At 67.1% G+C, this 56,071-nt stretch carries 58 protein-coding genes and 1 pseudogene (1 of these 59 cut by a window edge); 33 read left to right on the top strand and 26 right to left on the bottom strand.

The genetic code is table 11. The annotated features are described in order from the left end of the window. Window positions 1-3, bottom strand: partial view of a CoA transferase gene (locus N415_RS05105; RefSeq protein WP_068178130.1) — the start only. The gene continues 1,209 nt to the left of window position 1, outside the view; 3 of the gene's 1,212 nt are visible here — the first part of the coding sequence; the start codon lies at window positions 1-3; its stop codon lies beyond the left edge, outside the window. Window positions 4-24: 21 nt separating this feature from the next. Then, the gene (locus tag N415_RS05100; RefSeq protein ID WP_068177848.1) at window positions 25-1,233 is read right to left on the bottom strand and encodes a cytochrome P450; all 1,209 of its coding nucleotides are present in this window, start codon (window positions 1,231-1,233) and stop codon (window positions 25-27) included. Window positions 1,234-1,493: 260 nt separating this feature from the next. Here N415_RS05100 and N415_RS05095 point away from each other — a divergent pair, with 260 nt between their 5' ends. Then, window positions 1,494-2,324 (top strand): SMP-30/gluconolactonase/LRE family protein, encoded by an 831-nt coding sequence (locus N415_RS05095; RefSeq protein ID WP_068177846.1) that lies wholly within the window; start codon window positions 1,494-1,496, stop codon window positions 2,322-2,324. 3 nt (window positions 2,325-2,327) lie between these two features. On the opposite strand, the gene N415_RS05090 is transcribed toward N415_RS05095, so the two are convergent. From N415_RS05090 to N415_RS05075, 5 genes and pseudogenes are all read right to left on the bottom strand, one after another. Then, window positions 2,328-3,980 (bottom strand): acyl-CoA synthetase, encoded by a 1,653-nt coding sequence (locus N415_RS05090; RefSeq protein ID WP_068177844.1) that lies wholly within the window; start codon window positions 3,978-3,980, stop codon window positions 2,328-2,330. A gap of 8 nt (window positions 3,981-3,988) precedes the next feature. Continuing rightward, on the bottom strand, window positions 3,989-4,603 hold the full coding sequence (locus N415_RS05085; RefSeq protein WP_068177842.1) for a PaaI family thioesterase: 615 nt from the start codon (window positions 4,601-4,603) through the stop codon (window positions 3,989-3,991). Next, a complete protein-coding gene (locus tag N415_RS05080; RefSeq protein WP_068177840.1) occupies window positions 4,600-5,217 on the bottom strand; it encodes a cysteine hydrolase in 618 nt (205 codons plus the stop codon). The genes N415_RS05085 and N415_RS05080 overlap by 4 nt, the downstream gene beginning before the upstream one ends. A 2-nt stretch (window positions 5,218-5,219) precedes the next feature. Then, window positions 5,220-5,285 (bottom strand): annotated as a pseudogene (locus N415_RS31300) (16S rRNA (guanine(966)-N(2))-methyltransferase RsmD); the annotation flags it as partial. Window positions 5,286-5,289: 4 nt separating this feature from the next. Beyond that, window positions 5,290-6,282: a Rieske 2Fe-2S domain-containing protein gene (locus N415_RS05075; protein ID WP_068177838.1), complete on the bottom strand. Its 993-nt coding sequence runs from the start codon at window positions 6,280-6,282 to the stop codon at window positions 5,290-5,292. A gap of 83 nt (window positions 6,283-6,365) precedes the next feature. Between N415_RS05075 and N415_RS05070 the strand changes: the two genes are divergently transcribed. From N415_RS05070 to N415_RS05050, 5 genes are read left to right on the top strand one after another with little or no spacing between them, the layout of a single operon-like run. Next, window positions 6,366-6,818: a nuclear transport factor 2 family protein gene (locus tag N415_RS05070; protein ID WP_068177836.1), complete on the top strand. Its 453-nt coding sequence runs from the start codon at window positions 6,366-6,368 to the stop codon at window positions 6,816-6,818. Beyond that, window positions 6,808-8,427, top strand: a complete 1,620-nt coding sequence (locus N415_RS05065) for an NAD(P)/FAD-dependent oxidoreductase (protein ID WP_068178127.1) — start codon at window positions 6,808-6,810, stop codon at window positions 8,425-8,427. The genes N415_RS05070 and N415_RS05065 overlap by 11 nt, the downstream gene beginning before the upstream one ends. A 19-nt stretch (window positions 8,428-8,446) precedes the next feature. Further along, on the top strand, window positions 8,447-9,565 hold the full coding sequence (locus tag N415_RS05060; protein WP_068110053.1) for a PHB depolymerase family esterase: 1,119 nt from the start codon (window positions 8,447-8,449) through the stop codon (window positions 9,563-9,565). Next, window positions 9,565-9,945, top strand: coding sequence for a nuclear transport factor 2 family protein (locus N415_RS05055; RefSeq protein ID WP_068177833.1), 381 nt, complete (start codon window positions 9,565-9,567; stop codon window positions 9,943-9,945). Before N415_RS05060 ends, N415_RS05055 begins: the two co-directional genes overlap by 1 nt. Beyond that, window positions 9,942-10,982 (top strand): TIGR03857 family LLM class F420-dependent oxidoreductase, encoded by a 1,041-nt coding sequence (locus N415_RS05050; RefSeq protein WP_068177831.1) that lies wholly within the window; start codon window positions 9,942-9,944, stop codon window positions 10,980-10,982. Before N415_RS05055 ends, N415_RS05050 begins: the two co-directional genes overlap by 4 nt. Window positions 10,983-11,051: 69 nt before the next feature. Here N415_RS05050 and N415_RS05045 read toward each other — a convergent pair whose 3' ends face one another. Further along, on the bottom strand, window positions 11,052-12,548 hold the full coding sequence (locus N415_RS05045; protein ID WP_068177828.1) for a carboxyl transferase domain-containing protein: 1,497 nt from the start codon (window positions 12,546-12,548) through the stop codon (window positions 11,052-11,054). Window positions 12,549-12,688: 140 nt separating this feature from the next. Here N415_RS05045 and N415_RS05040 point away from each other — a divergent pair, with 140 nt between their 5' ends. From N415_RS05040 to N415_RS05010, 7 genes are all read left to right on the top strand, one after another. After that, window positions 12,689-13,711: an LLM class F420-dependent oxidoreductase gene (locus tag N415_RS05040; protein WP_068177826.1), complete on the top strand. Its 1,023-nt coding sequence runs from the start codon at window positions 12,689-12,691 to the stop codon at window positions 13,709-13,711. 11 nt (window positions 13,712-13,722) lie between these two features. Continuing rightward, on the top strand, window positions 13,723-14,949 hold the full coding sequence (locus tag N415_RS05035; RefSeq protein WP_068178124.1) for a cytochrome P450: 1,227 nt from the start codon (window positions 13,723-13,725) through the stop codon (window positions 14,947-14,949). A 284-nt stretch (window positions 14,950-15,233) separates the two neighbouring features. Further along, window positions 15,234-16,061 (top strand): SDR family NAD(P)-dependent oxidoreductase, encoded by an 828-nt coding sequence (locus N415_RS05030; RefSeq protein ID WP_068177824.1) that lies wholly within the window; start codon window positions 15,234-15,236, stop codon window positions 16,059-16,061. Window positions 16,062-16,283: 222 nt separating this feature from the next. Beyond that, window positions 16,284-16,514 carry a dsRBD fold-containing protein gene (locus N415_RS05025; RefSeq protein WP_068177822.1) on the top strand — a complete coding sequence of 77 codons (231 nt, stop codon included), beginning with the start codon at window positions 16,284-16,286 and terminating at the stop codon, window positions 16,512-16,514. Between the two features lie 98 nt (window positions 16,515-16,612). After that, a complete protein-coding gene (locus N415_RS05020; RefSeq protein WP_068177820.1) occupies window positions 16,613-17,161 on the top strand; it encodes a YceI family protein in 549 nt (182 codons plus the stop codon). 106 nt (window positions 17,162-17,267) lie between these two features. Further along, on the top strand, window positions 17,268-17,708 hold the full coding sequence (locus N415_RS05015; RefSeq protein ID WP_068130008.1) for a VOC family protein: 441 nt from the start codon (window positions 17,268-17,270) through the stop codon (window positions 17,706-17,708). After that, a complete protein-coding gene (locus N415_RS05010) occupies window positions 17,705-18,439 on the top strand; it encodes an SDR family oxidoreductase (protein ID WP_068177818.1) in 735 nt (244 codons plus the stop codon). Before N415_RS05015 ends, N415_RS05010 begins: the two co-directional genes overlap by 4 nt. A gap of 140 nt (window positions 18,440-18,579) precedes the next feature. On the opposite strand, the gene N415_RS05005 is transcribed toward N415_RS05010, so the two are convergent. Next, on the bottom strand, window positions 18,580-19,737 hold the full coding sequence (locus N415_RS05005) for a Zn-dependent alcohol dehydrogenase (protein WP_068177817.1): 1,158 nt from the start codon (window positions 19,735-19,737) through the stop codon (window positions 18,580-18,582). Next, entirely contained in the window at window positions 19,734-20,960 is a 1,227-nt protein-coding gene (locus N415_RS05000; protein ID WP_068177815.1) for a cytochrome P450, read from the bottom strand. The genes N415_RS05005 and N415_RS05000 overlap by 4 nt, the downstream gene beginning before the upstream one ends. Before the next feature lie 107 nt (window positions 20,961-21,067). Between N415_RS05000 and N415_RS04995 the strand changes: the two genes are divergently transcribed. Genes N415_RS04995 through N415_RS04975 form a run of 5 tightly spaced genes read left to right on the top strand, consistent with a single transcriptional unit; the run spans window position 21,068 to window position 25,055 of the window. Then, window positions 21,068-21,466: a Rieske (2Fe-2S) protein gene (locus N415_RS04995; protein WP_068129997.1), complete on the top strand. Its 399-nt coding sequence runs from the start codon at window positions 21,068-21,070 to the stop codon at window positions 21,464-21,466. 5 nt (window positions 21,467-21,471) lie between these two features. Beyond that, complete coding sequence (locus N415_RS04990) at window positions 21,472-22,509, top strand: amidohydrolase family protein (RefSeq protein WP_068178122.1); 1,038 nt, start codon at window positions 21,472-21,474, stop codon at window positions 22,507-22,509. Then, a complete protein-coding gene (locus N415_RS04985) occupies window positions 22,509-23,657 on the top strand; it encodes an amidohydrolase family protein (RefSeq protein ID WP_068177813.1) in 1,149 nt (382 codons plus the stop codon). The genes N415_RS04990 and N415_RS04985 overlap by 1 nt, the downstream gene beginning before the upstream one ends. Before the next feature lie 4 nt (window positions 23,658-23,661). Next, window positions 23,662-24,090, top strand: a complete 429-nt coding sequence (locus N415_RS04980) for a hypothetical protein (RefSeq protein WP_068177812.1) — start codon at window positions 23,662-23,664, stop codon at window positions 24,088-24,090. 5 nt (window positions 24,091-24,095) lie between these two features. Further along, entirely contained in the window at window positions 24,096-25,055 is a 960-nt protein-coding gene (locus tag N415_RS04975; protein WP_068177810.1) for an alpha/beta hydrolase, read from the top strand. Window positions 25,056-25,064: 9 nt separating this feature from the next. On the opposite strand, the gene N415_RS04970 is transcribed toward N415_RS04975, so the two are convergent. Together N415_RS04970 and N415_RS04965 are read right to left on the bottom strand one after the other, a co-directional pair. Continuing rightward, complete coding sequence (locus N415_RS04970) at window positions 25,065-25,580, bottom strand: hypothetical protein (RefSeq protein WP_239645456.1); 516 nt, start codon at window positions 25,578-25,580, stop codon at window positions 25,065-25,067. Window positions 25,581-25,762: 182 nt separating this feature from the next. Then, window positions 25,763-26,551, bottom strand: a complete 789-nt coding sequence (locus N415_RS04965; RefSeq protein WP_068177808.1) for a hypothetical protein — start codon at window positions 26,549-26,551, stop codon at window positions 25,763-25,765. A gap of 154 nt (window positions 26,552-26,705) precedes the next feature. On the opposite strand from N415_RS04965, the gene N415_RS04960 reads away from it, so the two are divergent. Both N415_RS04960 and N415_RS04955 read left to right on the top strand, forming a co-directional pair. Further along, window positions 26,706-27,857: an acyl-CoA dehydrogenase family protein gene (locus tag N415_RS04960; protein ID WP_068177807.1), complete on the top strand. Its 1,152-nt coding sequence runs from the start codon at window positions 26,706-26,708 to the stop codon at window positions 27,855-27,857. Further along, window positions 27,854-29,089: an acyl-CoA dehydrogenase family protein gene (locus N415_RS04955; protein ID WP_068177805.1), complete on the top strand. Its 1,236-nt coding sequence runs from the start codon at window positions 27,854-27,856 to the stop codon at window positions 29,087-29,089. Before N415_RS04960 ends, N415_RS04955 begins: the two co-directional genes overlap by 4 nt. A 30-nt stretch (window positions 29,090-29,119) precedes the next feature. On the opposite strand, the gene N415_RS04950 is transcribed toward N415_RS04955, so the two are convergent. Further along, window positions 29,120-31,075, bottom strand: a complete 1,956-nt coding sequence (locus N415_RS04950; protein WP_068177803.1) for a SpoIIE family protein phosphatase — start codon at window positions 31,073-31,075, stop codon at window positions 29,120-29,122. 217 nt (window positions 31,076-31,292) lie between these two features. Here N415_RS04950 and N415_RS04945 point away from each other — a divergent pair, with 217 nt between their 5' ends. After that, window positions 31,293-31,787: a YetF domain-containing protein gene (locus N415_RS04945; RefSeq protein ID WP_068177800.1), complete on the top strand. Its 495-nt coding sequence runs from the start codon at window positions 31,293-31,295 to the stop codon at window positions 31,785-31,787. Here N415_RS04945 and N415_RS04940 read toward each other — a convergent pair. The 3 genes from N415_RS04940 to N415_RS04930 all read right to left on the bottom strand — a co-directional run bounded on the left by N415_RS04940 (window position 31,779) and on the right by N415_RS04930 (window position 34,531). After that, window positions 31,779-32,984 (bottom strand): amidohydrolase family protein, encoded by a 1,206-nt coding sequence (locus N415_RS04940; protein ID WP_068177798.1) that lies wholly within the window; start codon window positions 32,982-32,984, stop codon window positions 31,779-31,781. The genes N415_RS04945 and N415_RS04940 overlap by 9 nt on opposite strands. Before the next feature lie 81 nt (window positions 32,985-33,065). Further along, window positions 33,066-34,091, bottom strand: a complete 1,026-nt coding sequence (locus N415_RS04935; protein ID WP_068178116.1) for a hotdog fold thioesterase — start codon at window positions 34,089-34,091, stop codon at window positions 33,066-33,068. 41 nt (window positions 34,092-34,132) lie between these two features. Beyond that, window positions 34,133-34,531, bottom strand: coding sequence for a DUF4189 domain-containing protein (locus N415_RS04930; RefSeq protein WP_068177796.1), 399 nt, complete (start codon window positions 34,529-34,531; stop codon window positions 34,133-34,135). Between the two features lie 148 nt (window positions 34,532-34,679). Between N415_RS04930 and N415_RS04925 the strand changes: the two genes are divergently transcribed. Next, the gene (locus N415_RS04925; RefSeq protein ID WP_068177795.1) at window positions 34,680-34,940 is read left to right on the top strand and encodes a hypothetical protein; all 261 of its coding nucleotides are present in this window, start codon (window positions 34,680-34,682) and stop codon (window positions 34,938-34,940) included. A 5-nt stretch (window positions 34,941-34,945) separates the two neighbouring features. On the opposite strand, the gene N415_RS04920 is transcribed toward N415_RS04925, so the two are convergent. From N415_RS04920 to N415_RS04900, 5 genes are read right to left on the bottom strand one after another with little or no spacing between them, the layout of a single operon-like run. Then, a complete protein-coding gene (locus tag N415_RS04920) occupies window positions 34,946-36,445 on the bottom strand; it encodes a class I adenylate-forming enzyme family protein (RefSeq protein ID WP_068177793.1) in 1,500 nt (499 codons plus the stop codon). After that, window positions 36,442-37,377 carry an acyl-CoA dehydrogenase family protein gene (locus N415_RS04915; RefSeq protein WP_068177791.1) on the bottom strand — a complete coding sequence of 312 codons (936 nt, stop codon included), beginning with the start codon at window positions 37,375-37,377 and terminating at the stop codon, window positions 36,442-36,444. Before N415_RS04915 ends, N415_RS04920 begins: the two co-directional genes overlap by 4 nt. Beyond that, window positions 37,374-38,531 carry an acyl-CoA dehydrogenase family protein gene (locus N415_RS04910; protein WP_193376405.1) on the bottom strand — a complete coding sequence of 386 codons (1,158 nt, stop codon included), beginning with the start codon at window positions 38,529-38,531 and terminating at the stop codon, window positions 37,374-37,376. The genes N415_RS04915 and N415_RS04910 overlap by 4 nt, the downstream gene beginning before the upstream one ends. Then, a complete protein-coding gene (locus N415_RS04905; protein ID WP_068177788.1) occupies window positions 38,528-39,634 on the bottom strand; it encodes an acyl-CoA dehydrogenase family protein in 1,107 nt (368 codons plus the stop codon). Before N415_RS04905 ends, N415_RS04910 begins: the two co-directional genes overlap by 4 nt. Continuing rightward, window positions 39,631-40,689 (bottom strand): acyl-CoA dehydrogenase family protein, encoded by a 1,059-nt coding sequence (locus N415_RS04900; protein WP_068177786.1) that lies wholly within the window; start codon window positions 40,687-40,689, stop codon window positions 39,631-39,633. Before N415_RS04900 ends, N415_RS04905 begins: the two co-directional genes overlap by 4 nt. Window positions 40,690-40,759: 70 nt before the next feature. Between N415_RS04900 and N415_RS04895 the strand changes: the two genes are divergently transcribed. Further along, window positions 40,760-41,626 (top strand): LLM class flavin-dependent oxidoreductase, encoded by an 867-nt coding sequence (locus tag N415_RS04895; protein WP_068177784.1) that lies wholly within the window; start codon window positions 40,760-40,762, stop codon window positions 41,624-41,626. On the opposite strand, the gene N415_RS04890 is transcribed toward N415_RS04895, so the two are convergent. Next, window positions 41,589-42,308 (bottom strand): SDR family oxidoreductase, encoded by a 720-nt coding sequence (locus N415_RS04890; protein WP_068177781.1) that lies wholly within the window; start codon window positions 42,306-42,308, stop codon window positions 41,589-41,591. The two genes, N415_RS04895 and N415_RS04890, sit on opposite strands and share 38 nt — an antisense overlap. A 5-nt stretch (window positions 42,309-42,313) precedes the next feature. Further along, entirely contained in the window at window positions 42,314-43,147 is an 834-nt protein-coding gene (locus N415_RS04885) for an FCD domain-containing protein (RefSeq protein WP_068177779.1), read from the bottom strand. Between the two features lie 62 nt (window positions 43,148-43,209). On the opposite strand from N415_RS04885, the gene N415_RS04880 reads away from it, so the two are divergent. Genes N415_RS04880 through N415_RS04870 form a run of 3 tightly spaced genes read left to right on the top strand, consistent with a single transcriptional unit; the run spans window position 43,210 to window position 46,291 of the window. Next, window positions 43,210-45,600, top strand: coding sequence for a CoA transferase (locus N415_RS04880; RefSeq protein WP_152531248.1), 2,391 nt, complete (start codon window positions 43,210-43,212; stop codon window positions 45,598-45,600). A gap of 18 nt (window positions 45,601-45,618) precedes the next feature. After that, entirely contained in the window at window positions 45,619-45,810 is a 192-nt protein-coding gene (locus tag N415_RS04875) for a ferredoxin (RefSeq protein WP_046185638.1), read from the top strand. Window positions 45,811-45,850: 40 nt separating this feature from the next. After that, complete coding sequence (locus tag N415_RS04870; protein ID WP_068177778.1) at window positions 45,851-46,291, top strand: nuclear transport factor 2 family protein; 441 nt, start codon at window positions 45,851-45,853, stop codon at window positions 46,289-46,291. Between the two features lies 1 nt (window position 46,292). Here the strand turns inward: N415_RS04870 and N415_RS04865 are convergent, their stop codons facing one another. Next, a complete protein-coding gene (locus tag N415_RS04865; protein ID WP_068177776.1) occupies window positions 46,293-47,543 on the bottom strand; it encodes a cytochrome P450 in 1,251 nt (416 codons plus the stop codon). A gap of 108 nt (window positions 47,544-47,651) precedes the next feature. Here N415_RS04865 and N415_RS04860 point away from each other — a divergent pair, with 108 nt between their 5' ends. From N415_RS04860 to N415_RS04835, 6 genes are all read left to right on the top strand, one after another. Next, complete coding sequence (locus tag N415_RS04860; RefSeq protein WP_152531247.1) at window positions 47,652-48,779, top strand: aromatic ring-hydroxylating dioxygenase subunit alpha; 1,128 nt, start codon at window positions 47,652-47,654, stop codon at window positions 48,777-48,779. Further along, on the top strand, window positions 48,779-50,344 hold the full coding sequence (locus N415_RS04855) for an AMP-binding protein (protein WP_068177774.1): 1,566 nt from the start codon (window positions 48,779-48,781) through the stop codon (window positions 50,342-50,344). The genes N415_RS04860 and N415_RS04855 overlap by 1 nt, the downstream gene beginning before the upstream one ends. A gap of 91 nt (window positions 50,345-50,435) precedes the next feature. Beyond that, window positions 50,436-50,861 carry a nuclear transport factor 2 family protein gene (locus N415_RS04850; RefSeq protein ID WP_068135445.1) on the top strand — a complete coding sequence of 142 codons (426 nt, stop codon included), beginning with the start codon at window positions 50,436-50,438 and terminating at the stop codon, window positions 50,859-50,861. 59 nt (window positions 50,862-50,920) lie between these two features. Continuing rightward, window positions 50,921-51,394, top strand: a complete 474-nt coding sequence (locus N415_RS04845; protein ID WP_068178111.1) for a MaoC family dehydratase N-terminal domain-containing protein — start codon at window positions 50,921-50,923, stop codon at window positions 51,392-51,394. Next, window positions 51,391-51,828, top strand: coding sequence for a MaoC family dehydratase (locus N415_RS04840; protein ID WP_068177773.1), 438 nt, complete (start codon window positions 51,391-51,393; stop codon window positions 51,826-51,828). Before N415_RS04845 ends, N415_RS04840 begins: the two co-directional genes overlap by 4 nt. Beyond that, window positions 51,821-52,354: a maleylpyruvate isomerase family mycothiol-dependent enzyme gene (locus N415_RS04835; RefSeq protein ID WP_239645450.1), complete on the top strand. Its 534-nt coding sequence runs from the start codon at window positions 51,821-51,823 to the stop codon at window positions 52,352-52,354. Before N415_RS04840 ends, N415_RS04835 begins: the two co-directional genes overlap by 8 nt. On the opposite strand, the gene N415_RS04830 is transcribed toward N415_RS04835, so the two are convergent. Next, window positions 52,349-53,815 carry an aldehyde dehydrogenase gene (locus N415_RS04830; RefSeq protein WP_068177769.1) on the bottom strand — a complete coding sequence of 489 codons (1,467 nt, stop codon included), beginning with the start codon at window positions 53,813-53,815 and terminating at the stop codon, window positions 52,349-52,351. The two genes, N415_RS04835 and N415_RS04830, sit on opposite strands and share 6 nt — an antisense overlap. Before the next feature lie 97 nt (window positions 53,816-53,912). On the opposite strand from N415_RS04830, the gene N415_RS04825 reads away from it, so the two are divergent. Continuing rightward, on the top strand, window positions 53,913-55,259 hold the full coding sequence (locus tag N415_RS04825; RefSeq protein WP_068178107.1) for a secreted hydrolase: 1,347 nt from the start codon (window positions 53,913-53,915) through the stop codon (window positions 55,257-55,259). A gap of 58 nt (window positions 55,260-55,317) precedes the next feature. On the opposite strand, the gene N415_RS04820 is transcribed toward N415_RS04825, so the two are convergent. Beyond that, on the bottom strand, window positions 55,318-56,071 hold a 754-nt coding region (locus tag N415_RS04820), incomplete at its 5' end, for an SRPBCC family protein (protein ID WP_275450749.1).

Genomic DNA, 56,071 nt, shown 5'->3' with positions numbered 1-56,071 from the left:
CATTACCTTGATCATTTTCGGACCCTACTTCGCGTCGAATGTCACCGGAAGGGCGGTCGGGGAACGGAAGGGCTGGCCGTGGATGTGCGGGTCGCCGTCCGTCAGCAGGGTGAAGTTGGTCAACCGATCCAGCAGGCAGCCGACCGCGACCCGGGTTTCCAGCCGCGCCAGGTGCAGACCCAGGCAGGTGTGCTCACCGGCGGCGAAGGAGATGTGCGGCACGTGCTTGCGGAAGATGTCGAATTCCTCCGCACGTTCCCAGCGCCGCTCGTCGCGATTCGCCGAACCCATGCACACGCCGATCACCGCGCGCTCCGGAATCTCGACGCCCTCGAGCACGGTGTCCTCCGTCGCGAACCGCTGCACCGTGGTGAGCGGCGTTTCGTAGCGCAGCCCTTCCTCGATCGCCTGCGGCAGCAGCTCTCGGTCGGCTTGCACCGCCGCGAACTGATCCGGATGAGTGAGCAGCAGATAGAGCAGGTTTCCCGACGACCGGTATGTGGTCTCCAGCCCGGCGGGCAGCAGCAGCCGCAGAAACGAGTAAATCGCCTCGTCACTTAGCTTTTCGCCGTCGATCTCGGCGGTCACCAGGTCGCCGATGATGTCCTCGGTGGGCTTCGACTTGCGCTGCTCGATCTGCTCGACGAAGTAATCCTTCAGCGCCGCCGACGCCTCGAATGCACGCTCATAGTTGACGTGGTAGCTGATCAACGCGACGGCGTGCTTGCGAAACGTCGGCAGGTCCTCGGCGGGCAAGCCCAGCAGTTGGGCGATGACGCGGGTAGGAAATTCGAAGGTGAATTGGCGGACCAGGTCGGCTTCGCCGGTTTCGATGAACTCGTCGATCAACGCGTTGCAGATCGGCCGCACGATGGTCGGCTCCCACCGGGCAAGGGCCTTGGATTTGAACGCCGCGGACACCAGGTTGCGGTGGTCGCGGTGCTTCTTTCCCCCCATCGCCAGGATGGTCGGCCCGATGAAGAGGCCAATCGTCTTGTCGTACGGCGCCGAGCTGAACGCCCGGCCGTCGCGAAACACCGCGTTCACCGCGTCGAACGACACCGCCGAATATTCACGCTTGGGCCGCAGGGGCTCGGGCGTCTTGGAGTAGTCCATGACGGTCCCGCGGAATACGCCGGCCTGCCGTCGTTTATGAGCGAAGAATGGGTAGGGGTCGCGCAGGCTGACGGTCTCCGGGCCGGTTTGGGAACCGGTCGAAACGTTGGTCGCCACCTAGATCTCCAGCATCTTCAGCAGGAACAGGCTGTCCTTTCGTAAGATCGTACTGTAATTATTACAGTAGACAATATGGGCGCGGTTTCTCGTTCCGTGGCAATGCGCGACCATTCCTTGGCGATGATGACGCGGTTGACGACATCGGCGGTCGTCGCCCGTCGGAATCCATGGCCGTACCGTCGACGTCTTCCGTAACATGGGTCCTTAGCAGTTGGCCTGGGCCGCCTAAGCTGTTCGCCGCCGAAGAAGGTGACCTGATGACGATCGAAATGATCGCTGACGGTCTGGGATTCACCGAAGGACCCACGAATCTGCCCGACGGCCGGGTCGCGGTGGCGTCGGTCAGCCACGGCTGCGTGTACATCGTGGATCCGGGCGGGGGCGCACCGGAAAGGATCGATACCGGCGGCGGGCCCAATGGTCTGTGCTGCGGATCCGACGGGTCGATCTATGTCGCCCAGAACGGCGGTAATTTCGGCTCCGATGCGGCGGCCGAGCCGGGGGTGCAGGTCATCCGCGACGGCCGGGTCGAATACCTCGCCGAAGGCATGGACGCGCCGAACGATCTCATGTTCGGTCCCGACGGAAAACTTTGGGTCACCGACACCCGCGCCGAAATGGAACTCTTCAATCCCGACGAGAGCAAGCGCGGGTGGGTGTGGGCCGTCGACCCCGTCACCGGCGAAAAGGACTTGATCCTCGACTCCGGGCCGGTTTGGATCAACGGCCTTGGTTTCAGCCCGGATTCGACGCGGCTGCTGGTAACCGCGACGTCCCCCGCGAAACTCGTGCGTTATCGGATCGGGGCGGCGGGCTCGCTCGATGGTCACGCCGGAGAGGTGGTGTGCACCTTCCGGCGGGCATGGCCGGCGGGCATGGCGGTGCGGGCCGACGGGGCGTCCTGGGTGGCGCTGACCGGCGCGGACCGCCTCGACCTTGTTGCCGAGACGGGCGAAATCCTGGACACGGTGGTGTTGCCCGACGGGACGCTGCCGACGAATGTGTGCCTGGGCTCGGACTCCGCGGACGAACTGCTCGTCACCGCCTCGTATCAACAGGCGCTGTTGAGAATTCGGCTGCCGGCCTAGCCTTCAGCCGTTCTCCGCCTGCTCGCGCGCCCACCGGTAGTCGGCCTTGCCCGACGGGCTGCGCTCGATCACCGGGCGGAACACGATCGCCTTGGGAAGCTTGTAGCGGGCGAGCGACTCGCCGGCGTGCTTGATCAGCTCGTCGGCGTCGGCGCTTACGCCTTCGGCCAAGGCGACGACCGCGACGACCTCCTGTCCCCACCGCCCGCTCGGCCGCCCGGCGACCACCACGTCGGCTACCGCCGGATGCGACGCGAGCGCGGTTTCCACCTCCTCGACGAAGATCTTCTCGCCGCCGGAATTGATGGTCACCGAATCACGGCCGAGCAGTTCGATCGCGCCGTCGGCGCGGTGCCGCGCGCGGTCGCCCGGAACCGCGTAACGCACCCCGCCGATCACCGGAAATGTCTTGGCGGTCTTGGCCGCATCGCCCTTGTAGCCGAGCGGAACGTAGCCGCGTTGCGCGAGCCAGCCGATGCCGTCGTGACCGGGCGGCAGGATCGCGGTGAGGTCTTCGGAGGCGACGAAGGTATCGGGTCCGGCGTTGAAGGTGCCGGTCGACACTGCCCCCGACATCGACATGTGGTGCATCTGCGCGCCGGTCTCCGACGACCCGACGCCGTCGATGACCAGGGCGTTGGGCAGCGCCTCGATCAGGCGTTGCTTCACGTACGGGGTGAGCAGGGCGCCGCCGTTGGCTACCACGGCCAACGACGACACGTCGGCGATCCCCTTCTCGATGGCGGCAACCAGGGGCCGCGCCATCGCGTCGCCGACCACCGTCACCGTCATCACCCGCTCGCGCTCGATGGTGCGGACGACGTCGTCGGCGTCGAAATGGTCTACGACGGAAGGGAAGACGACGGTCTGCCCGGTGGTGATCGCCGTCATCACGCTCCACTGGGCGGCACCGTGGATCAGCGGTGGCAAGATCATCAACTTGGTGCCGGCGCCCGCGGCGGCCGCGGTGACGATCTCGTCGACGGAGCCGAATGGCTCGCCCGTCACCAGGTTTCGTCCGCCGAAGGACGTCATGAAGATGTCGTGCTGGCGCCACAGCACACCCTTCGGCATGCCCGTCGTCCCGCCCGTGTACAGCACGTACAGGTCGTCGGGGGAGTGCTGCAGCGGCGGCGGTTCGGGCGAACTGGACGCGACGATGGTCTCGTAATCGACCGCGCCGTAGATCAACTCGTTGCCCGAGTCGTCGGCGATCTGAATCAGCACCCGCAGCTGCGGCAGGTCGGGCAGGATTTCGGCCACGCGCGGCGCGAACGCGGCATGGTAGATCAGGGCGGTCGCGCCGGCGTCCTTCAGCAGGTACTGCAGCTCGCTCTTGACGTAGCGGTAGTTGACGTTGAAGGGCGCGACCCTGGCCTGAAATGCGCCCAGCAGCGCCTCGACGAATTCGTTGCCGTTGTAGGCGTACAGGCCGAGCAGGTCCTGACCCGCCTCGTGGCCGGCGAGCGCGGAGCGCTCCGTGTGGCACCCCAGGCCCCGCGAGCGCAGGTATGCGGCGAGCCGGTTCGCCCGGTCGAGCAGTTGCGCGTAGCTGAAACGCCGTTCGCCCCGGATCACCAGGTCGCGGTCGGGGATGGCAGCGGCCACGGCCGTCGCGACAGCGGGAACGGTGAATTGTGTTGCGGTGTCTGACATCTTGCCTCTCACGGCTGGTGGGGTAGCAGGCGAACCATCAGGCCGTTGGCTTCGCTGAGCAGTGTGCCGTCGGCAGCCGTCATGCTAGCGGCTACGAAGAATTTCCTGCCGTCGACGTTCGAGATACTGCCGTGGGCGGTCAGCGGCTCGTCGATCGGTGTGATGCTGCGGTAGTCGACGTGCAGGTAGGCCGTTCGGGTAGGGGGGACGCCGGCGGTCGAGACGATCATGCCGAACAGCCAGTCGTAGAGCAGGGGGATCATGCCGCCGTGCACGGCGTTGTTCCCGCCCACGTGGGAGCGGGTGAAGTGTCCTTGCATGATGACGCCGTCCGGCCCGGACTCGGTGACCAGCCACGGCGGCAGCAGCGGATGTCCCAGCCCGGGCAGCTCGATGACCCGCCCGCCCGGCGACACGCCCTCGGGAACCTGGTACCCGTCCAGCAGCGCGCAGGCGCTCTCGACGTGTTCGGCCGCGCTGCTCCACAGCGAACTGTCCGTGGAGACGGTCAGGTCCTGCAGGCGGCGCATCGCCGCGACGAACCGTCCCAGCCCCGGCGGCGCGTGTTCGGCCGGCTCGATCTGGGGGAATCCGCCTCGAACGCCTGGCGCGGTGTCGGTCACGGCTTGTCCCACGCTTGCAGCAGGTCGTCCGTTGTGGTGATGGTCGCGAGCAGCGACAGCGTGTTGGCGATGATGGCCTCACCGTACTCGGTGGGAACGCCGGCCACCGCATCCTTCGGCACGACGACGCGGTAGGCGGCGTTGACCGCGTCCATCACGACGTTGGGGATCGCGATGTTCAACGAGACGCCCACCACGACGATGGTGGACACGCCGAGGTTGCGCAGCACCGCGTCGAGGTCGGTGCCGCCCATCGGCCCGACGCCGTGCCAGCGGCTCAGGACCAAATCCGTTGGCTCGGGCCCCAATTCGGGTAGCAGGGCGGCTCCGGGGGTGCCGGGAGTGATGCCGACGTTCCCACCCGCGATGCCGAAGATCCTGGCGTTGTGGTTGGAGCCGAGCCCATCGGGGCGTCGCTGCACCAGGCAGTGCACCACGTGCACCCCGGTCGCGCGCGCGGCCGGCAGCAGCCGCGCAATGTTCGGCAGCGCGACTCGGCGCGCCTCCTCGGCCAGCACCGCCAGCCCGGCGTTCGGACCGATGACCGCTCCCTGGCACTCCTGCGTGACGATCGCGGTGTGCCCGGGCGCCACGAGGTCGTCGAGCTTAGCCACGCGCGCCGCCCCTCCTCATCGCTTCGTCCCCCGCAAGCGGGCGGTACCCCCTCTGCATCGTCGCTGGCGCAGTCATGCCGGCACTTCATAGAACTGCGTGGCCCACTTGCGCAGCGCCATATAGCCTTTCGCGTCCACCTTGGAAAGCGGCGGGTGCTCCACGTACCTCTGGTAGCGCCAGATTTGCAGGTCGTCGAAGACGGTGGACAGGAATTGCCGTTCGATCACCTTGCGCAGCTTGCCCTCCGGCACGTCGGATTCGTCGCCAGGGATGCGCGGCCACCAGATCGAGTAGAAGAGGTCCGAGCATTCGTCGTCGACAGGCGTGCAGGCGAAGATCAGCCGATGATTCTGCGCGCCCTCGAAGACGCTGATGGCGCCGCCGAGGCCGAACAGGTGGCTGTGGAAACGCAACGCGAGATCGTCGGGGTTGTCGCTGCTGGCGTCCGGCCAACCGGCGACGAATTGCCACTCGTGTTCGACGATCTTCCAGTCCAGCACCCGGGGCGTCACCGTGGCGTGGTGCACGTATTCGAAGTGCGCGCTGTCGGGTGCGTTCTCGGCCACGATCTGCGGGTGCACCGGTTCGCGCTCGGCCCGCCGGGAGAACTCCGGATAGGCGCGGTAATAGGCCGCCGCATCGGTCTCGAACTGGGGGAACTTTTCAAAGATGTCCGGCATCTCCCACTGCGGCTCCTTGCCGTCCGGCTGATGCCAGATGAACACGCAGTCGTATTGCTCGTGGACCGGAAACACCCGCAGGCGTAGCGCGCGGTTGGGCCGGTCGGGCTGATAGGGGATGTAGCGGTTGGTGCCGTCGGGACCCCAGCGCCAACCGTGGAATGGGCACTCGACGCAGTCACCGACCACCTTGCCGCCATGGCCGATGTGGGCGCCGAGGTGTTTGCAGTGGGCTTCCAGCACGTGCAATACGCCCTGCTCGTCGCGATAGGCCACCAGATCCTCGCCGAAGTAGTGCAGCGGACGCACCTCGCCGACCGGGAACTCGGGTGACCACCCGACCATGAACCACCCGGTCACCTTCCAGGTGAACGGCACTTTCACGTCGGCGCCTCCCGCGATCGTTGATACTAAGGTCGTTACAGTATAGATTTCAGCAGTTCGGCCGGTAAGCCACAAGGAGACAGATGACGCAGGCGGCTGACGAGCTGGAGGCGATCCGGCAGCTCAAGGCCCGCTACTGCCGGTTCCTGGACACCAAGGATGTCGAGTCGTGGCGCGCCGTGTTCACCCCCGATCTGGTGGTCACCCTCGATATGGCGGTATCCGCCGGCGGTGCCGATCCCAGGACGGCGCCACCGCTGGAAGGGGTCGACAACTTCGTACCCATGGTGATGGGCGGCCTGGAGAACGTCGCCACTATGCACCACTGCCACACGCCGGAGATCACCCTGACCTCGGCCACCACCGCGACGGGGATCTGGGCGGTGGAGGACCTGCTGGTCTTCGTGGACGGCCGCGAGCTGCACGGCGCCGGTCACTATCACGAGACCTACGAGAAGCGGGAGGGCAGCTGGCGGATCAAGACCCTGCATCTGACGCGGACCATCCTGCGGATGCGGGGTGGCGATGGCGGATAGCGAGTCCTTCGACGCCCTGGTCATCGGTGCCGGATTCTCCGGCCTGTACATGCTGCACCGGCTGCGGCAAATCGGCATCCGGACCCGGGTGCTGGAGAGGGCCGAAAACGTCGGCGGCACCTGGCTGTTCAACCGATACCCGGGCGCGCGATGCGACATTGAAAGCATTGAGTACTCATACAGCTTCTCCGACGAGATTCAGCAGGAATGGGTATGGACGGAGTCGATGCCGGCCCAGCCGGAGATCGAGGCCTACCTGAACTTCGTCGCCGACCGGTTGGACCTTCGGCGCGACATCCGGTTCGGCGCCGACGTCGTCGCGATGACTTTCGACGAGGAAGCGGCCGCATGGGTGGTGCGGACTGCGGTGGGCGAGCGCTTTGTCGCGCCGTTCGTCATCGCCGCCACCGGCATCCTGTCGGCACCGCTCGAGCCCGACATCCCGGGGATGGCCACCTTTGCCGGAACGTCGCTGTTCAGCGGCCGCTGGCCGAAGGAGGGCTTCGACCTCACCGGGAAGCGCGTCGGCGTCATCGGAACCGGTTCGACCGGTGTTCAGCTCATACCCATCGTGGCCGAGGAAGCCTTGCAGCTCTTCGTTTTTCAGCGCTCGCCGGCGTACACCCTGCCGTGGCGGGTGCGGCGATTCGAGCCCGGCGAACTCGACGAGATGAAGGGCCGCTACGACGAGATCCGGGCGGCCCAGCGGGCCCACCCCGTCGGGGCGGCGCGGCTGAGCGCGTTCTCGGTGCTGCTCGGGATGCTGGGCAGGCCGCAACTGAAGTCGGCGACGCGCGAGGAGCAACTGCGCGCCGTCGAGGAGAACGGCATACTGGGCGCGCTGAACTGGGGCGACATCTTCTTCGACATCGAGGCCAACCGGATGGCCGCCAAGCTCTACGGCGAGGCGGTGGCGCGGATCGTCAAGGACCCGAAGACCGCGGCCGCGTTGGTGCCCGAGCATCCCTTCGCCTGCAAGCGACCGATCATCGACCAGGGCTACTACGAGACGTTCAATCGCGACAACGTCACGCTCGTCGACCTCCGCACGGCGCCGATCCGCGAGGTGACACCGGCCGGCATCCGCACCGAACACGATTCGTACGAACTCGACGTGATCGTCTACGCCACCGGGTTCGACGCCATGACCGGCGCGCTGAGCCGCATCGACATCCGCGGCCGGGACGGCATGTCGCTCGCCGAATTCTGGGCCGGCCAGGGGCCGTTGTCCTACCTCGGTTTGGCGGTCGCCGGCTTCCCCAACCTGTTCACGGTCCAGGGGCCCGGGAGCCCCAGCGCCGCAACCAACTTCGTGGCCGCGCTGGAGCAGCACGTGGAATGGATCGGCGACTGCATCGCGCACCTGCGCGCCAGCGGCATCCGCACCATCGAGGCCCTGCCCGTCGCACAACAGGAGTGGATGGACCACACCACCGCGCTGGTGGCTCCGACGGTTTTGGTCCACCCGTCGTGCAATTCCTGGTACAACGGTGGCAACGTGCCCGGCAAGAAACGGATGTACATGGGCTATACCGGCGGAATTCCCGAATACCGGCGCCGCTGCGACGAGATCGCGGCGGGCGGATACATCGGGTTCAAGCTGACCTAGCCGGGACGAGGTGATCGGTATGTCATGGGCGACGCGGGGACTGGGCCTCTCCAAGGAAGTGGCCCGCGAGCTGAGCATGCTGCTGCCCCGCACCGTGACCGGCCTGCACGAATCGACCGGTTGGGTGCCGGCGTCCCCGCGCGGCCTACGCCAGTTCGGCGAGGTGATGCTGGACGAGCTTGTGCTGAGCGGCTTTTCGCTGCTGGGTGGCGACCCGGCGGAGATGCGGCCGGTCGATGCATGCAGCGCGGCGGCCGAGGAGTTGTCGACCCTCGGCATCGACGGCGCGCATGCCGAGCCGAAACCGTTGCGCGCGACGGCGATACGGCGGCGGCGGATCGCCCGACTGGAATACGAGCGGATGACGTTCGAACACGATCCCGCGCTGCCGCCGACACTCGAGGCCGAAGGCTTCGGCGGCCCGGCCCGCGCGGTGGTGCACCTGTGCCGGCATCGCGACGGCCCGAGGCCGTGGCTGGTGTGGGTGCATGGCGCCGGTCAGGGCGGCACGGAAGACTTGCTGCTGTCCCGGATCGGCCGGATACACCACACGCTGGGGTTCAACGTCGCCATGCCGGTGCAGCCCGGCCACGGCAGCCGGCGCCGCGAATGGCCGGCCTATCCGGACGTGGATCCCCTGGGCAACGTCGCGGGCATGATGCGGTCGGTCTCGGAGGTCCGCGCCGTGGTGCGCTGGGTGCAGCCGCAGGCCACCGCCGTTGTGGTGGCGGGGATTTCGATGGGCACCCCGGTGGCCGCGCTGGTCTCCCACCTGGAGCGGCAGATCGACGCGGTGGCGCTGTACACCCCGATCCTCGGGCTCAACGCGATGATCGCGCGGCACCTGGGACGCTGGGGGCAGTCGCGTGCGGGGTTCCGCGAAGTGTTGGGCTCGCCGGAGGTCGCGAAGCTGACCTCGGTGATCGACCCGTTGCGGGCCGACCCGGCGCCACCACCGCACCGTCGGCTGATCGTCGGGGCGTGGCATGACCGGATGGCGATGCGCGAGCCGGCAGTCGCGTTGCAGGAACGCTGGGGCGGCCAGTTGTTCTGGTACGACGGCAGCCACGTCGGTCACATATTTTCCCGGCGCGTGCAGGCGGTCACCGAGCGCTTTCTCAGTGGTGTGGCCGGCTGATGGCGGGGATGCGGACGGCCCGCGAAGTCGTCGAGCTATACAACCTGGTGGTCTGGAACGAACGTGATTACGACCTGGCCGAGGAGTTGTTCGCCGACACCGTCATCCGGCACGAGGTCGGTGAGGCACACACCCTGACCCGCGAGCAGGCGGTCAACCGGATCAAGGATCTCTGGGAGATTTTCGACAAGTTGCGCTTCGAGCTGAACATCGTGGTCGCCGGCGACGACGGCGAGCACGTGGCGCTCGTCTACGACTCGTCGATGACCACCAAGGACGGCACCGAAACCAACGTCGCCAGCATCGAGGTGTTCCGCGTCGTCGCCGGCAGGATCACCGAGGTGTGGAATTGCGGATATAAGCAAGGGGTTTGGAATTGAGCGAGCGCACGCTTGACGAATTGGGCTACTACCTGCTCGCCGGGGCCGGCGGCGAGGGGCCCGCGACGCTCATGGACGAGGCCCGCCGCGGCGAGGAACTGGGCTTCGGCACCGCGTTCATCTCCGAGCGGTGGAACGTCAAGGAGGCCTCGTCGCTCGTCGGTGCGGCGTGCGCGGTGACCAGCCGGATGCAAATCGCCACCGCCGCAACCAATCACAACACCCGCCATCCACTGATCACCGGATCGTGGGCGACCACCATGCATCGGCTCTCCGGCGGCCGATTCACCCTGGGTGTCGGGCGCGGCATCGCCGCGATCTACGGGGCGTTCGGCATCCCGGCCGTGACGACCGCGCAGATGGAGGACTGGGCCCAGGTCATGCGCCGGCTGTGGCACGGGGAGCTGATCTTCAACCACGACGGACCGATGGGGAAATACCCGATCCTGTTCTTAGACCCGGACTTCGACGAGGACATTCGCCTGGCGCTGGTGGCGTTCGGACCGAACACGCTGGCGCTCGGCGGCCGCGTATTCGACGACGTCATCCTGCACACCTACTTCACCCCGGAGACGTTGCAGCGCTGCGTGGCGACCGTCAAGTCCGCCGCGGAAAAGGCCGGCCGCGACCCGGACAGCGTGCGGGTGTGGTCGTGCTTCGCCACGGTCGGCGACCACCTTCCCGAACAGCTGCGGCTGAAGAAGACCGTGGCGCGCCTGGCCACGTATCTGCAGGGGTACGGCGATCTGCTCGTGCAGACCAACCAGTGGGATCCCGCTGTGCTGCAGCGCTTTCGGGAGGACTCGGTGGTGACGTCGATCGCCGGCGGGATCGACCACAAGGCCACGCCCGAGCAGATCGAGCACATCGCGACGCTGATCCCCGACGAGTGGCTGGAACCCTCGGCCACCGGGTCCGCCCAGCAGTGCGTGGAGCGCATCCGCAAGGAATTCGACTATGGGGCCGACGCGGTGATCATGCACGGGGCGACGCCCGACGAGCTCGAACCCGTGGTGGCGGCCTACCGCGCCGGCTGACCGCGAGGGTGCAACTGGCGACGCATTTCCCGAGAGGCGCCGTCGGTAGTTGCACTTTCGCGAACGGTCCTAGGGCAGGATGACGGTCCGGCTGACCGGCTCGGCCACGGCCTGACGACTGGACAGTCCGCGAAGCAGCGAACCCAGTAGGGCGTCACGTGTTTCGCGGGGATCGATGAGCTCGTCGAATCCCAGATGTTCGGCCGACCGATAGGACGCCTGCAACTCGGCGTCCCGCAGCTTAGCGGTGGTGTCCTCACCGGCATGCGTCGCCCGACCCAGCGCCGCCGCGCTCATGGCGCCCATGGTCGCGCCCGGGTAGGCGAAGGTCGCGCTCTGGTGATCGAAACCCAACAGCGACATGACCATTGAGCCGAATCCGTATGCCTTGCGCAGCGTGACGTGCAGCTTGATCGTGGTCGCTGCGGTCTGTGCGGCGAACATCCGCGCACCGGCGCGCAGCACGCCGCTGCGCTCGGATCGGCTGCCGGGCAACATGCCGGGGTTGTCGGCGAGGAACACGATGGGCAGGTGGAACGAGTCGGCCACCAGGATGAAATGCGCCGCCTTATCCGCGGCGGCGGCGTCGATGGAGCCCGCGAGCACGTTGGGCTGATTCGCGACGACCGCAACCGGGTGCCCACCGAGGTGGGCCAACGCGCAGATGATCGCCTTGCCGTACTGCGGCTGGACTTCGAACCAGTCGGGCCGGTCGAAGACCACGTCCAGCACCCCGCGCATGTCGTAGACGCGGCGGTTGTCGCGGGAGACGATGTCCAGCAGTTCGGGTGTCGCACGAGGCTGGCTGGCTTCGTCCGGCGGCAGCGGCGCCGGGTATGACCACGCGCTCGGCGGGAAATACGACAGGTACCGCCGGATGTCCGCGATGACGGCCTCGTCGTCCTCGGCCACGTTGTGGATCACCCCGCTCGGCAAGGCGGTGACGGGCCCGCCGAGGTCCTCCTTCGAAATCTCTTCTCCGGTCGACTCTTTGACGACCGGCGGCCCCGCCGTGAAGATCGCGCCCTGCGTGCTCATGATCCGGAAGTCGCAGACCGGGGCGACCAGAGCGCCATGCCCGGCCGACGGGCCCAGCACGGCGGCGACGGTCGGTACCCGGCCCGAGCACTGCGCCTGGGAGAGCAGATCGGTCGGGGTGCGGCCGTAATGTCCGCCGCCGGGACGAAAGCCCGCGCCTTCGAGCAACATCACCAGGGGAATCTTGTCGCGCAGCGCCAGTTCGGCGATGCGGTAGCGCTTGGCGTTGCCGCCGGGGCCGATGCTGCCGGCCATGGTGGTGAAGTCCTCCGAGCCCAACATCACCGGCGAACCGTTGATCGAGCCGGAGCCGACGACCAGCCCGTCGGCCGCGATCTCGCCACCGACCAGCGTGCCGATCTCGCGGAAGGTCCCCGGGTCCACGAGCCGGTCGATGCGTGCCCGGGCGTCGAGCTTGCCGTTGCCGCGGTGCTTGTCCAGGCGTTCGGGTCCGCCCATGCCCCACGCGCGCCGTCGGCGACGATCGAGGTCCTCGAGCGTCTCCTGCCAATCGGGGGGTTTTGTCATGCCTATGTCCTACCTCACGGGAGATCCGTCACGCGCCTGGTCCGCCGGTGGCGACCCGCTGCGCCCGGCCACGCCGCGCTTGCGATCGCCACAACACCAGCAGGGTCACATACTGGATTGCTTACTGTAAAGTTACCCGCATGTCTGACGGCCCTCGCCTCAAGATCGACGGGGGCATCCCCAATCAGCTGGCGCGGGCCGCCGAGGCCGCCCGAGTCCTGGAAGAGCAGGGGTACGACGGGGGATGGACCCCGGAAACCAGTCACGACCCTTTTCTGCCACTGCTGCTGGCCGCCGAGCACACGTCGCGGCTCGATGTCGGCACCAACATCGCCGTGGCGTTCGCCCGGAATCCGATGATCGTCGCGAACATCGGCTGGGATCTGCAGGCGTACTCGCGGGGCCGGTTCATCCTCGGCCTGGGCACCCAGATCCAGCCCCACATCGAAAAGCGGTTCAGCATGCCGTGGAGCCATCCGGCGCGCCGGATGCGGGAATTTGTCGCCGCGCTGCACGCGATCTGGACGGCGTGGCGCGACGGCACCAAGCTACGTTTCGAGGGCGACTTCTACACGCACAAGATCATGACCCCGATGTTCACACCCGAGCCCCAGCCCTATCCGCCGCCGAAGGTTTTCGTGGCCGCGGTCGGTGAAGCGATGACCGAAATGTGCGGCGAGGTCGCCGACGGCCACCTGGGTCACCCGATGGTGTCGAAGCGGTACATCACCGATGTCACCACCCCGGCGCTGCTGCGCGGGTTGCAGCGAGCTGGCCGCGACCGCAAGGACATCGAGCTGTCGGCCGAAGTGCTGGTGGCCACCGGCGAAAATGACGCCGAGCTGCAGACGGCCACGGCCGCGGTGCGCAAGCAGATCGCCTTCTATGGATCGACTCCCGCCTATCGAAAGGTGCTGGAGCTGCACGGCTGGGGGGACCTGCACGAGGAGCTGAACCGGCTGTCCAAGCAGGGGGAGTGGGACGCCATGGCTTCATTGATCGACGACGAAATGCTGGCGACCTTCGCCGTCGTCGGCCCGGCCGGGGAAGTCGGTACCGCCCTGAAAGACCGCTGTGCGAACGTCGTCGATCGGGTCCTGCCGATCTTTATGACCGCTTCGCAGGCCTGTATCACCGCCGCAATGAAGGAGTTTCGCCAGTGAGCACGCCGACGATGGACGACGCCGGCCGGGTACTGGCCGATCCGCTGGCGTACACCGACGAAACGCGCCTGCATGCGGCGCTGACCCACCTGCGCGCTACCGCGCCGGTGTCGTGGGTCGAGGTGCCGAACTATAAGCCGTTCTGGGCGATCACCAAACACGCCGACATCATGGACATCGAGCGCGAGAACACGTTGTTCACCAACTGGCCGCGCCCGGTCCTGACGACGCGGGAGGGCGACGAGCAGGCGCTCGCCGTGGGCGTGCGAACCCTGATCCACCTCGACGATCCGCAGCACCGGGTGGTGCGCGCGATCGGCTCGGACTGGTTTCGCCCAAAGGCAATGCGGGCGTTGAAGGTCCGGGTCGACGAGTTGGCCAAGATCTATGTCGACAAGATGATGGCGGCAAGCCCCGAGTGCGACTTCGTCCAGCACGTCGCGGTCAACTACCCGCTCTACGTCATCATGTCGCTGCTGGGGCTGCCGGAGGCCGACTTTCCCCGCATGCTCAAACTGACCCAGGAGCTGTTCGGAAGCGAGGACTCCGAATTCAAACGCGGCACCACGAACGAGGATCAGCTGCCGGCGTTGTTCGACATGTTCGAATACTTCAACGGCGTGACGGCGGCCCGGCGCGAGCACCCGACCGAGGACCTGGCGTCGGCGATCGCCAACGCGCGCGTGGACGGCGAACCGCTGTCGGACATCGACACCGTCTCGTACTACCTCATCGTCGCCACTGCGGGACACGACACCACCAGCGCGACCATCTCGGGCGGCATGCAGGCGCTCATCGAGAACCCCGACCAGCGCGAGCGCCTGCGCGGCAACCTCGACTTGATGCCGCTGGCCACCGAGGAGATGATCCGCTGGGTCACCCCGGTCAAGGAGTTCATGCGCACCGCCGCGCGGGACACGACCGTGCGCGGAATCCCCATCACCGCAGGCGATTCCCTGCTGCTGTCCTACGTCTCGGCCAACCGCGACGAGGACGTCTTCGACGACCCGTTTCAGTTCGACGTCGGGCGCGACCCGAACAAACACGTAGCCTTCGGCTACGGCGTGCACTTCTGCATGGGCGCGGCGCTGGCCCGCATGGAGGTCAACAGCTTCTTCTCCGAGCTGCTGCCCCGACTGAAATCCATCGAGCTGACCGGCGATCCGGAACTAATGGCCACCACCTTCGTCGGCGGCCTCAAGCACCTGCCGGTGCGTTACTCGCTGACTCCCGGCTAGATGGCGGCCGCGATCTGCTTGAGCATCGCGGGCCCATGGTTGTCATCACCGGTGGCCCGTCCTTGTCCCAATAGCCGTTGACCAGTATTGCGATGCCCAACGGTTCCTGGTGGGGACCCGGCGGAGTGAAGCCGATCCAGCTCGAGCAGCCGCCCAGAGATGTCAGGCCATCCGGCTGCCTTTCCCCCACCGAAGGCTGAGCGAACCGCTTACTGATCCACAGTGGCCAATCACTCGTCCATGGTCAATGGCGCTCACTACACTCCCCCGGGGAGGACTTGGCAATGACGCGCAGGACGATCGTCATCACCGGCGCCAGTGACGGCGTAGGCGCCGCGGCGGCGCGCCGGTTACATCGCAGCGGCGAGAACGTTGTCGTGGTGGGACGCTCGCCGAGCAAGACCGCCGCGGTGGCGGGGGAGTTGGGCGCGGACCATTTCGTGGCCGATTTCGCCGACCTGTCCCAGGTGCGGGACCTGGCGGACAAAATCCGCTCCACCTACCCGCGTGTCGACGTGCTGGCCAACAATGCCGGCGGCATGTTCACCGAGGTCCATACGACCGGAGACGGTCACGAAATGACCTTTCAGGTCAACTACCTGGCGCCGTTTCTGCTGACCACGCGGTTGATGGACGTGCTCGTCGATTCCCGCGCCACCGTCGTCAACACGACCAGCTCGTCACACAAGTTGCTTCCCAGCGTGCGCGTCACCGATCTGGAGAACACCGCCCGACGCCGGCCTAGCACCGCCTACGCCCTGACCAAGCTGGCAATCGTGTTGTTCACCAAGGAATTACACCGGCGATACCACGCGGCGGGAGTGTCGTCCGCGACGTTTCACCCGGGCTATGTCAACACCAACTTCGGCGACGCATCCGGCTCGCGGCCCATCCTCTTCATGAAGTACCGCGTGCCGATCATCACCCGGTTTATCGCCAGCGCGGACGAGGGGGCCGACCAGTTGGTCTGGCTGGCGTCGAGCACCCCCGGAGTGGATTGGAGGTCCGGCGAGTACTACGCGAAGGGCAAGCTCGCGAAGGCCCACCGCGCGGCCTACGACGCCGACCTCGCGCGCGAGCTGTGGGATCGCACGGCGGCGAAGATCGCCTAGGTGGGGTCGCCGAGCGCCGCGCCAGCGTGACTGTCGCTGTCGAGCGCCACGCTGGCGTGACGCTCGAGCCCGCACGGCACCGTGAAGTGCCATTGGCAGTTGCCGGTGGGACCAAAGTCATCAGTACGCGGCACGCCGCTCGATGAGCGGGAAAGTGACTCTGTCCCGCAGCATGATCGGTGCATGTACCACGCCAGTCGCCCGAATTCTGCTACGCAACCGATGATCACGCTAGCGCTCGACGAGCACCACGGAAGGACATGCGCGAAGGTCGAACTGCGATGGGGTAGCGCGCATCTGGCCGGGGTAGGGGTCGCTTACCGTCACCCCGCCGATCGTCTGGTGCGCGAGGCCCGCGAGGAGCTGGCGACCGCGCGGGCGTTGTCGGACCTGGCGGACCAGGTTGCCGCGCTATCCCCGGCCACTGCGACCGGTGGGCCCGGACCGCGGTAACGCCACCGACCAGCGAGGAATAAAATCGGACTACGGTCCGCTTAGTCCTGCGAAGGCGTCGGGCAGGCCGCCGCCCCGAACAGGAAAGACGGACAAACATGACTGCAACCGCAACGACGCAGGTCACTTCCGGCACGTGGGCGATCGACCCGGTGCACTCCTCGATCAACTTCTGGGTACGCCATTTGATGGTCAGCAAGGTACGAGGCAGCTTTGGCAACTTCAGCGGAGCGATCGCCGTCGCCGAGGACGGCACACCGTCCGTGCACGCGGAGATCGCGGTGGATTCCGTCAACACCGGCAACGCCCAACGCGACGCCCACCTCAAGTCGACCGACTTCTTCGACGTCGAGAAGTACCCGGTCGCGACATTTACGTCCACCTCGGTGGAGGCGAACGGCGATAGCTACGTGCTCCGAGGCGACCTGACCATCAAGGGCATTACCAAGCCGGTCGCCTTGGACCTCGAATTCTTCGGTGTCAATCCGGGCATGGGCCACGGCGAAGTCGCTGGCTTCGAGGCGTCGGTGGTGTTGAACCGCAAGGATTTCGGCATCGACATCGATCTGCCGTTGGAAACCGGGGGCGCCGTTGTCGGTGACAAGGTGACTGTCACTCTCGAGATCGAGGCGATCAGGCAGTCCTGACGCCGCCCTGGTGACGACGCCGGGCCGGAATTCGTGTCGAATGATCGGCCCGGCGTCCAGAAGACGTGTCTCGCATTCGAACTGAGGTGACGCCTAATCTGGGCGTATGCCGGGTATTCACCACGCCGCGATCTGCACCTCCGACGTCGAACGCTCGACGAAATTCTGGCGCGACGGCCTGGGATTCGCCGAACTGTTCGACCACACCTTCACCGGGGACTGGCCAGAACTCTTCGGCGCCAAGACCGATCGGCTGCGCTCGATATTCCTCGGCGACCCGCAGGCCCCCGACACCGGGATCGTCGAATTGGTCGTCTTCGACGGCGCCGACGACGGTTCAGCACCAGCGGGGCGACCGCGGCACGGATTCTTCCTGCTCTCGCTGCAGCGCGAGGTCGACGAGACGCTTACCACGTTGGCGGCATTGGGTTTCGCCGACGGCGTCCGCCGCATCGGCGTGCCGGCCCCGGGCGGCAAGACCGTCCCGATGGCGGTGATCACCGCACCCGACGGGGTCCTGGTCGAGCTGATCGGATCCCCGCAGTGACGGCCCTGGTGACCGGCGGCGCGTCGGGCATCGGGCGTGAGGTCGCCGCACGGCTGCGCGAGGCGGGTCACGGCGTGGTGGTGTGGGACCTGTCCGGCGGCGACATCGCCTGCGACGTCAGCGATCCCGACGCGGTATCGGCGGCGATGGAGCAAACCGTGCGCGACCACGGTGTGCCCACCCGGATGGTGACGTGTGCCGGAATCGGGGCGTCGGGCATGCTGCTCGAACAGTCACTCGCGGAATGGGAACGGGTGTTGGCCGTCAACCTCACCGGAACCTGGCTGACCATCCGCGCCGGGGCGCGGGCGATGATCGACGCCGGCGTGGGCGGCTCCATCGTCGCGGTGTCGAGCATCAGCGGCACGCTCGCCGACCGTGACATGGGCGCCTATTGCGTTTCCAAGGCCGGGGTGAACATGCTGGTGAAGGTCGCCGCCGCGGAATGGGGCGGGCACGGCATCCGGGTGAACGCCGTGGGCCCGGGTGTCACCCGCACACCGATGCTGGCGAAACCGGAGCAACTGCCGGGCTGGGTGGAAGGGCTGTCCGAGCGGACGGCGTTCGGCCGCCTCGGTGAGGCCACCGACGTGGCCGGGGCGATCGTCGGTGTCCTGGAATTGCCTTGGGTGACAGGTCAAGTCGTGCACGCCGACGGCGGCTTGGCACTGCACAGCCCGATCGACGCGTACGGTCAAACGCAGCGGGTGATGGGCGGCAAAGGCAAATAGTTGCGCCGAGGATGTATTCGGGGTTTTGAGTGTGCGGTGGCGGCTTTCAATGTGTGCCCAGGGCGGGGTTTCGGTGATTTGTCCGCCCACAGCTCACACACAACGCCCACGATTCACAATCAATGTGTGGGCGGCACTGCCTAGCTGATCCCGTAATCGATGATGCCCCGGACGATCTTGCCGTTGAGCAGGTCGTCGTAGGCGTCGTTGATGTCGTCGAGCCGGTAGCGCCGGGTGATCATCTCGTCGAGCTGTAGCTGGCCAGTCTCGTAGAGCCTGGCCAGCCTTGCGACGTCCGCCTTGGGGTTGCACGAGCCGAATATGGTGCCCGCCAGCGTCTTGTTCATCAGGATGAAGTCTTGCAGGTCGATCTTGACCGACCGGGTCAACTGCGAGGTCATCCCCGTGAGCACGCAGGTCCCGCCCTTGCGGGTGAGTTGCACCGCGTCGCGCACATCCTCCGGGGTGATCAAGGACGGCGAGACCACCACCGCGTCGGCCATTACCCCGTAGGTCAGGCCGCGCACCAGGTCCAAAGCCTCGGCCACGCTTGCGGCGCTGTGCGTCGCACCGAACTGCAACGCCGACTTCTGTTTGAACTCAACGGGATCCACGGCGACGATCTGCGCGGCACCGTTGATCCGGGCGCCCTGGATCGCTCCGGTGCCGATACCGCCGACGCCGATCACGACGACGGTATCGCCGGCGCGCATGTTGGACCGGTTCGCGACGGAACCGTAGCCGGTCGGGATGGCGCACGACAGCAGGGCGCTCGGCGCCAGCGGCAGGTGCGGCTCGATCTTGACGAGCGAATTCGTTGACACCACAGTGTGTTGCGCGAACGCGCCGACTTTTGCGATGTGGCCGAGGTTTCGGCCATCGGAGGTGTGGTGGCGGAAGGTGCCGTCGGTGGGCATCCCCGGGACCATGGTGCCGATGCCGACGTCGCAGAGGTACTCGACCCCGGTCGCGCACCAGCGACACTGCCCGCACACCGCGACGAACGACATCACCACGTGGTCGCCGGGCTCGAAATCGGTTACGCCCTGGCCGATTTCACGCACGATGCCCGAGCCCTCATGCCCGCCGATCATCGGGAACATCGTCGGCAGGCCCATGGATCGCATCACCTCGTTGGGCGCCGACATGTCGCCCTTGAGTATGTGGTCGTCGGAGTGGCACAACCCGGCGGCGGCCAGCTCAACCAGGACTTCGCCGGCACGCGGCGGGTCCAACTCGAATTCCTCGACAGACCACGGCCCGCCGACGTCGTGCAGGATCGCCGCCCGGCTTTTCATGCGGCCGGGGCGAAGGTGACCGGGAGCTTGTTGGGGGACCGGAAGGTGAGCCCGACGATCTTGGACTCCTGGCCGCTTCCGTCGTCTGGCACCAGCGCCAAATCCTTGACCCGGTCGAACAAGCTGTTCAGCATGACCCGGGTTTCGAGGCGGGCCAGGTGCATGCCGAGGCACATGTGGATGCCGGCGGCGAACGCGATGTGGGCGTGGCGCGGCCGGTGGATGTCGAAGTTGTTCGGGTCGGGCCAACGGGTTTCGTCGCGGTTGGCCGAGCCCATACACATGTCGACCTGCGCGTCGGCCGGGATTGTCTTGCCGCCGATTTCGATTTCCTGGGTGGTGGTCCGCATGACCATCGTCAGCGGTGTCTCCACCCGCAGGCCCTCCTCGATGGCGGCCGGGATCAGCGACCGGTCCTGCTGCACCATCGCCAGCTGCTCGGGGTGCGTCAGCAGTAGGTACAACAAGTTGCCCGAGGAGCGATACGTGGTCTCCAGGCCGGCCGGCAGCAGCAGCCGCAGGAACGCGATGATCGCCTCGTCGGTGAGCTTCTCGCCGTCGATCTCGGCCGCCACCAGGTCGCCGATGATGTCGTCGGTGAGCTTGTGGCGCCGCTGCTCCACCTGCTCGAGGAAGTAGCCCTGCAGCTCGGCCGCCGCGTTCAGCCCGGCCATGATGTCGGTCGGAATCGAGATCAGGTCGAGCGACAGCCGCCGGAACAGGTCGAGATCCTCAGGAGGGAGCCCGAGCAGCACGGAGATGATCCGGGTGGGAAATTCGAACGTCAGCGCCTTGACCAGGTCGGCGTGGCCGTCATTCTTGATTTCGTCGATCAGCCGGTCGCATACCGGCCCGATCACCGACGGCTCCCACCGCTCCAGCGCGGTGGCCCGGAAGGCCTTGGCCACCAGGCTGCGGTGGTCGTGGTGTTCCTTGCCGCCCATCGCGAGGATGGTATGACCCATCACCAGTCCGATGGTCTTGTCGTAGCTCGCCGACGTGAAGACCCGGTCGTCACGAAACGCCTGAAACAGCCCGTCGTAGCCGAACAACACCCATTCGTCGTTCGGCCGCAGTTCCTCGGGCATCTGCGAGTGGTCGGCCAGGGAACCATGCCAGACCGGATCGGTGCGCCTCATGTACTCGAAGAACGGGTAGGGGCTGGTTTCCCCGGTGAGATCGAGGGTGACGGGCTGGCCGTCCGCATCCGTGCCGAGCGTCATTCGCGCTCCTCCTGAGCCACCGATAAGGGCGGATATCTGTGCCGAGGGAATATGGCTATCATAGTATAAATAGCAACGAAGCCCAACGGCTTGTGGTCTTTACCGTAATGCGCACAGTATTGACCCGAGAAGGCGGTGATTCCCAGGTGCCCAACCGGCGATTCGTGTGCTCGCTCGACGAGCTGCCGCCCGGCGGGATGAAACTGGTCGACGTCGGCAAGTTCGGCGTGGGCGTCTACAACGTGCACGGTGAGCTTTACGCGATCGTCAACTACTGCTCACACGAGGGCGCCCCCTTGTGCCTTGGCCTGATCGGCGGCACCAACGAATCGGCTCCCGAATCGCTCGACGGGATGCGCCGCGTTCGTGACGGGCAGATCGTTCGATGCCCTTGGCACAATTGGGAATTCGACGTCACTACCGGTCAAAACCTGGCCGACCCGCGGCGGCGCGTCCGCACCTACCAGGTCGACGTCACCGACGGTGAGGTGTACCTGACGGCATGAACCCCATGATCATCGACACCAACGTGCAGCCGCACTTCCGCTACAACGCCGAGATACGCCGCTATCTCCCGGCCGCGCATCAGCTGCGCTCGATCCCGGATGTCGAGCAGCAGTGGTATCAGGCGCCGGGTGGCGACTACCGGGCGGACCTCTACGGCGAGCACTACCCGGGCTCGGATCCCGAAACGATGGGCCGGCACCTGTTCGACGACATGGGCGTCGATTACGCCATCCTCAACCCGCTGACCCGCGGCAACATCGCCGATTACCTGCTCAACAGTCGCATCTGCGCCGCGGTCAACGACTGGCTGCTGGATCGCTGGCTGGAGCCCGACACCACCGACCGTTTTCGGGGCACCATCCGGGTCAACCCCGAGGACGTCAGGGGCGCGGTGGCCGAGATCGAGCGCCTGGCCGGTCACCCCAAGCTGGTGCAGGTGGGTGTTCCGATGCAGTCGCGCGAGCCGTACGGCAAACCGATGTTCGAGCCGATCTGGGAGGCCGCCGCCGCGCACGGGCTGCCGGTTGCGGTGCACATCAACGGCGGCAACGGCGTCGACCACCCGCCCACCTTCGCCGGGCACGCGCACACCTATCCGGGGTACGCGGCGTTCATGCCGTTGAACTACTTCGTGCACCTGGCCACGCTCATCATCGAGGGCGTGTTCGGCCGGCACCCGGGCCTGAAGTTCGTGTTCGCCGACGGCGGCTACGACATCCTCACCCCGCTGATGTGGCGGCTGGACACGTTCTGGCTGTCGATGCGCGACCAGACACCCTGGGTGGACCGGTATCCCAGCGAATACCTGCCCGGCCACGTCCGGTTCTGCTCGTCGGCGTTCGACGGGCCGACCGAGACCGGCGCGATGGGGCGCTGGATGGACTTCACCGGCAAGTCCGACCTGCTGATGTACGGATCGAGCTACCCGCACTGGTCCACGTCGCCGCCGGAGGCGAGTGCGGCGGGGCTCGACGCCGAGCAACGCGACAAGGTGTTGTGGCGGAATGCCATTGAGCTGTACGGGCTTAAGGAGCGTGTCTGATGACAACGATCGAACGACTCGACTCGCCGACCGGTCAAGAGGACGAAATCGCGGTCACCATCGTCGACACCGACGTGCACCCGCTGCCGGTCTCGGCCGACGTGCTCAAGTCCTACGCGCCCGCCGAATGGGTGGACAAGATCTGGCCGACGGGCAACGCCGTCAGCCCCGTCCCGCATTTCTACGACACACCCGATTCGTACAAGACGATGTCGTTGCGCCTCGACGCCGCCCCGCCCGGCGGCGGAGTCGCCGGCAGCGATCCGGATTTCGCGGCCAAGCAGTTGCTTCTCGACGCCGGTGTCAGCATCGCGACGCTCGAGCCGATGTGCGACGCGCAACTGCCGCAGGCCGAACACGTGCTCAAATCGACCTACAACGACTGGCTCGCCGACGTCTGGCTGGACAAGTACAACTGGCACGGCCGCTGGCGCGGATCGATCAGCGTCAGCGCGCAGACGCCGGAGCAGGCCGGTCGCGAGGTGGAACGGTGGGCGGGACATCCGTACATGGCCCAGGTGCTGATGACACCGCAGACGCGTGGGATCCCTTTCGGCAACCCGCATTTCGACCCGCTGTACGAGGCGGCCGCACGCAACGGCTTCCCGATCGCCACGCATTTGATGGGCCAGACGCCTTTCGAACTGATACCGCTGTACCCGGTCGGCAACCCCGCGCACTGGCACGACTTCTTCGCCTCGTGGCCGTTGCTGTACGTCTCGCACCTGATGAGCCTGGTGTTCGACGGCGCCTTCGATCGTCACCCGGACCTGCGGGTGGTCTTCGTGGAGGGCGGGTTCACCTGGGCGATGCCGGTGATGTCGCGGATGGACCGGATCTGGGAAGCGCGCCGCGGCGACCTGCCCCACGTGCGTCGCCGCCCGTCGGAATATGTGCGCGAACACGTCCGGTTCACCACCCAGCCGCTGGAAGACGTCGACACCGTGCAGTTCCGCGAGTACCTGGAGTTGATGGACCTCGGCGACAACCTGATGTTCTCGACGGACTACCCGCACTGGAGCTACGACTCGCCGACCTACGCGATCAACCGGTTCCCGGCCGCCCAACGGGAGCGGATCATGCGCGGCAACGCGACGGCTCTGTACGGGCTACCGGCGACCGTGAAGGCGCTCCCCGGAGAACGGTGACGAGGTGGCCGATCTGGCCGCCAGGCTGGCCTCTTTGGTCAGCGAATACGACGAGAAGTGGTCGGCGCTGGACTTCGCCGGCGTCGCCAACCTGTGGGAGCGCCGGGACCCGCGGCCGATCTACATCGGTGACGAATACGCGGTGCCGCTGGTCGGCGCCGACGAGCTCGATCGGCACTGGGCCAGGATCGGCAGTCGGCTGAAGCGCGCCTCGGTGTCGTCACGGTTGTGGACCGCCGAGGGGTTGGCCGGGGGAGTGGCGCGTTGCGTTTTGCTGAGCCAATGGAGTTGCACCGGGCAAGAATCCGATGTTGCGCACACCGGTAACAGCTGGATCACGTGGTTGCTGACTTTTCGCGGTGATAGGTACCGCATCTTCCACCACATGGAATCGCAGGTCTACCTTGAAGATGGTTTCCCGGACGGAAGTTGAGGGGTATGACGCAGACCAACCTGACGCGGCCGCAAGGCCTAAGCCGGATCGACCCGGTGCTGCGTGATGCGGCGATCGAGCTGAGTGTCGTCGAGTTCCGCACCGAGACACTGCCCGCGGAGCGCAAAGAGGCCGACGCCCAGGCCGCCGAGCGGGCCGCGGCCGTCGAAACCGAAGGTGTCGCCGTGGAATCGCGATCGATCGCCGGTCCGGACGGCCAATCGCTGGGCATTCGCCTGTATCGCGGCGGCGCGGGAACCCTGGCGCCCCTGGTGATATACGCCCACGGCGGCGGCTTCGTGACGGGAAACCTGGACACCGATCACGCGCATTGCGTGGAGCTGGCCCGTGCCGCCGGCTGCCTTCTGGTCTCGGTCGACTACCGGCTCGCACCCGAAAACCCGTGTCCGGCCGCGTTGGACGACGTGGATACGGCATTGCGCTACGCCGTGGACAACTGCGCCGAGCTGGACGTCGACCCCAGCCGCATCGCGGTGATGGGACGCGACGCCGGTGCGGCGCTGGTCGCGAGCCTGGCCCAGCGCGTGTTCGACGAGGAGGGCCCGCCGGTGCTGGTGCAGATCCTGCACCAGCCGATGCTCGATTCCGATGCCACCCCGTCGCGCCGGGAGTTCCAGCGCACGCCGGGCCTCAACGGTCCTGCCGTGAGCCGGGCCTGGGGCCACTACCTCGGCCACACCACGGCGAGCGGTCAATACGTCCCCGCGCATCGGGCCAACCTCGAGGGGCTGCCACCCACGTTTATCAGTTGCTCCGAGATCGACCCGTGCCGTGACGAAGCCATCGCCTACGCCAACCGGCTACTGCACGCCTACGTCCACACCGAATTGCACGTCATCGCAGCGACATTCAACGGCTTCGATTCTTTGGTTCCCGATTGGGTTGTCGCGCAAGAGAACCGGGCGCTGCACGCCCAGACGCTGCGCCGCGTGTTCGCCATGTAGCGGCTGCGGCTAGACCGGTGTGAACTTGGTGATCAGCCACTTGCCGTTGATCCGGGACATGCGCACCAGGATGCTGCTGACCGCCACCGACGGCTGGGCGCTGTCCTTGGTCGTCGTGACCTGATCGACGAAGACCAGAACCCCCGCCGAATCGGGGCGCAGTTCCGACACGGCGGCGCCGGTCACCTTGGCTTTGGTCTTCATCGACTTCTGCCTGGCCACCGGGGCCACCGTCTGCTGACTGAATTGGTCGAAGTACGACAGGAAATCCCCGGCGAGGTGTGTCCTGGCGGCCGCGAAGTCCTGGTCGAGCGAGTCGGAGGAATACGACAGTACCGCGGTCGTTCCATCGGTCGCGGCGTTGACCACGGTGCGCCTGACGCCGGCGTCGGTCTGTTGGTCCGGCCGGTACTGCTCGAAGTACAGCCACGTCGCCACGCCGCCCGAGATCAGCAGCTGCGCAACCAAAACCGCCGCAATGACCTTGCGGGCCCTGGGCGAGAGGGCGCGGCGGCGGCGCTCGATCGGCGCGGCTTCGTCGGGCTCTTCGTCGTCGGTGGACTCTTCGTCGTCGGCCACGTCGTCGGTGGGCTCGTCGTCGGTGGGCTCCTCGCCGATTGGCTCCTCGGCGACGGAGGTGTCGTCGTCTTCGGCCGGCCCCTCGGTGGGTTCCGGTGCGGCCGAGTCGATGTCGCGCACGTCTTCGGTCACGGCACGTACTCAACTTTCGACATCTTGTATTTCCCGCCGACATCGGCGACCGTCACCCTGAGGCGCCAAATTCGCGGTGGCTCGTCCTTGCCCGGCGGGGAATTGGTGACTTGCGATGTCGCCGACACCAATACCACCGCCGAGTTGTCGTTCATGGACTCGAGGGCGGCGGCGTGCACGGTTCCTTCCGTGACCGCCTTCGACTGGATGACCACCGATATGAAGTCGTTGGCCCGCTGCTGGAAATCGGTTTGGAATTCGCCGGTGGAGCCGTCGATCACGCGCTGGACATCAGCCTTGGCCTTGTTGAAGTCCAACGAAATCATGTTGAGGACACCCTGCTTGGCCCCGGCGACGAACGCGGCTTCGCGCTGTTGGTGCCTGGTGGTGTCGCGATGTTGAAGCACCATGTATGCGCTGGAGCCGACGAAGGCGATGATGCCGATGACGGCCGCAATCGCGGCGAGCAGCGGCATTCGCCGCCGCCATGCAGCTTGCTCGGTTACCGACTCGTCGTAGTCGTCCTCGTCGTATTCTTCGTCGTCCTCGTAGTGGTCCTCGTCCTCGTCCTCGTCCGCGGCGTAATCCTCGTCCGCCTCGTCGTACTCGTCGGGATCCGGCAACCCGAGGGCCTCGCGTCGCAGCCGAGCGGCGCGGGCGCGGGCTAGGGCCGCGGCGGCTCGCGCTTCGGCCGCGGCGGCCTCTGCCTCGGCCTCCTCGAGCAACGCCCTGGCGTCGGCCTCCGATGCGGTCGAATGATCGGGCGTTTCGTTCGCCTCAGCCACCGCGATTACCGCTCGTGATGATCATTATCGATTGGACTCCGGTATCTCTTACCGTACTGCTCATTGCTAACATCAGAATCCACAGCGAACTCCGACGAGAACCGACCAGGCGGATGATCAACCACCCACGTTTCCTCTCGAATCTGCCGGCATCATGACCGCTGTCGACTCTCCCGAAAAGATACTCTTCGCATCCACAACCCAGGCCTTTCTGCAAAAAGAAGCGCCGCTGAGTCGCGTCCGCGAACTGCACGCCGCAGGACTGTCCTTCGACCCGGCGTGGTGGCGGCGCGCCGCCGAACTCGGCTGGACGGCCCTCCTCGTGCCGGAGGAGTTGGGCGGTGGCAGCGTCTCGGACAGCGGCGTCGTGGACCTGGCCATGGTCGCCGAGCAGCTGGGCAAGACGGTGGCGCCCGGGCCGCTGTATCCGGTCAGCGTCGTGCTCGCGGCGCTCGCCGAGTGCCCCGATCCGCAGGCGCGCGCCGAGACCATCGAGTCGCTGATGTCCGGTGAAACCGTGGCGTCGTGGGCGGTTTGCGAGCCGGGCAGGGGCTGGGCTCCCCTGGATCCTTCGGTGGCGGCCACCCGGACGGAATCCGGTTTCCGCATTGACGGTGTGAAGGACCGTGTCGAGGCCGGGGCGCAAAGTGGGGTGCTGTTGGTCGTGGCGCGATGCGATGACGGTGTTCGTCAGTTCCTGGTGCCAGCGGACGCGCCCGGTGTCCGGATCACGCCGCAGCAGTCGGTCGACTTGGTCAAGCAATACGCAAAAGTCGATTTCGACGGCGTGGTCGTAGAACGGTCCGCCGCAGTCGGCGGCCCCGCCGAGGCCGCCGCGCTGATCGGGCGGCAGAGCCAGCTCGCCCAGGTGCTGCAGTGCGCCGAGGTGGTCGGCATTCTGCAAACGGTGTTCGACTTCACCGTCCAATGGGCGCTGGACAGGCATACATTCGGCCGGCCGCTGGCCTCCTACCAGGTCCTCAAGCACGGCTTCGCCGACATGAAGTTGTGGCTGGAAGCGTGTCGTGCCACCACGTCGGCGGCGGTTGCCGACGTCGCCGCGTGTTCGCCCAAGGCGGGCTTGTCGGCGAGTATCGCCAAGTCATACGTCGGCGAGATGGCGGGCCGGATCGTACAGGCCTGCGTTCAGATGCACGGCGGCATCGGCGTCACCTGGGAACACGACCTGCACCTCTACCTGAGGCGGGTCACGTTGTACCGCTCCATGTTCGGCACGCCCGAGGAACATAACCTGAGGGTGTACGACGCGGAGCGGGCGGCCCGATCGGTGACGAACTCCCGATGACCACCACCGAAACCGTCGCCGAATTCGCGGCCCGGGCCCGAGTGTGGTTGGCGGACAACCTGCCCGCCATCGACCCCGAGAACCCGCCGCCCGCACCGCGTGACGACGAGCGATCCTGGAACAGGGCCCGCGAACTGCAAAAGCGGCTCTACGAGGGGGGATTCGCCGGTATCTGCTTTCCGCGCGAGTACGGTGGCCTGGGCCTGGACTACGAGTACCAGAAGGCATTCGACGCCGAATCACTCGGCTACGAGATGCCGCTGATCCTTAACACCCCGACGTTCACCATCTGCTGCGCCACCCTGCTCGACACCGGAACCGAGGACCAGAAGAAGCGGCACATCGCGGCCGCCCTGCGCGGCGACGAAGTCCTGGTGCAACTGCTGTCCGAACCCAGCGGCGGTTCGGACCTGGCCGGTGTCATCACCCGAGCCGAACGCCAAGGCGACCGTTGGATCATTAACGGCGCAAAGACTTGGAGCACAAGCGCTTTCGCCGCCGACTACGGATTGTGTCTGGCGCGCACCGACTGGGACGCGCCCAAGCACGAAGGCCTGACCATGTTTCTGGTGCCCATCGGGCATCCGGGAATCACGTTGCGGCGCATCACCATGCTGAGCGGGTCCACCGAGTTTTGCGAGGAGTTCCTGGACGGTGTGGACGTCGGCGATGACGCCGTCGTCGGCGAGGTCAACGGCGGCTGGGCGGTCGCCTCGCGCCAGCTGTACCACGAACGCCGCGCGGTGGGGCAGGGTTCGGAGTTCGCCAGTGGCGCCGGCCACGAAGGCGGACACACAACGCCGGTCGACTACGTGGCGCTCGCCGAGAAGATGGGCCAGGCCGACAACGAACGCATCCAGGAGATCGCCGGCCGGGTGCTCGTGCAGCGCGCGGTCGGCGAGCAGCTGATCGATCACGTCTACCGCAATGTCCGGGATGGCGTGCTGCCCCCCACCGCGGGCACCCTGATCAGGCTCTTTCACTCCGAGACGGTGACCATGGACTTGGACGCCGCGATGGCGATCACCGGAAGCGCCGGTGTGGTGGGCGAAGTCGGCGAAGGCCTCGAGGCCGGGCTGCGGTACCTGTCCCGGCAGAACGTCGCCATCGGCGGCGGCACCACCGAGATGGCCCGCAACGTGATCGGCGAACGGGTGCTGGGCTTCCCCCGGGAATACGCCGCCGACCGTGGGGTGCCCTTCAATCAGGTTCGGCACGGTCAGGGCCGCTGACCTGCCGGCGCTGTCCGTCGGCGAGAGCGCTTAGCGATCGCTGTTGTCCACGGGCATTTGGACCAGCGACAAGACATGATGTGCCGGGGTCCCGGGGGCCGCGACCAGCGTGAGGGCACCGCCCTGGGTGCGCGCCCGGTCGCGGGCGGCCGCCAGGGCGCTCACGCCCGCGGACCCGAGATGGGTTACCCCGCTGAGGTCGACCGTCAACGACGCTACGCCGGAACGGCTTTCGACCGCGATCTGTCGGTCCAGGGTAGCTGCGGTAGCCGCGTCGACATCCCCGCTGACCACGATGCGGCCGGCCTCGCCGACCAAGGAGACGAATTCGGAGTTGACGGATCGTGGGCGGGTTGAGCGGCTGACGGTCGTATCGGTGATGAAGTTCGCCGGCCGCGACAGGCGGTGCGTCAGGCTGGCCGTCGTCCCGCCGTCATCATGGGTGACCTGAGCCTTGTCCACCAACGCTTCGGCCATGGCCAGTCCGCGCCCGCGGCCTCCCTCGCCCTCGCGGTAGTCCTTCCACCGCCCCTGGTCGACCACCGAGGCGTGCAGGTTGCCATCGCCGGCCAGCGCGGCCTCGACCACGATCCATTTCGAAAGCCGGTCGGAAACCGTTGTCGCGTACCCGTGCTCGATCGCGTTCTCGACAAACTCCGAAACCGCGTGGACGACGTCACAGATGTCGTCGAGGTCGGCGCCGATTTCCGACAGCCACTCACGAAGCTCGGCGCGGACCGCGCGTGCGGCATGAATGGTCGCGTCCAGCGTGATCCGCAGCGGTTCGGGCGGTGTGCGCCGTTGCGCCGCAAGCAATGTGACGTCGTCCTTGTAGCCCGTCGACCGCAGCAGCAATTCCAGTGTCTCCGAACAAATCCGGTCGATTGGCCGGCCCGGTGCACCGATGACGAAGCCGCGGCTGCCGGCGGCGATGTTGGCGGCCAGCTCGGCGAACTCCGCGGTGCTCGCGCCCAGCGGTCGGCCGGGACGTTCGATCAGACCGTCGGAATACAGCAGGACCGAGCCGCCCATCTCGAGCACTTCGGTGCGTACCGGGAATCCGGTGCCGCTGCCTAGGGGACCCGCACCCGTCGGCTCCGCATAGCGCGAGCCCGCGCCGGCGCTGACAAGCAGCGGTGGTGGGTGTCCCGCTGTGCAGTATTGGAATTCGCCCGTCGCCAAGTCCAGCGAACCGACGCACAAGGTCGCCGACTTCGACCCGGGGACCTGTTCATGAAAGCGGTCGACTGCTTCGAGCGCTTCGACGATGTTGTGACCCAAGGCAATCTGCATCCTCAGCGCGGTGCGCAGTTGCGACATCACCGCCGCAGCCTCGACGCCGTGCCCGACGACGTCGCCAACGACCAGCACCAGCCGATCACCCAGGGCCATCGCGTCAAACCAGTCGCCACCGGCCGCGGTGTCCTCCGCGGCGACGAGGTACTCCGCAGCGACATCGGCGCCGGGAACGATAGGCACCGACGGGGCCAGCAACGCCTGCTGCATGATGGTTGCCGAATCGCGGACGTGCCGGTAGCGCTCGGACAGCTCCTCCATCCGCTCCTCGGCGGCCTCCCGCGCCCGCACCCGGACGGTGACATCGTCGAAGATGATTTGCACACCCTCGATCGATCCGTCGTCCCCACGACGAGGCGTGACGATGAAGTCGAAATACCGTTCCTCGATTCCCGAGCCGTCATAGTCGGCCTGCAGCCGCCATTCCGTTCCGGTTTGCGGTTCGCCCGTCGCGTAGACCCGGTCGAACATCTGGTAGATCTGCTGGCTCTCCAGCTCGGGGAAGACCTCGCGCGCAAGCTTTCCCACCGGGTTGCCGGTCGGGTTGAATGCCCGGTAGGCCGAGTTGACCGCGATAAACCGGTGGTCGGGCCCTTTCAGGCCGACCAGCATGGCGGGAACGTTCTCGAAGACACGCCGAACGTCGTCGGGCACACCAACGGTGTTGTCCCAATCCGTTTCGGCGACCATCTGGCCGTCCCTTCCCGCGGAACCTCGCTATGCAGTCACGCAACCGGGTCGAATGCATGGCGTTTGCACACGTAGATATTCAGATTAGCAACGCCTGTTAGGTGCCCATTGCATCAGTTTGCTAACAGCTATCCCGGCACGTCCCGTGGTTACGCCGGATGTCGAGGGGTACCTCAGGTCACATGAGCGGTCCCCGCCTAACCCGAATCGCGTCGACGTGAGGGATCTGCTGCTGCAGTTCGTCGACGGCTGGCGCCCGGCGGCCTTTGCCGCGCTCAAGGCGCTCGCGTTATTCATCACCGCCGCAACGGCTTTCCGGCTCATGTTGCGGCGCACCATCGCCGAGTTCACGCCGTTCGACTGGGTGACCGCCGTCGCGGTGGGCGCCATTGTCGGGCGAACCGCGACGGCCGCCGACACTTCGTGGTTAACCGGGGCGGCCGCCCTCATCGTTTTGATCGCCGCCCACGACCTGGTCGCGCGGCTGCGGTTCGTCCCGTGGGTGCGCCGTCTGGTAGACCCGCCGGTGCGGGTGCTGATCCGCGACGGCGAACTCGATGAGGCGAACCTGAAACGCTGCCGGCTCACGCACTCGGACCTGGACGCGATCCTGCGCCAGCACGGCCACCAAACACCCGCGGGCGTTCGCCTCGCGGTGTTCGAGACCAGGGGCGTCGTCTCCATCATCGACGACGCCGACCGCTCAGGCTGAGACCGGCTTTTTCGCAGGCGAGGAGACCTTCATCAGCTTCATCAGGTTGCCGCCCATGATCTTGGCGACGTCTTCCTGGTCGAAGTCGGTCAGCTCGTCGACGAAGGAGATGGGGTCCTTCAGGCCCTCGGGGTGCGGCCAGTCCGATCCGAACAGCACCCGGTCGGTTCCCACCATCTTGACGATCTCGGTGAAGCGGTCCTCCCAGAACGGGGTGATATACACGCAGCGCTTAAACGCCTCGATCGGGTTCTCGCTGAACGACTGCGGCATCTTCTTGTAGACGCCCTTGAGGCCCTTGAAGAGGTCCGGCACCCAATCCGCGCCGTTTTCGATGGAAAGGATCCGCAACTCGGGGTTGCGCGACAGCGCGCCATGGCACACCAGCGCACCCATCGCGTCGATGATCGGCCGGTGGCCCATCACCAGGCTGCGGAAGGGGGTCGGCTTGAACGGCAGGAATTCGTCGCCCGGCTCCCACACGTTGGCGAACTCGGAGTAACCGCTGTCCGAGGCGTGCATCGACACGGGGATCCCGGCTTTGACGCAGGCCTGCCAGAACGGGTCGAACTCCTCGAGGCCGAACGACCGGCTGCCCTTGTAGCCGGGCACCGGTGCGGGGCGCACCAGCACGGTGCGGGCGCCGCGTTCGAGGACCCACTCGAGTTCTTCTAGCGCGCGCTCGACGATCGGCAGGGTGATCACCGGGGTGGCGAAGATGCGGTCTTCGTAGTTGAAGGACCACTGTTCGTACATCCACTGGTTGAGCGCGTGGATGACGTCGTGGGTCATCTCCGGGTCGTCCTTCATGCGCTCCTCGACCAGGCTGGCCAGGGTCGGGAACATCAGGGCATAGTCGATGCCGAGCTCGTCCATGACCTCCAGCCGCGCGCCCGGCTCCCGGAACGCGGGGATGGCCTTCATCGGCTCGCCGAGAATTTCGCGATAGCTCTTGCCCTGCGCGCCGTTGCGGAAGTAGTCCTCCTGGGCACCGGGCTTGGCGACCTTCTCAAACGTGGGGTTGGGGATGTATTCGCTGATGTGGCCGCGCACCACGATCTTCGTGCGGCCACGCACCTGCACGTAGTCGATGACGTTTTTGCGGTTGTCCGGGAGGAACTTGGTCAGCGCCTCCTGCGGCTCGTACATGTGGTTGTCGGCGTCGAACACGGGGAAGGAAAGTTCGCGAGACGGCATGGCGATCTCCTTGCGGAAGTCTGTGGTTCTCAGTATCTGGTAATGACGTTACCACTTCTGCGCGACAAGGAGTACCGGGAGCTAAATGTCGGCCTGCAGGCCGGTCGGCGTCGCCCCGTTGATGATTGCGAAATTCACGGTCGCGGTCGCGGCGAGCTCGTCGCCGTCGCCGTAGATGTCGACCTGCATGACCATCGCGCGCCGACCGGACCGCAGCATCCTGGGGACCGCGCGCGCGGCGCCCTGCCGAATGGGGCGCAGGTAGCGGATGAAGAGGTCGGCGGTGGTCATGGTGGTGCCCTGCTGCAGATAGTCCAGCCCGAACTGCCCGCCCGCCACGTCCACCAGCGTGGCGATCAAGCCGCCCTGAAGGGCGCCGGACGTGTTGACGACATTGGGGCTGACCGGCATCGTCATCGCGAACTCGCCGTTGTGGATGCCCGGCCGCATTCCGATTTGCGCGAACAGCTCACCCAGGGTGGGCGTGGCCGATTCCTCGTCGGTCTCCCGGATGCCCAGCGCGCGGCTGCAGTAGTCGTAGAGCTGCCCGGCGTCGATCGGTTTGCCGATCAATTCGGTGCCCAGCCAGTGCAACCGTTGGGCGCCCATGATGGTCTGCATGACGATCGCGGCCGCGGCCCCGATATCGAGTCCCGGGTTGAAGACCCCTTCCGTGATTCCCTGCCCGACGATGTCGCGGATCAACTGATGCAACGGGGACAGCACCCGGGTGTACTCGCGGGGGCGGGTTTCGGCCAGATGCTGGTTGTACAGGCTCAACGCCCGGTTGAGGCTGTCCTGGGTGCTCGACTCGGGTTGTTGGCTGACGCGGTCGATCACCAGCTTCAGCGCGGCGGTGCTGTCCAGTCCGTTGGTCTCGGCGCGCCAGGCCTGCACCGATTGCGCGATGGTCCGGTCGAACAGCGCCAGGAGCAGTTCGTCCTTGCTGCTGAAGTGCTGGTAGAAGGCGCGAAGCGAGGTCTTGGAGCGCGCGACGACCTCCTGCACGGTGAAGTCGGTGCGCCCCGTTTCGCCCAGGATCGCGACGGCCGTCTTGATAAAGCGGTCACCGCGCGTCACTTCGGCTTCCTCGGTCGGTTCAGCCATGAGAATGAGGTTACCGCGCATTGCGGGATATGCAGGAAAGGTCAGCCGTTGCAGTCGCGCAGGTCGACCGTCGACCCCGGTCCGGCCCCGTCCAGCGCTGCCGCATCGGCCGCGTCCTGGGTGAGCGCCTCTCGCCCCGCCAACACCTTCCCGTCGCTGCTCTCCGCGATCGAGAAGCAACCCAATCCCGACGCGAGGACCTCGCAGTCGTTCGTCTTTCCCTTGACGTCACACCACAACACGGCGGCGTCCTCCGCCTCATGCCGAGTCCGGTAGTTGAGCCGGATGGATTCCTCTCCGGTCGAGAGCGACCCCGCGGCCGCGCCCCAGCATCCGGGTCGGCAGTAAAAGTCGATGTCGGCTTTGACCGCCGGCGCCGCCGCCAGCGACCCGGCGGCGACCAGTACGGCGATCACCGCGGGCAGGGCACGGTTCCTCATAGCCACGACCCCATCTCGCCCCCGATGAACGACGTTCACAATGTCGCAGGCGCAGCTCTGAGCGGGTTGTGAGCCGGCTCTGAGCCCCGTGAGAGCGGCGGTTGGCTTACTGGGCAGGTCGCGGCGGTGCGACTAGCATCAAACGGTTATGAGGGCGGTCTTCGTCGCGGTGTGCTCCGTGATCGTCTCGGTGTTTGTCAGCGTTCCGGCGGTGGCGCACGCGGACCCGTGCGTCAACGGCACCGTCCGGCCCGGTGGTTGGGGTGGGGACTCGTTCCTGTGTCAGGACCGCGGGTGGTTGCATGTCGTGCCGAACGGTGTCGCCGGTAATCGCCCCGATCAGCCGCCGCCGCCGGGGTGTGCGCGGTTTCCGGACAAGTACATGTGCCCCGTCGACAGCCCCGGTTAGCAGCCCTAGCCGCCGCGGGACTCGATCATCGCCGAGCGATTGACTTTCGTGGCCGCGGTGCGGGGGATCGCATCGACGAACTCGACGGTCTTAGGCGCCTTGTAGTGGGCGAGCCGGTTTTTCGCGTACTCGATCACCTCTTCCTCGGTGAGGCGCACCCCGTCGGCCGGCTGAACCACCGCATGCACGCGGCGCCCCCACTGCGGGTCGGAAAGCCCGATGACGACGACGTCGGCGATGCCCGGGTGGCCCGCGAGGGCCGACTCCACCTCCGCCGGAAAGACATTGGCGCCGCCCGTGATGATCATGTCCACCCGGCGATCGACGATGTAGAGGTAGCCGTCCTCGTCGAGATAGCCGATGTCGCCGGCGGAGCGGAAGCCGTCGTCGGTCGACGGCAGGGGCGCCGCCCCGCCCAGGTATCGCGAGCCCGCGGCCATCGGTGACCGCAGATAGATCTCGCCGTGTTCACCGGGGCCCAGCGGTATCCTTCCGGCGTCGAGTATCCGGATCTCGGTGTCCCGAAAGCCGCGGCCGACACTGCCCGGATGGGCGAGCCACTCGTCGCCACGCAACGCGGTGAGTCCCAGGTTTTCGGTCATGCCGTACGCCGACACGATCTGCTCCGGGCTCAACAGCTCGAACCAGGTGTGCATAAGCGACGGCGGCATCACCGCGGCGCCCTGCAAAACGAAGACGACGCTGGACAGGTCGCGCTGCCGGACGTCCGGCCGCGCCGCGATGCGCGCCAGCATCGTGGGTGTGGCTGTGAAGTTGGTGATCCGGAAGCGTTCGATCACATCCAAAACGAGTGCCGCGTCGAACTTTTCGAGCACCACGAGGTGGTCACCGGCCAACAGGAAAAAGAACGTGGCGAAGCCGTTGGTGTGATACATCGGGGCGGGAACCATGATCGTCTGCGGCTGGGCGACGGGCATCCAGTTGGATAGGAACGGCTCACCGTGCTGCGGCGTCCACAGCGAGGGCGCCAGGCTGAGGATCACCTTCGGCACACCGGTCGAGCCGCTGCTGCAGATGCCGTTGGCGTGAGGGGAAACGACCGAGGGCAGCGGGGTTTCGGACTCGGCGGCCGCCCGGGCGTCCAGCTCCCACCGGGTTTTTTCGTCGACGACCACCGCGGGGTCGATGACCTCGCGCACCCGGTCCCGCTCCCACTCCGGCAGGTCCCAGTGCATGGGCACGGGAACCGCGCCGATCTTCCAGCACCCGAGCGCGGCGAGCATCAGGTGCTGTGAATTCGGGATCGCCAGTGCCACAAGGGACCCGACCCCCGCGCCGTCGGCCGCCAGCGCGCGACCCCACTGGTTGGCGCGGGCGTCGAGTTCACCGAAGGTCAACGTGCTCGCGGTGCCGTCGAGCGCGACGACCGTCACCGCCTTGTCGTCGGGGCTTTCCTCGGCGAGCTGCTGGAGCTTGGCGCCGAACGGGATCCCTTCCTCCAGCGGATTGGGGCCCGCCTCGGACGCGATCCGTTCGGTCGTCACGCCGGTACCCGCCCGCTGAACAGCGTCTCCAGGTGGCCGTCCCGGACGTCGGGTATCAGGCGCAGCGCGAGCGCCTCGGCGCTCAGCGGCAACCGGATCAGCGGTTGGGTGTGCCGGTCGAGCACGCTGACGTCGGACTCGTCGCAGAAGCCCAGGGCGCCGAGCAGTTGGTGCGAGGTCCGCAGCACCTGCCGTGCGGTGTCCGCGGCCTTGTACCGCAGGACCAGCGCGTCGGCCGAATGAACCTGTACCGGAAGGGATTCCGGCCGGCAGATGGTGTACTTCGCGAGTTCGTGCAGGCCGCGCACCCCGACGGCGGCGTCGGCGACCGCGAACCTGACGGCCTGGAAGTCGGCCAGCGGCTGGCCGAACTGGACCCGCGCGCGCACGTGCTCGGTGACGATGTGCAGCGATTGCTGCAGAGCTCCCAGAATCCGCCATGATCCCAGCACGAGATGAAGGTTAACGTCGCCGGCCGGGACGGTTCCGTCGGGTGCGCTTAGCGTGGCGGGCACCAGAAAAGGCCCCAGCTTGGCGTTCGTCCGTAGCCCCGGCTGCGGGTGGTACCGCGCGCCGTCCAGGTCGGCGGCGATCCAGTCGCCGGGCAGGTCGCCGTGGTCGATGCGGGGCGCTTCGGGATTGACCAGGGCCAGTCGGGCGCCGTCGATCGCCAGTAGTTCCTCCACGACGGGGTAGGGCAGCGCGTTCGCGCCGGCGGCCTGGCAGAGCACCGCGGCGGCAAGCAAGTCATCGGCCTCGGACCGCACGTCGAGTTCGAACGCGCCGACGTCGTTCAGGGCGCTGCGTGCCGCGTCGCGCACGCTGTCGTCGGCCTCGGCGCGCAGCGCCGCCGGCGGGCCGCCCAGCCGGGCGAGCCGCTTGGCCGCGACGGCGGCAAAGTCGCTGATATCTTGTGGCAGTTCGGTTTTCACCGATGGCCTCCCAGAACGTCGCGTGCCACCAGCATGCGCTGCACCTCGATCGTGCCCGATGCCACGGTGGCGGCCTGTGCGTAGCGCCAATGGTCTTCGATGGCCCCGTGCAGGGGCGCCGACGAGCCGCTGTCCAGCGCGGACGGGCCCAGCACGTCGAACAGCAGCTCGGCGACCAGCTGATCGCACGTGGTGGTGGCGATGCGGGCGGCGCTGGCCGCCGCACCCGCCGACGGGTCGTCTTGCAGCGAGATGGCCCGATACGCCAGCAGCCTGGCCACCCGCAGGTCGACCAGCGCCCGGGCCCAGCGGGCGCGAATCGATTCGGGCAGCGCGTCCCAGTCGTCGCCGAGTTGCTTTTGCAGGCGGTCGAGCAGGGATTCGCACCGCGCGTAGCGAGCGATGCCGACCCGCTCGAACGCGAGCGCCTCTCGCATCACCCGCCAGCCGTTGCCGACCTCGCCGAGGACGTCACCGGGGAACGCCTGCACGTCGTCGAGGAACATCTCGTTGAGGTGATGCGGTCCCAGCATCGATGGGATCGGCCGGACGGTGAACCCGGGCCGGTCCATGGGTATCAGGAACAGGGTGAGCCGCTTGGCTTTTGGCGCGTCGGGGTCGGTGCAGGCCGCTAGCACGCACCAGGATGCCATCTGGGCGTACGAGGTCCACACCTTCTGGCCGGTGATGCGCCACCCGTCCCCGTCGGGCACCGCGCGGGTGCGCAGCGAGACGAGGTCGGTTCCGGCCTCGGGCTCGGAAAAGCCTTGGCACCAGATCACATCGCCGGACGCGATGGCCGACAGGTGCTTGGCCTTTTGTTCGTCCGTGCCGTAACGCATCAGCGCCGGGCCGACCCAGTTGATGCCCATGTACTGCGGGCCGCGGGGCTCGTGCTGGGCCCACATCTCCTCGCGCAGCACGGTCTGCTGCCAGACCGAACCCCCGCCGCCGCCATGCTCTTTCGGCCACGCCAGCGCCAGCAGCCCCTCGGTTGCCAACAGCTTGCAGAACGTCTCGGTGGTGGCGAGATCTTGCGGGTTTTCGGTGCAGGCGCCGAGGAAGTCGGCGGGGATGTGGTTGGCGATCAACTCCCGCAGATGATTTCGGAGTTGTCCGGCGTCCTCGCCGAGGTCGTAATCCATCCGAGTCATCCCTTCGGCAGTCCGAGCAACCGCTCGGCGATGATGTTGCGCTGCACTTCCGACGTTCCGCCGTAGATGGTGGCGGCCAGCGCGTCCTGGCGTTCGAACAGCAGATCCGGATCGCTGACCCAATCCTGTCCCTTGGCGACGGCGGCCAGTTCCCAAACGCTTTGCAAAGTAACCGATCCGAGCAGCTTCATGATGTCGGCCTCGGGGCTTGGCCGGCCTGCCAGTTCGTTGCCCAGGGCCCGGTATCCGGTGGCGCGCAGCGCCTCGGCATCGGCCAGCAGCGAGCCGAGCTCGGCGCAGATGTCGTCGGTCGGACGCGCCCCGCGCACTGCATCGAGTCCGCGCTTGATCTCGACCCAGTTCATGATCCAGATCATCTGGCGCTCGTGGTGCAGCGACGACAACGCAACATTCCAGCCGCCGTTGAGCGGCCCGAGGAGGTTTTCCGCCGGAACCTCGACGTCGTCGAGGAAGACCTCGCAGAACGTCTCGTCGGAGATCGAGGCCATGCGGATCGGCTCGATCCGCACCCCGGGCGATTGCAGGTCGAGGATCAGACACGAGATGCCGCGATGCTTCGGCGCCTCGGGGTCGGTGCGCACGTACAGGGTGCACCAGCGCGACAGGTGTGCGTGGGTCGTCCAAATCTTGTGACCGTTGACCCGGAAGATGTCCCCGTCACGCTCGGCCCGCGTGCGCAGCCCGGCGAAATCGGACCCCGCTTCCGGCTCGGACATGCCCAGTGCCCACCACTCGTCGCCTCGCAGCAGGGGAACCAGGAGCCGCTCGATCTGGGCGCGCGTGCCGAACTGGCGGATACCTGGCGCGGCGACGCCGGGTCCCTGAACGTTGGGCAGCTTGGGCGCGGACCGCAGCGCGGCCTCGATCCGGACCTCCATCGCGTCGCGCAGGCCCAACGACCGGCCACCGTGCTCGCGAGGCCAGGTCGGTTGTATCCAGCCGGCCTCGAAGGCGGCACGCTGGTAGTCACGCCGCAGCGGCAGGTCCCAGCGGTATTCGCGGTACTTCTCGTAGTAGTCCTTCGGCAGGAATTCCGTGAGCCACGCGCTGAATTCGTCGACTATGGATTCCACGGCGGTCATCCGCTGCCTCCCGCGAACCGGCGGCCCACCTCGTGGTAGAGCGCGCGGCTATCGCCCAGCATCGCCGCGCCCTGCCAGGCGTGCCGGACGTAAAGGTGGATGTCGTGCTCCCAGGTCTGCCCGAGGGCGCCGTGTACCTGCACCGCGGTCCGCGCGCAATTGACCGCCGCTTCGCCGGCTGCCGCCTTGGCCAGCGCGGCGGCGGTCCAGGCGTCACCCGGGTCGGGATCGGCGAGCCGGACCGCGGCGGCGTAGGTCAGGCTGCGCGCCCGCTCCAGGCCGACGTGGTTGTCGGCCAGCGCGTGTTTGATGCCTTGGAACGCACCGATCGGCCTGCCGAACTGCCGCCGCGTCTTCGCGTGCTCGACCGCGCGGTGCAGGGCGGCGCCGGCCACGCCGACCAGATCGGCGGCCGCGGCCACCAGCGGCATGGTCAGCGCGGATTCGAGGTCCACCGGCGCGGCGGCCAACGGCTGGGTGTCGACCTCGACGTCGGCCACCGGTTGCGCGGGGTCGGTCGATTCGCCCGCCAGCACGGTCACCCCGTCACCGCAGCGCGCGACGACCGCCATGACCTCGTTGTCCGCGTGGGCCAGCGTGACGAGCAGCTCGGCGCGTGCCAGGTTGGGGACCGCGACCGCCCGCCCGCGCAGCCGTCCCCCGCGCAACGTCATCGGTGCGCCGGGCAGCCGAGACCCTTTCGAGTGGACCGCCAGGGTCGCGACGGCGCCGCCGGCGATGTCGGCGAGCACCGAGTCGAGGCCGCTGGCCCGCAACGCGCCCGCGGCCAGGCCGACGCTGCTGAGCAACGGGATCGGCGCGATCGCGGCGCCGCATTCCTCGAGGACGACGGCCAGTTCGACGGGCCCGTAGTCGATTGCCTCGGGGGCCGCGAGCTCCGTCCAGCCGAGGTCGACCACCGTCTTCCACGGGGCACGCCAGCGCTCGGGATCTACCATCGCCTGGCGGGCGGCATCCGGCGGACACTCGGTGCGCAGGATGCCGCGCACGGTGTCGCGCAGCGACAGCTGCTCCGAAGTCAGTCCGACATCCATAAGACCCCTAACATAATAAAAATAGTAAACTAGCGCCGCTGTTGCAATCGGCGCGAGCAGAGGTGGGCGCATGGTCGAGTGGTATCTGTTCCTGCCCCAAGTACGGTTGTCGGCCGCCGACATCACGGAGCGGACGCTTCATGCCGAGGCCGGCGGTTTCGACGGGGTGGCGTTCATCGATCACCTCGAGGCGCCCGGGCTGCCCGACGAAACCATTTGGGAGGCAATGGGCATCGCCACCTGGGTGGCCGCCAAGACGGAGCGGCTGCGGATCGGCCACCTGGTGCTCTGCGACGCGTTCCGGCATCCGGCCGTGCTCGCCAAACAAGCCGTCACCCTCTCAGACGCGTCGAACGGCAGATTCGACCTCGGCCTCGGCGCGGGCTCCTGGCCCGCCGAATTCACCAGATTCGATGTGGGTGAGCAGGATCCGAGGGCCAGGGTCGCACAGCTCGGGCGCCACATCGAGCTGATCCGGCAGTACTGGGGCGACGCGCCGGGGGAGGCCGCGCAGGTCCCGCGCAGGTCCCATCCGATACCGCTGCTGCTGGGCGGCACCGGCCCCCGGATGATGGAACTCGTTCGTAAATACGCGGATTGGTGGAATCTGCCGGCCAACCATCTCGACAAATTGCCCGACCTGGCCCCCGCCGCGGGCACGGCGCGCGTGTCGATGCAGCAGATGGTGGGATTTGTCCGGACAGGCAGCGATCCGGACAAGGTGCGCGAGGTGAGCACCCGGCGATTTGGCAATCTGGGCTCGGGACTGGTCTGTGGTGATGCCGACGAGCTGATCGCGCACTTCGGCGGTCTGGCCGCCCGGGGCGTCGAGCGGTTCTACGTGTGGTTCGCCGATTTCGCCGCGCCGGAATCCCTGCGCGAGTTCGGCGAGTCGGTGATCAAGGGGTTCGCTGGCGCCGGCGGCGGGCTTCCGTAGGCACGACCGGCGGCCGCGCGTACGGACCGCGCTGCACGGCCGACAGCCGGATCTCCGGCAGGTCGACCGACGGGTCGACGGTGTCCAGCCAGGCGACCGCCTCGGCGACGTCGGACACCTGGATCGCGTACATCTCGAAGGGAACGTCCTGCAGCATCTCGGTTTCCACCGGGCCGGGCGTCACGATGTGCACGGCGATCCCGTCACGGTCCACCTCGAGCGCCAGGGCGCGGGCGAACGCGTTCATGCCGGCTTTCGACGCGGAGTAGGCGGTGCGGGCCATCATCGGCTCGTGCGCCGCGGAGGACGAGATGAACACGAACCGTGAGCCCGCGCGCATCCGGGGCAGCGCGGCGGCCGTCACCACGAAGCAGGAATCCAAGTTGGCCGAGATGATGGCCCGCCACTGGTCGAATGTCTGCTTGCGCGCGTATGTTCCGCCGAGGGTGCCGGCCGCGTGCACGACGAGGTCGATCCGCTCCAAACTGCTTATGGCAGAGGCGAACCCGTCGGGATCGGACGCGTCGGCGACGATGTGGCGGGCACCGAGTTCCTCGGCGGCCGCGCGGAGCGGGGCCTCACGCCGCGCCGAAAGCACCACGTCGTAACCGAGCTCGCTGAGCTTGCGGGCGCATCCCTTCCCGATCCCGCCGCTGCCACCGGTGACTAGTGCGGTTCGCATCGACGTCAGGGGCGCCGGACGTCCCGCGGGCGCGACCCCGAACGTGAAAGAGCCTGCGGCGACAGCGCATGGATGCGTTGATCGGGCCGACCCGACAGCACGTAGGTCTGCGCGTCGGCGAGATGGCGGCCCGCGATGCGGCGGGCGCGGTCGACGTCGCCCTCCGCGATGGTGTCGGTCAGCTTGATGTGGGTGGCAAGCACGGCGCGGCGCTGCGTCAGCGAGGGGTAGGTGCCGCGCGCCGAGCTTTCGTCGGCCCACTGCTGCTCGTGGCTGGTCCACAGCGTCTCCAGGCTGCCGACCACCGCGATGATGGTGTGATTCCCGCAGCCGCGGACGACGAGATCGTGGAATTCACGGCCGATTTCGGTGAAGAGCCGCCCGTCGTCGAGATTTTCCGCCATCGAGTCGTTGACCCGCTTGAGCTCCGGCACCAGCGTGTCCGCGCGGTCGGGGCGCTGGGCGGCCAGCGCGGCGCAGGCGGGTTCGAGTTCCCGCAGCGCGAAGCCCAGGTCGGCCACCTGCACGGACTCGCTTTGCAGCAACAGGCCGAGCATGTAGGCCGCGCTGGTCTTCGCGGGCGCGTGCACCACGGCGCCGCCGCGGTTGCCCCGCCGGACCGACACCAGGCCCTCGGTCTCCAGGATCCGCAGCGCCTCGCGCAGCGAGACCAGGCTGACGTTGAACTGCTCGACGAGCACCTCCTGGCGCGGCAGCAGATCGCCGTCGGCGAGCTCACCGTCGATGATCTGACGGCGCAACTCGTCGGCTACGATTTCGGCGATCCGCGGCGCCGACAGTCGGCGACGGGCGTCTTGGCCAATTCCCAGGGCGGTCATCCAATCCTCGCGGGGTGCTCGACTGGCTTAGCTATTTTAGCAGTAATGGTATAAATAGCCGCGTGAGGCGCGAGGCCGACAGCCGGCCGACCCCGCTCGACGGATTGCGTGTCGTCGAGATCAGTGACCGGATAGCCGGCGACTACTGCGGCAAGCTGCTCGTCGACGCCGGGGCGCAGGTGCGCAAAATCGAACCGCCGCAAGGGGATTGGCTGCGGCGGTACTCTGCCAGCTGTTCGCCCGTGCCGGGCGGCGAGCCGTCCCCGTTCTTCAGCTACCTCAATGCCGGCAAGCGCAGCCTGACCGTCGCCGCGGACTCCGAACGCTATCGCGCCGAGCTGGCCGGAGCCGACGTCGTGGTGGTCACCGCGGGCCGGTCTCGGGCCGCGGCGCTGGGAGTCGACCCGCAGCGGCTGCTGGCCCATTCGCCGCGGGCGATCGTCGTCACGATCTCCGACTTCGGTTGGACCGGACCCTACGCCGAACGCGCCGCGAGCGAATTCACGTTGCAGGCGTGGGCCGGTTCGCCCGGCTTTCGCGGCGACCCCGACGGGCCTCCGATCGCGATCGGCGGCGACCTGGGGGAGTACATGGGCGGCGTCTACGCCGCGTTCGGTGCGCTGGCCCTGCGTCGCCGAGTCGAGCGTGGCGGCCCCGGCGAGCATCTCGACCTGTCGATGCTCGAGGCAATGACCGCGATGCAGAGCAGCGAATGGTTGCATTCGCAGCTGCTGCGCGTTCCGCCCGTGCGCCGCACGTTGGAGGTGCCCTCGATCGAACCGGCCAAGGACGGCTACGTCGGCATCACCATGGTCACCGGGCAGCAATGGCTGGACTTCTGCGCGATGGTCGAGTGCCCGCAGCTGGAGGAGATCGAACAGCTGCGGTTTCAGATCGGCCGGTGGTCCTACCGCGACCTGATCCGCGAACACATCGGACCGTGGCTGGCCGAACGGACCGTGGCGGAGATCGTCGAATTCGGTCAGCTGTTCCGGTTGCCGATCGCGGCGTTGGGCAACGGCTCCACCATCCGCGACATGGAGTACGTGCGGGAGCGCGGGGTGTTTATGCCCAACCCGGCCGGCTTTCACCAGCCGCGCCCGCCGTGGCTGATGGCGGCGTGCGCGCCCCCGCCGCCGGGCGCCACCCCGTCGCCGGGTGAGGCCAACGACGAACCGGCCTGGGAGAGAAGCGAATCCGATCAGATGCCCACTTCGCCGGGTCTGCCGCTGGAGGGCCTGCGCATCATCGACCTGACGGCGTTCTGGGCTGGGCCGGCCGCGACCCACCTGCTGGCCGCGTTCGGCGCCGACGTCGTCAAGGTGGAGTCCATCCAGCGGCCCGACGGCATTCGCTACTCCGGCGGGATGCGCACCGACGTGGACGACTGGTGGGAGTACGGCTGGGTGTTTCACGCGATGAACACCAACAAACGTTCCGTCACACTGGATTTGGGCTCGGATCGCGGACGCGAGCTGTTTCTGGATTTGCTAACCGGCGCCGACGTGGTGATCGAGAACTTCTCGCCGCGGGTGATGGACCAGTTCGGCCTCACCGCGGAGGTGCTGCTGAAGGTCAACCCGAAACTCGTCGTCGCCCGGATGCCGGCGTTCGGCTTGGACGGTCCGTGGCGTGAACGCGTCGGATTCGCCCCGACCATGGAGCAGATCGCCGGCCTGGCCTGGGTGACCGGGTTGCCGGAGGCCCCGCCGGTGACGCCGCGCGGAGCCTGCGATCCGCTGGCCGGCGTGCACGCCGCGTTCGCCGTGCTGGCCGCGCTGAACTTCGCTGAACGCACCGGCACCGGCCAGCTGCTCGAGCTGCCGATGTTGGAGACGGTGCTCAACGCCACCTCGATACAGGCGATCGAAGCCGAGGTGTTCGGGGTGACGCTGGGTCGGCGCGGCAATCGTGGTCACGGGGAGGCGACCCAAAACATCTACCGGTGCGCCGGTGACGACGACTGGATAGCCGTCACGGTGCGCGACGACCGGCAGTGGCAAGCCCTGGTCGACGTGATGGATCGTCCCGCCTGGTGCGACGAAGGCCTGGCGACGGTGGCGGGGCGGCGGGAGCGGGCCGACGACATCGATCGCCGGCTGCGGGGTTGGTTCGCCGCGCAACCGCTGGAACCGACGGTGGAGCGGTTGGCCGGCGCGGGCGTTCCCGCCGCGCCCGTCGTGTCGCCGTCGTTGGTGACCGAGAACCCCCAACTGCGCGACCGGGGATTCCTGGAGGCTCTGAACCATCCGAGTACCGGGCCGGGCCTGTATCCGTGCCCGCCGTTCGCGAAGCTGGCCGGCCAGGACAAGTGGCTACTACGCCCGCCGCCGCGGCTAGGCGAGCACAATGGGGAGGTACTGCGCGATCTGTGTGGACTGACCGACGACGAGCTGGCAAACCTGGCCAGCGACAAAGTGATCGGGACCCGCCCGGCGGGCCTCAAAAGATAACGGTGAGGAGGTCGCCTGATGCGCGTTACGGTCGACGAGAACCTGTGTGAGGCCAACGGCTTTTGCGAATCGCTCGCCCCGGAGGTGTTCGAGCTGGGCGACGAGGACGTGGTGCAGATCGCGGACGGTCCGGTGCCGCCGCGGCTGGAGATCGATGTGCGCGCCGCGGTGGACCAGTGCCCCAAGGCCGCGCTGCGGCTGATCGACTGACGGGCGCCACCATGTCGGCGGCGCACCGTAGAGTGCGGGCATGCCGCCGAGGGACATGTCCAAGTACGCCGCGATGCGCCCTTATTTCGAGGTCGTCGCCGAGGCACTGAACGGGTTGGTCGACGGGACCGACTTCTTCGACATGCACGCCAAGGATGTGGTGGTCGAGTACGTCATCACCGTCCCGGATCACCCGCGCCGCATCGTCGGCCGCGAGGCGCTGGCCGAGCTGTACGCCGACTACGGGGAGTCGATCGTCCAGAGCGGCAGCAGCGACGTGTACCGCTATTACGACCCGGAGAAGTCGGTGGTGATTCTCGAGTACACGATGCACGGGACAGTGGTGCGCACGGGCGCTCCGTACGTCAACCGATTCATCTCGGTGATCGCGGTCAAGGACCGCAAGATCGTGCACTGGCGCGACTACCTGGACCCGTTGGCGGTGTTCGCCGCGTTCGGGGACGCGCCGGCACCCTATTGAGTCACCGCCGCGCTCCCACCGAGATCGCCATCTCGTCATAGATCGACATGTTGGTGAGCAGATTCGGATGGGCCACCTTGGCCGGACCGAGGGCGACGTCGTCGCAGCGCAGCAGCAGTTCGTCGAAGACCGCGCGGAGTTCCGCGCGCGCCAGCATGGCGCCCAGGCAGTGGTGTGGTCCGCCGCCTCCGAACGCCACGTGCGGGTTGGGCTGACGCCCGATGTCGAAGGTGAAGGGTGAGGGGAACACCTCCTCGTCGCGGTTGGCCGAGCGCAGCATGGACACCACCCGCTCGCCCTTCGCGATGTGCTGGCCATCCATCTCGACGTCGACCTTGGCGGTGCGCGTCCAGTAGGCCACCGGTGACGCCCAACGCAACACCTCCTCGACGGCGCTCGGCCGCAGCTCCCCCCGCGCGCGGTACCGCTCGATCTGCTCGGGGTTCTCGACGAACGCCTGCAACCCGATGGCCAACGCGTTCTTGGTGGTGTCGCTGCCGGCGAATGTCAGCACGAAGAAAAAGAACTCGAGTTCGTTGGCGGGCAAGCTGAATTCCTCGCCATCCTCGCCGGTGATCACCGCGGAGGCCAGTGTGCTCCAGATGTCATCGGTGGGACGGCGCCGCTTTTCCGCGGTGAGCTCCATCGCGTACCCGAAGATGGTGGCGTAGAGATCGGTGTAGTCCTGAAACGTCGGCCGGGCCCCGGGCGCATTGGCTTTCAGGATGCTGTCCAGGCAATCGAAGATTCGCGGCCGGTCTTCTTCCGGTATGCCGATGATGTCGCCGATGACCGTCATCGGCAGCGCGTCGGCGACGTCCTCGATCCAATCGCCGCCGCCCTCGGCGAGTAGGCGGTCGATCATCCGCGCGGCGCGCGCCCGGATGCCGTCCTCGAGTTTGGCGATCGCGCGCGGGTTGAACGCGTTCGAGATCAGCTTGCGGCGCTTGTTCAGATCCGGCGGGTCCATGTTGATGATCGTCGGGTACGACGAGAACATCCCGACCGGCTGGATGAGCGGGCCGTCGACCGCGGTGAAGGAATCGGTATCACGATGCAGGCGCACCGCGTGCCGATGCTTGGTGGCCACCCAGAATTCCCGGTGGACCGTCTTGGAAAAGAGCTGAGTAACGCCCGGGGTCATCTCGTGCCGAAACAGCGGACGGGAGCCTCGCAATTCGGCGAACAGCTCGTCGGGAAAACCATTGCGCCACAAGGCAAGATCGGATAGATCCACCGCCGCAGCCGTCATCTGAACCCCGCTTCTGGCGCCATGCCGGCACCTCACCGGCGCCGCGTTGACGTTCAATGCTTAAGATAGTAAAAATAGAGCCTATCGTCGAACCCGCTGGGAGGGGTCGTGACGGACACAATTTCGGACTCGGCATCAGAGTCGGCCGCAGATCCTTCGGAGCGTGAATTCGGGCAGGCCGGTATCGCGCTGTCTACCTACCGGTTCCCGACGGGCTGGTTCATCGTCGCGTTCGGCTCGGACCTGCCTCCCGGTGAGGTCAAGCGCGCGCACTACTTCGGCGAGGAGTTGGTGCTCTTCCGCACCGAATCCGGCCAGGTGCACGTGATGGACGCGTACTGCCAGCACCTCGGCGCCAACCTCGGCGTAGGCGGCACCGTCGAGGGCGAGAACATCGTCTGTCCCTGGCACGGCTGGCGGTGGCGCGGCGACGGCACCAACGCCCTGATCCCGTACAGCAAGATCGGCTGCAAGAACAACGTCCGCATCCGCACCTACCCGAGCATGGAGTGGTACGGGTTCATCCTCGCGTGGCACGAGCGGCATGGGCGCGCGCCATATTGGCAGCCGCCGGTGCTGCCCGAGCTCGAAACCAATGAGTACTACCCGCTGCACCCGCACACGCAGATGCTCAACCGGGTCAAGGTGCACCCGCAGATGATCATCGAGAACGCCGCCGATCCCTACCACGTGCAGTACGTGCACAAGGCCGCCAATCCCGCCACCACCTCGTCGTTCGAGGTCTCCGGATACCACCTGCACGCCACCGTCAACGCCCATTTCGGCGGCGGCCGCGCCTCGACCTGGCTGACCCCGAACGGGCCGGTCGACGCCAAGATCATTTACGACAACTACTCGTTGGGACTCGGCCTGGTTCGGTTCCCCAGCGAGCTGGTGGCCACCGTGCAGGTGACCGGGCAGACGCCGGTCGACGAGGACTACACCGACTACTTCTACACGCAGGCTTCGATCCGCGAGCCCGGCGACACCGGCGACGCACCCACCGGCCGCGCCGCCAAGTTCCTGGCGCTGCAGCAAGAGGTCATCAAGCAGGACTTCTTCACTTGGGAGAACATGAAATACCTCGAAAAGCCCAACCTGGCACCCGAAGAGGCGCACGACTATGCCGCCCTTCGCCGCTGGGCGCACCGCTTCTACCCGGGCCCGCAGCCCTCGCCGTCCGACTTCGGCTACACGGCCGACGGCGAACCCGACCCGGCGGCCGCGAAAGCCTGATGCCGGGACCGTCGGATTTCGGCGTCGACAGCTTCACCGTGCCGGCCGTCCTGGATCGGCGGGCGGAACAGCACCCCGACCGGGTGATGATGTCGATCGCCGGCGTGGACGTGACGTTCGAGCAGATGCGCCAGCGGTCCCGCGCGGCGGCGCACGTGTTGGCCGGTTTGGGCGTCGGACCCGGCGATTGCGTGGCGCTGTTCACCGCCACCTGCCCGGAATGGGTGTACTTCTGGCTGGGCGCGGCGCGCATCGGCGCGGTCAGTGCCGCGGTGAACGCCGCGAACAAGGGCGATTTCCTGCTGCACACGCTGCGGTTGTCGCGGGCCAGGGTGATTCTCACCGACCCCGAGCGCCGGCCCCGCGTCGACGAGGTCGTCGGGCAGCTGGACACGGTGACCGGCGTTGTGGTGCAGGACGATTCGCTCACCGCCACGTTGCACCTCGACGCGGACGTTCCGGTGACCGAAAGCCCGGTCGGGCCGGCCGAAGTGGGGGTGTTGTTCTTCACCTCTGGCACCACCGGGCCGTCGAAAGCGGTTGCCACGACGTGGCATTACTTGTTCTCGGTCGCCGCTACCGCCGCCGCCGCGTGGGAATTCGGCCCGGGGGAGGTGCTGTGGACGGCGATGCCGCTCTTCCACCTCAGCGCGGCACCCAGCGTGCTGGCACCGATGCTGGTCGGTGGAACGACCGTGTTGGCCAAGGCATTTCATCCCGGCGAGGTCTGGGACGACATCCGCGCCTGCGGGGCCATCGGTTTCGCCGGTGCCGGCGCCATGGTGTCGATGCTGCAGAACCTGCCCCCGGATCCGCGGGACGCGCAGCTCCCGCTCCGGTTCATCTCCGCCGCACCCATCGACGCGGATGCCTACCACGAGATCGAAAAGCGTTATGGCTGCCGCATCGTCACGATGTACGGCATGACCGAGGCCTTTCCGGTCGCCGTCAAGGGCGTGTCCGACGAAGGCGTCCCCGGGACCTCGGGCCGGCCGAATCCGAACTTCGAGGTGCGCGTCGTCGATGAGCGCGGCGACCCGCTACCGCCCGGCGCGGTCGGCGAGATCACCTGCCGTCCCAGGCACCCGCATGTCATGAGCGAGGGCTACGTGAGCGAGGGCTCGCGGGTGGAGCCGCACCCGGAGTGGTTTCGCACCGGTGATTTGGGCCGACTCGACGCCGATCGGAACCTGACATACGTGGACCGCATCAAAGACTCGTTGCGCCGGCGCGGCGAAAACATTTCCTCGGTCGAAGTGGAGGCCGTCGTCATGCGCCACCCCGCGGTGGCCGAAGCCGCGGCGGTCGGGGTGCCCAGCGACTTGGGGGAAGACGACATCCTGTTGATCGTGACGGTGCGCCCCGGGGCGACCCTGGACTACCCGGAGTTGCTCGACTTCTGCACCACCCGGATGCCGTACTTCTGCGTCCCGCGATTCGTCGAGGCGCTGGATGAACTGCCCAAGAACGTCATCGGGCGAGTGCGTAAAGACGTGTTGCGCGCTCGCGGACTGGGTCCGGGCGCCTGGGATCGTGAGAAAGCGGGGTATATCGTTCGCCGGTAAGTTACGTTAATGTTACGTAATCGTCGGTAAGTTAATTTATTGTTACGTAACTACCCCTTGTTGGGCGTCGTCCAGAGAGGCTGCACACCACATGACCATGACCTATCAGGAACAGCAGATGCTCCAGGCCGCCACGGCCCGCGCTGCCATCCTGGATCTGACCGCCCGGCACAACAGGGCCTACTCCGACGGTGACCGCGACCGCTGGATCGCCACGTTCCGCCACGCCGGCGCCAGCTATACCCGCGATGGTGACTTGTTCACCGATCTGCGCGCAGCTTTCGACGGCGGCGACGGGCAGCGCCTGGTCACCCTCGATCACGAGATCCGCATCGACGGCATCAACGCGAGCATGCGTTGCGTCGCGGTGCTGTTCGCCGCGATGTACGGCGACACCACCCTGCGGGCCACCGGAACGTTCCGGGACACGCTGATCTACGAGCGCGGCGCCTGGTACTTCACTTCCCGTGCGCTCGAATGGGATTCGGTGCCCAGCCGGCATCCGCTCGTCATGTGAGTGAGGATCACGACCTCAGCTACCAGCTAGCCTTTGGTAGCTACGAAGACGCGCTGCGCATGGTCGGCGCGAAGAGCGAACCCCGCACCGCGGCGACCCCCGTCAGCGGCGCACGCATCCAGCTTTTTGCCGCGATGGTCCACGACGGGAACCGATCGTATTGGGATGCGGAGTTTGCCCGGGAGACGTGGGGCGGGCTGCTCGCCCCGCCGGCCCTCCTGATGGGTTGGCTGATCCCGCCGCCCTGGCAGCCGACGGGCAGGCCGCCCGCGGCCTCGGTGGTGCTGCGGGTGCCGCTGCCCGGCACCACGTTCATCAACGCGGCCAACGACGTTGAGTTCCTGCGGCCCATCGTCGAGGGAGACGTGCTCACCGCCGTCGAGGAGCTGGTGTCCGTGTCACCGGAGAAGCGGACCCGGCTGGGGGTCGGTCATTTCGTCGAGACGCTGGAGACCTATACCCGTCAGGACGGCGCCGTGGTGGCCACGTGCCGAAACACCCTGTTCCGGTTCACGCCGGACGGCGCCTCGTGACCGACCTGGACTGGAACACGATCGACGTCCCCGTTGACTTGCCGGAGGTGGTCGATCACGTCAGCTACCAGCGAGTGGTCGAGAACGCCGGGGCGACATGGGACTATTTCCCGGGACACTTCGACCCGAGTTACGCCCAAAATCAAGGCAACCCAACGATTTACGTCAACACCATGCACCTCGCGGGGTTCGCCGACCGGGTCGCCACCGACTGGGCGGGCCCGAGCAGCCGTGTGGTGCGCCGCTCGATGCGGCTGGTCGGCTCGGTGTACGCGGGAGACACGATGATCGGGCGCGGGCGGGCTCTGACCAAGCGGCGGGACATCTCGGTGGATCCGCCGCGCTGCCTTGTTGACATCGAGATCCAGGTGACCAATCAGCATGGCGCCCTGTGCTGTCCGGTCGAGCTCACGCTGCAGATGCCTTGTGGTTGACGGTGTAAGCGAACTGCACCTGGCGGTGTGCCGCCGTTTCGGTGAGGCCGTTGCCGCAGCGGAGGGCAAGTGGGACCGTCGCTCACCCTGCGATGCGTGGGACGCCCGAGGAGTGCTCGAGCACGTGATCGGCTTTCACGACGTACTTCTCCTGCGGCCCCTCGGGCTGAAACCCGACCGGCCCCGGGACGAGCCGCAGGCGCGTTGGCAATTGACCTATGACTCGCTGACCGGGGCGCTCGAATCCGGTAGTGCGACGCGGCTGGACACCTACCGGCTGATGCCGAACCTGACCCGCGATGTCGTGGTGCACACCTGGGACCTCGCCCGCGCGGTGGGCGCCGACGATCGGCTGGATCCCGGCTGGTGTGAAAGGTTTTACGCCGCCTTGCCGCCAGACACCCGAGAGCTGACCGCGTCGGGGATGTTCAAGGCGCCGGTTGCGGTGAACGACGAAATGGACGTGCAGGCAAGGCTTCTCGCACGGCTGGGCCGCGACCCCGCGTGGCGACCGCCCGGGCTATAGCGGCGGCAGCTTGCCCTTGCACACCAGCGTCTGAAGCTCGACGTACTCGTGCAGGCCCTCCGGTCCGAACTCGCGTCCGATGCCCGATTGCTTGAAGCCGCCGAACGGGGCGCCGATGTCGAGGGTGTACATGTTGATGCCGTAGGTGCCGGTGCGGACCCCGGCCGCGACCTCCAAGCCGTGGGCGATGTCAGCGGTCCACACCGAACCGGCCAGACCGTAGTCGCTCTCGTTGGCGATCCGGATGGCGTCGTCCTCGTCGCGGTAGCGCAGCACGGTCAACACCGGTCCGAAGATCTCCTCCCGGGCGATGCGCATGTCGTTGGTGGCGTCGGCGAACAGCGTCGGCCGCACGTACCAGCCGCGCCCCGACGGACTGTCTTCGCCGCCGAGCACGACCCGGGCCCCCTCGGTCTTGCCGGAGTGGATGTACTCCTGCACCCGACGTTGTTGCCGTTGCGCGACAAGGGGTCCGATATCGGTGGCCTCATCGGCCGGATCGCCGACGTTGAGCGACGACATCATCTCGGCGAGCGCGTCGACCACCTCGTCGTGACGCCGATCGCTGACCAGGATGCGGGTCTGCGCGACACAGGCCTGGCCGTTGTTCATCAGGCCGGCGGTTTTCAGCCCGGCCACGGTCTTGCCGATGTCGGCGTCGTCGAGAATTATCGCCGCCGACTTGCCGCCCAGCTCGAGGCTGTAGCGCTTCAGCTGCTCGCCGCACAGCGCGGCAATCCGGCGCCCGACGGCGCTGGAACCCGTGAACGCGATCTTGTCCACACCGGGATGGCGGACCAGCGCCTCGCCGACCTCGGGTCCGCCCGGCAGCACCGAGACCACCCCGTCGGGCAGGTCCAGTTGTTCGATCATTTCGGCCAACCACAAAGCGTCCAAGGGCGTTTCGGGCGCGGGCTTGATAATCACGGTGCAACCGGCGATCAGCGCCGGGATCAGCTTGGGCATGATCAGGAACTGCGGCACATTCCACGGCACGATCGCCCCGACCACCCCGACGGGTGCCCTGCGCAGGTGCACTTCCCCGAGCACGCCCTGGCGGCGCTCCGTCCAGGGAAAGTCGCGCGCGGCGGCCAGGGCGAGATGGATCAGCGAGGCAGCGGCGGCGCCTTGACCCAGCCGGCTGAAGCTGCGCGGAGAACCCATCTCGTCGGTGATCAGGTCGGCCATCTCCTCGATGTGGCCGCCGTAGATCCCGGCGAGCTGCTCGACCTTGGCCATCCGATCGGCGTGGGTCATGCGGGGCCAGGGGCCGTGGTCGAAAGCGCTTCGCGCGGCGGTGACGGCGGCGTCGACGTCCTCGGGCCCGGCCGCCTGGACGTGGCCGATCGGCTCTTCGGAGTGCGGCGAGGTCACGGCGAGCTGTTGTGGGTTGACGGGCTTGCGCCACTGCCCCCCGATGAAGAGTTCGTTATAGGAACGATGGCCGGGATTGTCTGTCATCGGGGCACTTCCTCGGGGAATGGGACCGCGACCGCAATTTCGCTATTGACGCTAACATAGTGAAAAAAGCAGGATGGCGCCGTGGCAAGGAAGCGACATGGATAGCGACTGGCGCACTTACCCGTTCCGGTTGGTTCCCGACGATCCCCAGCTGGACTTCCCCGCCGCCGAAGGTGAACATGCCGACCAGGAGTCGGACACCTGGTTCATCGCCGGGCAGCTCGATGCCGCCGAAAGCGGCCGCTCGTTTGCCTTCCTGACCATCTTCAACAAGAACCGGCCGGGTGGAACGATCGTCGCGGATTTCTACACAATGGCACTGTTCGACCTCGACACCGGCGACTACGGCACCTACACGGACTACGACATGCCGCCGGCGAACATGGAGCCGGGGGCCGAGCGCAAGCTGAGCATGGCGCCGGGTTACCTCGACCTGAGCTACCACAGCGGCGCGGGAACCGCGTCGTGGAGCGCCTGCCGCAACGGCGACGGGGAACTGCTGCCGTTCACGTATCGCGTCAGCCTGGTGGGCGAGGACCACGCCGGCCGGCCGATGCGGCTCGACCTGGCCGTAACCCCAACGCGCGCACCGACACCGGTGGGTGCGTCGACCTACAACGGGAAGATCGTCTGCTTCGGCCAAAGCGACACGTACTCGTACTTCCAGACCGGAATGGCGATGACGGGAACGCTGCGCTGGGGAGACGTCGTCGAGCAGGTCTCCGGCAGCGGCGGGCACGTCGACCGGCAGTGGTTCCCGAAGTACGCCGGCGGCGGGGGGAGCGGGGGAGACCCCCGGGCGAGGTCACACGAGTGGCGCACCATCAACTTCGACAATGGCGTGGACCTGAGCATCTGGCGGCAATTCGACCGCACGAACGGCAATGCGCTGCAACCGTTTACCGGCGTCACGACCAGCTACCCCGACCCGGCCACGCCGCCCGACTGCGCGGAGGACGTCGAGATCACGATCCACAGCTACGTCCGGTGGCCGAACGCGGTGCGTCCGCTGGTGCGGCCCGTCGCATCGGCTCGATACATGCCGGACCGCCACCGGATCCGCTGCGCCACACTGCAACTCGACATTATCGGGGAACCGTTGGTGGCGGCCCCGGCGCACGGCCTGCCGATCGAGTACATGGAAGGTCCCTACCGTTACCAGGGGACGCTGTGGGGCAATCCCGTGACCGGCTTTGCCTTCAACGAGCGCTCGTTCGCGCTGTATCGCGATTGGGAGTTGGTCGAGGTGCTGGCGACCACTCTCGCGAACGTCGAACCGACCGCCCCGGAGCTGCAGACGATCGTCGACCGGGTGGTGCCGTTGGTCGCCGCCGGCCGTCGCGCTGAGGCGGTCGAACTGCTGAGTGGCGCGGCTCCCGTCGTAAACGGGGCGCTGGCAACGATTCTCGAGGACCTGATCGCCGTCTTGTCCGAGCAGAATTGAGGGACTCCGCGCCGAGCCTGTAAATTCGCAGGCGTTCACTCGCGTTTTCGCTGCAAATTTACAGTCTCGGCGCGAGCGCTTGTGCCCAGGTGATGTGGCGGTGCTGCAGCCCCGGTTCGTTGCGGCCGAACACCAGGTGATCCCGGGCGCCCGACTCGAGGTTGGCCTGCAGGCCCTCGGCCAGTCGGTAGTCCTCGTCGCGGACCGTGGCGTGGGCGTACTCGAAGACGGCTCGTGCGCCGGCCGCCACGGACTCGTCGGACAGGTCCAGCGGTGTCGAGTTCTGATGCACGGTGATCGACCGACCGGGCCGGTCGCCCGGGTAGATGCGGAAGAGCTCACCGTTGGCGATCGTCACGGACAGCACGATGTTCGGGAACAGCGCGTAGATCACGACCATGTTGTGGAACGGGTCCCATTGCTCTTCGGGAATATCGTCGAGGTCCAGGATCGTGTTGAGCGGGAAGATCAACCGGTGATGGGGGCCGAACGCGTCGAACACCGTGCAGTTGCTCCGGGCGATGGTGGCAAAGGTTTGTCGATGCACGGTGGCGAAATGGTAGTTCTCCGCGAAGGTGTCGGCCGCCAGCTTCCAGTTGATCGGAAAGTCGAGCACCTTCTCGCCCAACGGGGACCACCTGCCGATGCCCCAGGAATCGAGCTCATCGGCCAGCGGCCCCAGATGCGCGGCGACGTCCAAGGTCGCGCCGGGATCCAAAGCGACCCAAAGGAATCCGGCATATTCGGCAGCCGGCAATTCCGTCAAACCATCGGACTTGATCGACGCCGTCTCCGATGGGCGCCGACCCGCT

Origin of the sequence: Mycobacterium sp. UM_CSW (assembly GCF_000455205.1) — a bacterium.
GTDB lineage: Bacteria > Actinomycetota > Actinomycetes > Mycobacteriales > Mycobacteriaceae > Mycobacterium.
The sequence above is the reverse complement of the archived record's forward strand: the minus strand, read 5'-3'. Positions and strand labels throughout refer to the sequence as shown.

Coding starts and splice junctions, on each gene's coding strand:
- N415_RS04895 (WP_068177784.1), top strand. CDS start 40,760: ATGGTCGAGTGGTATCTGTTCCTGCCCCAAGTACGGTTGTCGGCCGCC.
- N415_RS04930 (WP_068177796.1), bottom strand. CDS start 34,531: ATGAGGAACCGTGCCCTGCCCGCGGTGATCGCCGTACTGGTCGCCGCC.
- N415_RS04960 (WP_068177807.1), top strand. CDS start 26,706: ATGACCGCTGTCGACTCTCCCGAAAAGATACTCTTCGCATCCACAACC.
- N415_RS04830 (WP_068177769.1), bottom strand. CDS start 53,815: ATGACAGACAATCCCGGCCATCGTTCCTATAACGAACTCTTCATCGGG.
- N415_RS04975 (WP_068177810.1), top strand. CDS start 24,096: ATGACGCAGACCAACCTGACGCGGCCGCAAGGCCTAAGCCGGATCGAC.
- N415_RS04825 (WP_068178107.1), top strand. CDS start 53,913: ATGGATAGCGACTGGCGCACTTACCCGTTCCGGTTGGTTCCCGACGAT.
- N415_RS05070 (WP_068177836.1), top strand. CDS start 6,366: ATGACGCAGGCGGCTGACGAGCTGGAGGCGATCCGGCAGCTCAAGGCC.
- N415_RS04990 (WP_068178122.1), top strand. CDS start 21,472: ATGATCATCGACACCAACGTGCAGCCGCACTTCCGCTACAACGCCGAG.
- N415_RS05000 (WP_068177815.1), bottom strand. CDS start 20,960: ATGACGCTCGGCACGGATGCGGACGGCCAGCCCGTCACCCTCGATCTC.
- N415_RS04910 (WP_193376405.1), bottom strand. CDS start 38,531: ATGACTCGGATGGATTACGACCTCGGCGAGGACGCCGGACAACTCCGA.
- N415_RS04905 (WP_068177788.1), bottom strand. CDS start 39,634: ATGACCGCCGTGGAATCCATAGTCGACGAATTCAGCGCGTGGCTCACG.
- N415_RS05005 (WP_068177817.1), bottom strand. CDS start 19,737: ATGAAAAGCCGGGCGGCGATCCTGCACGACGTCGGCGGGCCGTGGTCT.
- N415_RS05030 (WP_068177824.1), top strand. CDS start 15,234: ATGACGCGCAGGACGATCGTCATCACCGGCGCCAGTGACGGCGTAGGC.
- N415_RS05020 (WP_068177820.1), top strand. CDS start 16,613: ATGACTGCAACCGCAACGACGCAGGTCACTTCCGGCACGTGGGCGATC.
- N415_RS04940 (WP_068177798.1), bottom strand. CDS start 32,984: ATGCCGTCTCGCGAACTTTCCTTCCCCGTGTTCGACGCCGACAACCAC.
- N415_RS05055 (WP_068177833.1), top strand. CDS start 9,565: ATGGCGGGGATGCGGACGGCCCGCGAAGTCGTCGAGCTATACAACCTG.
- N415_RS05060 (WP_068110053.1), top strand. CDS start 8,447: ATGTCATGGGCGACGCGGGGACTGGGCCTCTCCAAGGAAGTGGCCCGC.
- N415_RS04885 (WP_068177779.1), bottom strand. CDS start 43,147: ATGACCGCCCTGGGAATTGGCCAAGACGCCCGTCGCCGACTGTCGGCG.
- N415_RS04850 (WP_068135445.1), top strand. CDS start 50,436: ATGACCATGACCTATCAGGAACAGCAGATGCTCCAGGCCGCCACGGCC.
- N415_RS04845 (WP_068178111.1), top strand. CDS start 50,921: ATGGTCGGCGCGAAGAGCGAACCCCGCACCGCGGCGACCCCCGTCAGC.
- N415_RS04855 (WP_068177774.1), top strand. CDS start 48,779: ATGCCGGGACCGTCGGATTTCGGCGTCGACAGCTTCACCGTGCCGGCC.
- N415_RS04925 (WP_068177795.1), top strand. CDS start 34,680: ATGAGGGCGGTCTTCGTCGCGGTGTGCTCCGTGATCGTCTCGGTGTTT.
- N415_RS05095 (WP_068177846.1), top strand. CDS start 1,494: ATGACGATCGAAATGATCGCTGACGGTCTGGGATTCACCGAAGGACCC.
- N415_RS04955 (WP_068177805.1), top strand. CDS start 27,854: ATGACCACCACCGAAACCGTCGCCGAATTCGCGGCCCGGGCCCGAGTG.
- N415_RS04875 (WP_046185638.1), top strand. CDS start 45,619: ATGCGCGTTACGGTCGACGAGAACCTGTGTGAGGCCAACGGCTTTTGC.
- N415_RS05015 (WP_068130008.1), top strand. CDS start 17,268: ATGCCGGGTATTCACCACGCCGCGATCTGCACCTCCGACGTCGAACGC.
- N415_RS05065 (WP_068178127.1), top strand. CDS start 6,808: ATGGCGGATAGCGAGTCCTTCGACGCCCTGGTCATCGGTGCCGGATTC.
- N415_RS05045 (WP_068177828.1), bottom strand. CDS start 12,548: ATGACAAAACCCCCCGATTGGCAGGAGACGCTCGAGGACCTCGATCGT.
- N415_RS04985 (WP_068177813.1), top strand. CDS start 22,509: ATGACAACGATCGAACGACTCGACTCGCCGACCGGTCAAGAGGACGAA.
- N415_RS04950 (WP_068177803.1), bottom strand. CDS start 31,075: ATGGTCGCCGAAACGGATTGGGACAACACCGTTGGTGTGCCCGACGAC.
- N415_RS05025 (WP_068177822.1), top strand. CDS start 16,284: ATGATCACGCTAGCGCTCGACGAGCACCACGGAAGGACATGCGCGAAG.
- N415_RS05090 (WP_068177844.1), bottom strand. CDS start 3,980: ATGTCAGACACCGCAACACAATTCACCGTTCCCGCTGTCGCGACGGCC.
- N415_RS04995 (WP_068129997.1), top strand. CDS start 21,068: ATGCGCACAGTATTGACCCGAGAAGGCGGTGATTCCCAGGTGCCCAAC.
- N415_RS04900 (WP_068177786.1), bottom strand. CDS start 40,689: ATGGATGTCGGACTGACTTCGGAGCAGCTGTCGCTGCGCGACACCGTG.
- N415_RS05035 (WP_068178124.1), top strand. CDS start 13,723: ATGGACGACGCCGGCCGGGTACTGGCCGATCCGCTGGCGTACACCGAC.
- N415_RS04890 (WP_068177781.1), bottom strand. CDS start 42,308: ATGCGAACCGCACTAGTCACCGGTGGCAGCGGCGGGATCGGGAAGGGA.
- N415_RS04870 (WP_068177778.1), top strand. CDS start 45,851: ATGCCGCCGAGGGACATGTCCAAGTACGCCGCGATGCGCCCTTATTTC.
- N415_RS04865 (WP_068177776.1), bottom strand. CDS start 47,543: ATGACGGCTGCGGCGGTGGATCTATCCGATCTTGCCTTGTGGCGCAAT.
- N415_RS04935 (WP_068178116.1), bottom strand. CDS start 34,091: ATGGCTGAACCGACCGAGGAAGCCGAAGTGACGCGCGGTGACCGCTTT.
- N415_RS05040 (WP_068177826.1), top strand. CDS start 12,689: ATGTCTGACGGCCCTCGCCTCAAGATCGACGGGGGCATCCCCAATCAG.